This window comes from Pedobacter sp. 05T44, from assembly GCF_056395985.1.
This window is the reverse complement of sequence record NZ_JBFTKO010000006.1, coordinates 1-57,671: the sequence shown is the minus strand read 5'-3', so window position 1 is coordinate 57,671 and position 57,671 is coordinate 1. Positions and strand designations below refer to the sequence as shown.

The window sequence follows — 57,671 nt, the reverse complement described above, 5'->3', positions numbered from 1 at the left end:
ATCACATTCCAGTGATCTTCAATATTCATAGGATCCTTACCTATAAGATATTCCATTAATTCTTCAACCGCAGCTTTTACTGTTGCCGCTTTCCCCTCAATAACAGGTTCACCCCATCCAACAATCCCCTCATCAGTTTCAATCTTTAAAAACAGCCATCTTGGTGGCACCTGGAACAATTCGTAGCTTCTAATTTTCATGTTGGGATATTTTTATAAGTTAACTGCCTGAACAAAGGCTTGAGCTTTAGCAGTAAGTTTGGAAAGATATTCTGGTGCAACTTCTTGTTTGGTATTAACCAGTGCACTGCCAATTCCAAATCCAACAGCACCAGCATTTTTAAAGTCTTTAATGTTTTCGAGCGTAACACCTCCTGTAGGCAATAGCGGGATTTGAGGCAATGGCCCGGCAATATCTTTTAGATAGGAAGGAGAAGTTGCCGGAAATACTTTCACAATGTCGGCTCCATTTTTATAAGCATAGTAGATTTCAGTAGCCGTATATGCACCCGGAATATTCACTACACCAAGGCTTTTTGCTATTTTAATCACCTCTATATCCACTATTGGCGAAAGGATAAAGCTTGCTCCTGCAGCAACAGCCTTTTTTGCCGAGTCAACATCAAGAACAGTACCTGCACCAATGATCATCTTGCTACCGAATTTATCGTTAAGCTCTTTTATAACAGTAAGTGGCTGCGCCGAGTTCATTGTAATTTCGAGTATACGAATCCCTCCTGCATATAATGCATCAGCTATTTTTATCACGTCGGCAGGATTCGCACCGCGAATAATGGCAATAATTTTATGTTCTAAGATCTGAGATAATGTAGACATAGGAATATAATTAGTGACCTGCTTTTTTTGCCAGGTCAACTTTTAATAAATAGTTATCGGCAGTAATGAAAAGTGTTTTATAATTATCTGCAAAGGCACAATTGGACGTACTGCCTTCAATCTTTATTTTTCCAAGCAGCGTACCCTTCTTATTGTATATCCAAACTCCGCCCTGGCCGGTTGTAAAAACATTGCCTTGCTTATCAATCTTGATGCCGTCAGTACCCCTGTCATTTTGAAAAATCCTTCCATTTATCAATAATCCGTCTTTATTCAGATCATAAAGGTACAAATAGGGCTTTTCACCATCTGAATTTGCTATTAATAAGCTTTTTTCGCCCGGGAAGAAAGCGATTCCATTTGGCCTTGAAATCGAGTCTACTAATAAGGTTACTTCTCCATTTTTAKAAATCTTATATACTCCCTGATACGGAGCTGCTTTTGATGGATTATTGACGCCCTTTTCTAGCCCATAAGGTGGGTCTGTAAAATAAATATCGCCATTGCTTTTAACAATCAGATCGTTCGGGCTATCGAATTTTTTTCCTTTATATTCATTTGCAAGTGTAATATACTCTGCCTTAGGATCATCCAGTGAAGCATTCATGAGCGCTACTCTCCTATCGCCATGTTGGCATAACAGCAGTTGTCCTTTGTGATTAAGCGTTAACCCGTTCGATCCCAGTTCTTCTGTTCTGGGCTGAGTTCCGGTGTAGCCTGAGTGTTCAAGATAAACCTCCTTACCTTTTTCGGGTGTCCATTTGTAAACAGTATTGTTTAAGACATCTGAAACCAACAACATCCTTTTGCTTTCTATCCATAGTGGTCCTTCAACCCAACCGAAACCATCGGCAATCACTTCAACCTTAGCATCATGATTTATGATGACATCCAATTCTTTACTTAATTTTTCTATTTTCCCATCGGGTTCTTTTTTTGTTGGCTGTGCAAACAAAACAGATATGTTCAAAAAGATGATTAAAAAACAGGATACGGCACTGCAGGACTTGATTTGGTTTATCATTTGGCATAAAAAAAGCATGAACAATAACGTAAGATAAAAATAAAAATATTTATCCTCGTAAAGTCATGCTTCTTTATTCTGATTTGCGATCTCTTGCGAATCAGATAACACTATTCCTGCCTATTCTTTTACAGGTTCTTTAGCTTGTTCTGGAGCTTTACCAATTAACTCCATAAACTGATCTAATTTAGGTGTTATAATAATCTGTGTACGTCTGTTTCTTGCTTTGCCATCTGGCGTATCGTTTCCTGCAATCGGATTATATTCACCTCTACCTCCGGCGGTTAAGCGTTTCGGTTCTACACCATAATTATTCTGCAACGACTGAACTACTGATGACGCTCTTAAAGCACTTAAATCCCAGTTGTTTCGAATATTTGTTTGCGAAATAGGTACGTTATCCGTATTACCTTCAATCAATACATCATACCCCTGGTAATCTTTAATGATTTTAGCAATTTTGCTTAGTGTTTCACCCGCTTTATCTGAGATTTCGTAGCTTCCAGATTTATAAAGCATGTTATCCGACAAAGAGATATAAACTACTCCTTTTAGCACTTTCACGTCCACATCTCTCATTTCTTCTCTACTTAATGAACGTGTAAGATTATTGGTTAACACCAAATTAAGTGAATCACTTTTGTTTTTAGTATTTACGAGGTGTTGGATGTATTTATTTGAGGCATTAATCTCATCAACCAATTTAGAAATATTTACATTACCCTGGCTGGTAGAGCTCAAACATTTATCAAGCGCGGCCTGCAAAGAAGCTGAGTTTGCTTTTTCTGAGGCAATTTGTTCTTCCAAGCTTTTTACTCGTGATGTTGTTCCAGAGAGTTCCTGTTGACCGGACTGATACTTCTGATTCAAATCCTTAGTCTTTTCTTTTAATTGATCGTAACTAGATTGGAGATCGTTATACTTTTTGTTACTAACACAACCCTGGGTTACCACAGCTGCTATCAGTACTACCGGTATTAAACTGGAAAATTTCATAATCCTATTAAATTTATAAGTCAAAATAATAGAACTGCAATCTTTATGCCATGCTGCTCTTGATCTATAATTAAAGAGGTGTCCAAAACGCGTTTTGGACACCTCCTATAAGAACTTTACAAAATCTTTCGGATATTCAACAAAGCCCTGTCTTAAATAAAACCGGTGTGCATCAGTACGTCTTGCATTGCTGTGAACCATAATTCTTTTACATTTCCTTTCAATAGCTAATGCAGTGCAGCGCTCTTCCAAAGCTTTACCAATTCCCAGTCTTCTGGAATTATCATCAACCACAAAGTAGCTAATTACCGCATAGTCAGCTTCAAAAGCTATTTGAGGAATGAAATGAAGGGATAAAAAACCTAATACCTTTCCTTCTAATTCACAGACAAGGTCGCAATGATCAGAAGATTTAGAGAGATCAATGAGTTTTTTCGCAATAAACCCTTCTTCAGTAGGATAACCAAGTTGTTCCATTAAAATCCGAATAGCGCTGGCGTCCTTATGTTCTGCTTTCCTGATGTTCATAACCTTATTAGAAATAAAAGTCTAATCTATAACTTTTAGGTCATACTTAGATTTTAACATAGATCTTCTTTTTGTCCATTATATACCCAACCAGCCAGCAAACCATCATAAAGCTCAGCGCAAAAACCAGCGTCCCAAACGCTCCTGGAAATAAAGCTTGATAAAAAACGTTGTTGATCCAGTTGTAAAAGCTCAGCCCCGGTTTTACCCATATTAACTGAAAAACGACCAGCAAGAGTTCCGACAAAAGATAAATAGCCAGAGAGTTCCTCCCAAATACCAGAAAAAAATTATTCCCAAAGTTGATCTTCTTTATCTCTATAAAGTAAATAAGAACCCYTATGATCACCAGATCCAACCCCACTGTGAGCAACACAAATGAGCTGGTCCAAAGCTTTTTTGCTATTGGAAAAAATTGTCCCCAAAACAATGAAAGAAAAATAAGTAAGGCACCAACAAGCAGTAGCTTAACCACAGACTCATAATTTCTTCCTTTTTCCTGAATATAGGCTCCTGCCAAATATCCACCGATCACATTAACAATACCTGTTAACGTGCTAAGCAGCCCCTCAGGGTCAAATGCAATCGGCCCTCCTTTATCATGATATAAATGAGCGTCACCCAAAATAAAAATATCCAAACGAGTACCCGCATTACCGAGCATGGTATATTCCTGACCTTGTTCTCCAAACAGCAATAAAAATACCCAGTAACCTAAAAGCAGGGCTATTGAAATGATCAGGGCAGATTTTTTTGAGCAATAATGAACAATTAGCGCCCCAAACAAATAACAAAGTGCGATACGCTGTAATACTCCCATTATTCTGGTATTACTAATCTCGTTAAACACCCAGTTACCATCGTCTCTATGCATAAATGGGAACCAGTACATTAAATAACCCAGTAAAAAKATGATAGCAGATCTTTTAAATATCTTCATCAAAAAACTGCTATCACTTTCAAATTTCTTTTTTGAAAAGCTCAATGCATTACCAACTGCAAAAAGAAATGATGGAAAAACCAGATCAGTTGGCGTAAAGCCAAACCATGCGGCATGATCTAAAGGAGCCCACTGTGGGGCTCCTGAACCTGGAGAATTTACAATGATCATAAAACAAATGGTCATTCCTCTAAAAATATCCAGGGTGGCAAATCTTTCTTGCATAAATGAGTTTAGTAATTCGGATTTTGTTTTAACACACCGTTACTTTTATCTATCTCAACCTGAGGAATTGGATAATAATAATGCTTAGGTCGCACAAAAGTCACTGTTTTGCCCTGATCTACCGGAGCTTTTGATTTTGCCAGATTATATATTGCCGCTATATCAACTAAGTTCTTTTTATCCCATCTCATCAAATCCTGATGTCTTTCGCCTTCTCCTGCCAATTCAACACGTCTTTCATGAATCAATTCTTTCATTCCTGCATTTACAACAGGGGGTAATAATACTGATGCCCTGCGTCTTACCTGGTTAATCAATGCATCACCAGCTCCAGCGCCCTGAGTACGGATCTTTGCTTCGGCAACTAAAAGATAAATATCAGACGACCGCATTAACGGAACTGCATAATTATGGTCTACACCATTTCCTTCCGAAGAACCGGCCGGAAAAAACACCGCGTATTTACGAAAGCTAAATCCGGTTGATGACAAATCTGATGTAAACTCAGTATCACCTTTGCCATCCCCTAAATCTATCTTATCTCCTACGCTTAATAATGTAGCAGATTTACGTGGGTCGTTTAATTCAAATTCATCTGCGAGTCCTTTTAATGGCTGACTAAATCCGTATCCTCCCCAGGCTCTTGGAATATAATAAACTGTATAATCATTAGACATCACATTCTGTAATCCTTGTACAGACATCAGGAGCTCAGTACTGTTTTTATTAGCCCTCGTAAAGTTCTCTGCATAAGTAGCTGCCAATGCATATTTACTATTGTTTATTAATTTTTCACCGGTTGTAATTGCTTCCGGCAACTTTTCCCAATACATATACAATTTAGTTAACAACCCTAGAGCCGTTCCCTTACTCACCCTTCCAAAATCCGCAGCGCCATAGTTTTCCGGTAAAAGGTCTACAGCTTTCAAAAGATCTGCTTCAATTTGTTTACGAACCTCCTCAATTGAAGATTTAGGTATGTTGAAGTTACTCTTAGCGTAATCTTCCTCGTTAACAATAGGTACGTCGCCATAGATTACCATTAATCTCCAATAGCCAAACGCCCTGAAGAAATAAGCTTCTCCCATGCTACGGTCTTTTATAGCAGGAGTAATATCAGTGATTTTTGGGATGTTGATAATCGCATTTGTTGAGCGGTTCACCGTCTCATATTTATAGGTCCAGCTAAAATTTATCTGTGCATTTGATGCATTGTAAGTCAAATTCTCTATTGCTTCATCCTCAGCATGATCTCCTGAACGCCAGTAATCATCTGATGCTACATCAAATGTAGTTTCAGCATGAGAAATGTAATCTTCTTGGGCTAATAAGTTATAAATACCAGAAATTGTATTTACAGCATCGGTTTCATTTCTGAAATAGTTATCTGTATTGTAAACCCCTTTCTGAGTGAGGTCCAGATTTTTCTTACATGCAGTGGAAAAAGCCACTACAAATAGACATGTATATATGATATATTTTGTTTTCATGGTGATTAGATTTTAAGGGTTAAACCAAATGTGAACGAGCGTACAGATGGATATTGAGCAACATCAACGCCTCTTTGTCTATTGCCATTTGTATATCCCAGTTCAGGAGTATAACCCGAATAATTGGTAATCATGAATAAATTCTGACCAGTCACATATAGCCTTAAGCTATTAAAAGTGGCCTTTTTTACAATAAAATCAGGCAGTGTATAGCCTATTGTTAAATTCTTTAAGCTAACATAGTTACCATTTTCAACAAACAGATCTGAAGTACGATAGTTCTCATTTGCACGATCAAGTGACATCCTTGGTATTGAATTACTCGTTCCCGGCCCTGTCCATCTATTTAATGTTTCTGCATAAAGATTAAAAGAATAGGTTGGATCAGTGCCTTGCATCCTGTCTGCATTATACAAGCTCACTCCAAATACGCCTGTTACGTTTGCCGACAAGTCGAATCCTTTGTAAGACAGCGTGGTTTGAAAGCCCAAAGTTGCTTTTGGATTAGGGTTTCCCAGATAGGTTCTATCTGCTCCATCAATCATACCATCTCCGTTAATGTCAACAAAACGAACATCTCCTGGCTTTATAGCACCTTTTCTTGAATCATTCTTCAAATAAGGATCATTGTCAACCTCAGCCTGAGTTTGGTACAGTCCTGCTGTTTTCCACCCATAAAAAGAAGCTATAGACTGGCCTTCATAGGTTCTTGAAATTTCCTGACTAGAACGGCCATACACTGTAGAAGGAATAAAGGCATTTAAGCCATAAAGCTTAGTTACTTCATTTTTGATGAATGAGCCGTTAAGCCCAAAAGAGTATTTAAAGGTATCACCCGATTGGTAGTTCACCTCTGCCTCTATACCACGATTATTCATGTTACCAATATTAATGTCAGGAGCAGTTACTCTTCCTGCTGTTCCTATCAATAAGGCAGGCACAAGCATTTTATTGGTGTTTTTATCAAAATAGGTAATTGTAGTGCTTAACTTATTGTTTAAAAAGCCTGCCTCCAAACTCACATTGGTCATGGCTGCACGCTCCCAGGTGATATCCGGATTTGCAGTTATTGTTACTGCCGAACCATTAACACCAAAACCTCCAAAAGTATAGCCATTTGTACCATAAGTATTCCCCACAACTATCGAACTCGCGTACTGGAAACCACGTATATTCTGGTTACCCAGCTCTCCCCATCCTCCGGTGATCTTTAAATTGCTTATCCAGCTCACATCTTTCATGAATTTCTCATTAGATACTCTCCACCCTAAAGAGAATGCAGGGAAGTAACCCCAACGGTTTCCGGCAGCAAATTTTGATGAACCATCTGCTCTAAAAGTCAGGGTTGCTAAAAATCTGCCATCGTAATCATAAAATCCTCTTGCAAAAACTGATTCCAGGCCCGACGGATCATCATAACTACCATCGGCAGTTAAAAAGGCATTTCCTTTTCTTAAAGTCCTTTGGTCTTTAGAAGTATCGTCATACCCCACTCTGCCAGCAGAGAAATAGCTTCCTCTAAAACTTTGCGAAGAATATCCACCAGTGAAAGTGATATGACTTTTGCTGATTACTTTATCGTAAGTAAGAACAAGATCTAACAAGTGTGAATAATTCTCCGCTTCTGCCTGCGTTAATGTTGAACTTGTTGTTTCTCTTGTTTGGATTCTGTCTTCTATGTTAAAAGAATAACTGCGGCCAATTGTACCATCGAAACCATAGTTAGCGCGGAATTTTAAATCTTTATAAATAGGCACCTCTGCAAACACATTGGCAATAGCCCTGTATTTACGGTTATAAGCATCAGCCTGTTGAATGGTTGAATAAGGGTTATTGATATCACCTAACTGGTTGGCAAAAGCTTTTGAGGTTCCATATGTTCCATCATCATTCATTGTTGGAATTGCAGGATTAAACCTTAACGCAGAAAAGAGAAGGCCTGTCTGAGAATCATTATTATTAAAACCATTGGTTTCCCCATAAGTTACCTGCAAGTTTTGCCCTAATTTTAACCAGGGTTTAATCTTATGCTCCGAATTGATGCGGGTACTAAAGCGTTTAAAGTAAGACTTGTCGATAATCCCTTTTTCATCATAAAAAGAAGTAGAAAAATAATAGGTAGAAACCTCATTACCTCCCTGCAGATTAAGATCGATATTATTTACTTTTCCGCTTCCCAGGATGGCCTTCTGCCAGTCTGTGCGCTGGGTCGAGTAATACGCATCATTCCATGGTGCTTCAATAGCAGCCCCATCGTTAGTAAATCTTTCCCTTTTAAGTGCATAAAGATCAGGAGCCGTAAGCAAGTCGATGTACTTGGTAGATTTAGAAACACCTGTATATGCATTGATGGAAGTAGCTAATTTCTGACTGTAACTACCTCTTTTAGTTGTTACCAAAACTACTCCATTCGCAGCTCTTGTACCATAAATAGCGCTTGACGATGCATCCTTTAATATCTCTATTGAAGCGATATCGTTAGGGTTAACATCACTTAAGGCGTCAGGATTACCTGAAGGCACTCCATCAATTACTACCAAAGGATTAGCATCATTTATAGTACCGGTACCACGGATACGGATACTTGGCGCAGCACCTGGAGTTCCATCATTACGAACTATATTAACACCCGTTGCTCTGCCTTCCAATGCCTGGGCAACTGTACTTACAGGTAAATTCTGAATATCGCTACCTTTAATACTGGCTATTGATCCTGTAACATCTATTTTTTTAGAGGTACCATAACCTACAACTACAATCTCATCCAAATTGGAATTCGTTTCAACCATAGTAATGGTCAGGTTAGTTTGTCCGGCTATATTAACAATCTGTTTTTCATAGCCAACATAACTAAACTCTAAAACCCCGTTTTCAGGAGCATTAATTACAAACTCGCCGTTAACATTAGTTGTAGCCCCAATATTGGTTCCTTGCAATTTAACACTAACCCCTATAAGTGTCTCTCCTTTTGAATCAACAACTTTACCTTTTATGGCAATTTGGGCTTCTGGCGCACCAATGATTACCACATGATCATCAGCTATTTTATATGGCAATTTACTGCCCATTAATGCATCCATAATGGCGTGGATACCCGCATCTTTTACCTGCAAATCTACTTTACCCAGCTTCTTTAAGCTGGCATAATTGTAAAAAAAGCGGTAGTTACTTTGTTTTTGAATCTTTGTGAGAATGTTGCTTACTTCCGTCTGCTTTAAATCAAGTGAGAACTTTTCCTGAGAGTAAACATTCGCCGAAACCTGTAAACAGGTGAACATAATTAGTAATAATGCTCCTTTCATTAGCAAAATTATTTTAAAAGGTGGTTGCATATAAAGCCACGCAAAAGCTTTTGTAATCTTTTTCATTACATTTGTTTTTGAAAATTAAGGAATAGAGTAAGTCCATTACAACGCTTACTCTTGTGAATTAAATCCGGATTTTTAAGGGGAAGAACTGCAATTCTTCCCTTATTTATTTGTGGATTTTCAGGAATCGGTTAGATAAAATTTCTTCATTTTTTTAGTTTAATTTGGTTTTTATTATTGGTTAATTATTTGCTTAAGGTGCAGAGAGGTGAACTACTCCTTTATCCCTTCTGAACTTAAATGGAGTAGTCATTTTTATTAAGGAGAGTGCTTGTTCCAAAGATTCTTCTTCAAACACCCCACTAATTTCTTCTTTTTTCAAGGTTTCATTATCAAATACCATTTTCACATCAAATCGTCTCTCAATCTGTTTACCTACTTCTTCAAAACTTTCATTTGTAAAAATCATTTTATTGCTCAACCAGGCAATCTCTTTAACGTCCTGTGTATTGGCTTCAGATAGTCTCTCTAGCTGATACTCCAGTACGGCTGCTTTTTTATCAGCATTTCTGCCCTGCTCCAGGTCATTTGCAACAGTGAGCTTTTCATTAGGCAGCATCACAATCTTCTTTTCTGGCTTATCATTTAATTCAACCAGGATTTTTCCGCTAAGCAATGTAGTTTCAACCTTTTTATCTGTTGCATATGCCTTAACATTAAATACAGTTCCCAATACCTTTACAATGAACTTGTCGGTATGAACCAGAAAAGGCCTTTTAGGATTTTTTTCGACTTGAAAAAAACCTTCACCCTTCAGGCTCACTTCTCTGCTTGTAGCAGAAAACACTTCCGGATAAGTAAATGTACTCCCTGCATTCAATTTAACTTTTGTGCCATCAGACAATTTCAAGTCTCTGGTTTTTCCAAAAGGAACATAGATCCGGTGCATTTCTGAACCTGCAAACTGATCCGGAACAGCTGGTTTTCTTCCATAGAAAAAAAACACAGTTAAAACGCCCACAACCAACGCTGCGGCTATCCACTTCCAATATATTAATGAACTTATCTTAGCCTCTTTAACAGGTGTAATCGTGTTTTCCTCTGTTCTGATTTTATCCCAAAGCCCATCAATTTTTTGATTAATATCTTTTTGTTTTACTAAAGTGTCTGGTTGCTTTTCCTCTGTGGTCAATGCATCTGTAAAAGCCTGCATTTTTCTATATTCCGGAAAATGAATAAAAAACTCCTCCAGCTCAGCTAATTCTTCTGGTGTTGAAGACTTAGATATGCTTTTGGCCATTAATTCAATAAACCTGGATTTTATCATATATATAAATAGTGTCTAAGGTAAAGACACGCGAGGGTATCGATATTCCTAAAAGAAATAAAAATATTTTTGAAATTCTTGTAAATGGCTTTTACCATCCTTAAGCMATCATCTCCACGCAAGTCTTTATCTCAACCTAAACCGTGCGCAATCTCAATCCTACTTACTATGAATTGCCGAATCGAGCTTTTTAAGTGCAATGGATAGCTGTGCAAATACAGTCTTATCAGAAAGCCCAAGAATACTCGCTACTTCTTTACAAGACAAATCATCTTCCTTTACCATTTTAAAGATCAGTTTGCATCGGGCAGGTAAGTCGTTAATAGCCTTCAGCATATTATCTGACAACTCTTTACTGATCAGAATCTGGGATGGATCAACCGACAAATGAAAATAATACGCTTCAGTTACCTTTATTTCATTATTCTTTTTAGAGGTAATGCTACGCAAATGATTTAAGCATGCATTCTTTATCGATGTATAAAGGTAGACCTGCATATTGTTGATGCGCAAGTTTTCCTTACGCTCAATCCAGAGCCTTACCAACACATCATTTACAATTTCTTCTGCAATCTCACGCTCTCCCACAAATGATTGTGCGAACCGGAAAAACTTATTTGCATATCCCTCGTAAAGCTCATTAAATGCAGATTCGTCCTCATTTTCCCGAATGCGAATGACCAGCTCCTGCATACCCCCAATATTTAAAAATAATTTTTAGTAATATTAGAAATAATGATTCATTATATATTTATAACTGTAGTTATTTTTCTTTTAAATAACTTAAGCTAACCATTAACAGAAAGGATTTTATTTAATCAACATTTGTGAAAAGGTTGTACTATCACCTTTAAAAACATTAAAATCTACTGCGTGATTAATACCTGAGATTCTTGCCTTATCAGAGTGTTGCCAAAAGAACCATTTGGTAGCTTCATTAACTTTAAGCTTTGGTTGATGATAATGGGCAATCCACAAAGGATAATTATCAAAGTATCCTTTCAAATAGTCATTATAGAACGACAGCCCGGTATAAATAATCGGTTTTACCTGCTCTCTTTTCTCTATATAAGAAACAAACTCTTTCAGTTGCGCTCGCATATTTGCAGGCGAAGTACCATTTAATTGTTCTATATCTACAACAGGAGGAAGATCCCCAGCCTCGAATTTTACAGTTTGAAGGAAGAACTTAGCTTGCCAGCTCCCCGATTTCTGAGGTCTGAAAAAATGATATGCTCCACACACAATACCTACTTTGGCAGCCTCCCGCCAGTTTCGTTGGAAATAAGGATCAACACTAAGCATCCCCTCTGTTGCCTTTATAAATGCAAAATGCACGCGCACATCATCTTCTTCCATCGCCTTAACCCTTTTCCAATCTATCTTACCCTGATAATAGGAAACATCTATACCATGTATATTGTAATCCTTTGGTATCCGGATATTAAAGCTGCGATAGGTACGATATGCAGGATCCTCACCCAAATCCTTTAGCCATCTCCATGTTGAAGTAAATCCCTTAATAATGTATGCGTAATAAAAAGGAGATAAAAGAACCAGCAACACCGCAACAAGCATGAACTTAACTTGCAATGACCAGGGCTTTTTCTTTGTTTGCTTTTTTCGGGGAACGGCCTTTTTACGTGGTACGGTAGTTTTTCGCGGAATAGAAGTCTTTTGCGAAACGGGTGTTTTTCTTTGTGCTGGCGGCATGATGCGACAAAAATACAAAAGTATTTAAAGGCTCAACATTAAATTATCTCTAATATAATAACATGATGAGTTCTATGTTATGCTCAAATAAAAACACCAATGTTCCTGATCGACATGCGGATTTTATTTCTAAATCCGAGGAGAGAAGGAATATTGGTGTTTTTATTAAATAACCAAACCGAAGTAAAAAGCCAGTTACCCTTTGCTCAATTCCGCAAAATATTTATGAAACAAAGGCAACGTCTCAATTCCTTTGTAGTAATTATAAATATCATACTTTTCATTTGGCGAGTGCAGCGCATCGCTATCCAAACCAAAGCCAAAAAGCACAGATTTGATACCTAAAGCACTTTCAAACAAAGCGACAATAGGAATACTACCACCACCACGTGTAGGAATAGGTTTTTTACCAAAAGAATCAACAATGGCTTGCTCTGCAGCGCGGTATGCTATACTATCCGTAGGTGTTACTACCGGCTCACCACCATGATGTGCAGTAACTTTTACTTTAACGTAGTCTGGCGCAATACTCTCAAAATGCTTGGTAAAGATCTCTGCAATTTCATCTGAACTTTGGTGAGGCACCAAACGCATAGAAATTTTAGCATTCGCTTTTGAAGGAAGTACAGTTTTAGCACCCTCTCCTATATAACCACCCCAAATTCCATTCACTTCTAAAGTAGGCCTGGTTCCGGTGCGTTCAAGTGTCGAATAGCCTTTCTCACCCCATTCAGCAGCAATTTCAAGATCCTCTTTATACTCTTTCAAATCAAATGGCGCCGCATTTAAAGCAGTTTTCTCTGCATCCGTAAGTTCAATTACTTTATCATAAAAAGCAGGTATAGTGATGTGATTGTTTTCATCATGTAAGGAAGCAATCATTTTACATAATATGGTAATTGGGTTTGCTACCGCACCACCATATACACCAGAGTGCAAATCGCGGTTCGGACCAACAACTTCAACTTCCATATAAGCTAAACCACGCAAGCCTGTTTCAATTGAAGGATTCTCCATACTGATCATTGAAGTATCAGAAATCAATACCACATCAGCTTTCAAACGCTCTTTATTCGCATTTACAAAGATGCCAAGATTTGCAGAACCTACTTCTTCCTCACCCTCAATCATAAATTTCACATTACATGCCAGCGTGTTGGTTTTCATCATCAACTCAAAAGCCTTTACATGCATGTAAAACTGGCCTTTATCATCGCAGGCACCACGGGCATAAATCTTTCCATCGCGCACGGTAGGCTCAAAGGGAGGCGTTTTCCATAATTCCAATGGATCTGCAGGTTGCACATCATAATGACCGTAAATTAATACTGTAGGAAGACTTTCGTCAACAATTTTCTCTCCGTAAACAATTGGATAGCCAGCAGTTTCACAGATCTCTACTTTATCGGCACCTGCGTCTTTAAGTTTTTGGGCAACATAATCAGCAGTTTTCAGCACATCTCCCTTATATTTTGGGTCGGCACTAACCGATGGGAAGCGTAACAATTCAAACAACTCATCTAAAAAGCGTTGCTTATTTTCTTCAACATATTTTTTGATTTCTTGCATAACAAATTAGTTTTTACGAATTTATTTTAAGTTAGTTTAAAGGCACCTTTATGTTAGGATTTTTTACAATTTTCTACAGAAAAAAGTCCTTAGTTAGTGGTAGCAAAACTAATTAAATTATACCAGTTGGTAGTATTTGCAGACGCTAATTTATACTTGGTTGAAATACTTTTTTAGAATGATATTAAAAAGAAAAGGGATAAACATTTCTGCTTACCCCCTTAAATTAACGCTCTCACGATAAAGGTAACTATCCTGTTACACATTCGCAACTATTATTTCAAATTTATTTAGTTTAAAATACTTGATTGTTTTACATGATAGCTATTGTTCACAAGAAAAATAATTCCCTAACTTCGTTCAGTACATCATCAAAAAAGCAGGAATGACGGAATTCACTAATGAAACCATAGATACAGATTCATTACCCAAATATGAAGAAGTACATCTAAACCCACTAAACAGCAAGTACTGGAATGTAATGCTCATCAATATCTTTATATTCTTATTAGTCTTAGCTGCTGGTTTGGTTACACTACTAATACTTAATGCCAATGCAAGAGCCTACTTATATACATTAATTGGCATTTATATCGTGTTCGCAGTCCTGTTATTCATTTTATACAAAGCCAGCTTTAAAAAACGCGGATTTGCTGTTCGAGAAAAGGACATTTTATACACCAGCGGAATTATCGCCTTATCAACCACTATAGTTCCTTTTTCCAGAATACAACATATTGCTTTAGACGAAGGCTTATTTTCAAGAATATACGGCTTAGGCGAATTAAGAATTTTTACTGCCGGAGGCAGTTCGGGTAGCTTACATATTCCCGGAATTGAAATCGACAATGCAAAAAGCATTAAAGAATTGCTCATGAAGCAAATAAATGAGGCTGATTAAAGATGTCTGAAGAACCTAATATAACATACGATTTTTCAGCGCCCCGAAAACAATCAGCATCAGGCATTATTATCATGTTTGCCAATAGTTTTCAAAAGGTAGTTAGAGCTTTGGCACTTCCTCTTATCCTGATTATAGTTAAGTCAAAAGATTCGGGCAACCTGGCATTGATACTCATTGCGTTTTTATGCTTGTTAACAATAGTTCTGGCACTATTTGCTTATTTCAGCTACCAAAAGTTCACTTTTTTTCTGGATGAGAAGCGGCAAGAATTCATTATCAATAGTGGCATTTTCAGCAAAACCTCCCTCACTATTCAACTCAATAAAATACAGCAGGTAAATATAAATCAGAACCTGTTACAGCAGGTTGTTGGGGTCTATAGCCTGGAAATTGATACCGCCGGAAGCGAAAAGAAAGAAGCAAGCATTAAAGCTATAGATCATGCTACAGCGACTATTCTTAAGCAAAAGCTATTGAGTCGTGACCTTTCAGAAAGCGAAACCGTTAATACTCAAGCAGACAATCAGGTTGTAGAGTCAGCTCCTCCTCTCCTTAAACTAAGCACCAATACCCTACTTAAAATAGGCATAACCACTAACTATGGAGCCAGTTTGTTATTATTAACAGGTTTTATTTTTGGAGCTTTCCAATTATTTAAAGACTATACAGATGCGCTGGAAATAGAAAGGGAACAATTTACTAAGATGCTCAGCAAAGGTATCACTCTTTTCTCTTTGTGTTTTGTGGTGGCATTTGCTTTAATTATGATCCTGGCAACAAACATCGTCAGAACATTTGTAAAGTATTTCAACTTTAAAATCATTAAGCAAAAAGGAGCACTCGCAGTCAGTTCCGGCTTATTTACGCGCAAAAATGTATTGCTAACTCCTAATAAAGTTCAATTAAGTGCATACAGTCAGAATTATTTCCAGAAAAAATTCGATCTGCTGAACATGAAAATTAAGCAGGCTTCATTTGATTCTGCTGATAAGGAAGACAGTAAAAAATCGGATATAGAAATACCCGGTTGCAGCGAAACAGAGCGTAATGAAGTTTTAAAGATGATTCTCAGCAGGGCACCAACAAAAGGTGCAGAACTAAAACCAAACTACCGTTTCATCTTTCTGCAAACCATGATCTGGATTGTATTTCCAATATCAGTATTTGCATTGTTAAGCAGCTATGCCCTCCCCCTTCTAAGAAACTATTTATTTATGGCTTTACCTTATATAATAGTGGTTGGCACAATGCTGTATTTCGAATTTAAGCGCCACAGATTATATGTTGATGAGCATTTCATCATTAAAAAAAGTGGCATATGGGACGTAGAACACGAGATCATTGAGCCACATAAAATCCAGGCAATAACTGCCAAACAATATTTTTGGCATAAAGGTGCAGATGTGGGGCATTTAATCATCCATACTGCAGCCGGTGTAATACACTTCAAATATGGGAACTACAGCTACATTAAAAGTTTGGTAAACTATTGGACGTATAAGATTGAGGTTTCCAAAAAAGATTGGATGTAATTAACCACAACACATTGGTAAATGCTTAAATTTTACTCGTTTTAGTAAAAAAATAATAAAAATTTTTCTTTGTTTCCAGCCAACTGACTGCATTTTTGAGCCTTTTTAGCAGGGGGGTCCGGGACCCCCTGGGACTGCCATAATATTTTTTTTATGTTTTACTTTGAATCTGAAATGATTTGGATTGTTATAAGCGTTGTACTGACGCCTGATTTGGTCTGGTTCAACTAGCTTAAATAAACGACTTTCAGACGACTATTTAACGACTTTAAAACGACTCTGAACGACCTTTATCATTTAAAACGCTTTTTAGAGTGATATAAAAATCGATAGAAAAACGGAGATGTATTAAAGTACAATAAGATAATTAAATAAATGTTTCACTATTAAAATTAAAACAATGGCAAAAATTAAGAAAGGAATCTTAGACGCAGTATCTGGTAAGATAGGCCCAGTAATCGGAGGAATATGGAAAGGCATTCCCTATTTACGTCAGGTTCCAAAGAAAAAAAACAAGAAATCAAATACGCCTGCTCAAATAGAAAGCAGGCAAAAACTAAGGTTCATGAATGAACTGCTGGTACCTTTCCATCCCTATGTGTCAATAGGTTTTATGCATCACCAGAGCAAAGAACAGAGATTAGTGCAGCTTTTTCTGAAAATTATCATAAAGTTGTTGTAGGCACACACCCCAATTACACAGTAGTTTACCATGAATTTGTGATCAGTAAAGGCAATTTACCTATGATTGAAGAAGTAGCTATGGAACTGCAAGCTCCTAATGTTTTAAAACTGAGCTGGTTAGACAATGGGATTAAAAATACATCTTTTGATGATCAGGTTATGCTGGTGATTTATTGTCCTGAACTACATGTAACAGATGGTTTTTCTGGTGGCATAAAACGTCGTGATAAGCAGTGTACTTTTAAATTTAATCCAAAAATGGCCGGCAAAAGGCTTGAAGTTTATGTAAGCATCAGCTCATTAAACAGGAAAAAAATAGGAAACAGCCGATACCTGGGAAGTATTTAGCATATTTTCAAGGCGGTTGTCTTAAAGCAGTCGACTTAAAGCAGTCGTTTTAAGGCGGTCGCTCTAAGGCGATCGTCATCTCGACGATAGGAGAGATCTCTTGACAACGAAGTAGCTGCGTAGCAAGTAGCATAAGCAAGAGATCTCTCCTATCGTCGAGATGACGAAGCAACAAAACATACCTCAACTCTTCAATATTTGGTAACTTCGTAGTCATGTCTAATCTATATATTATAGCAGGATGTAATGGTGCAGGTAAAACCACTGCTAGTTACACTATATTACCAGAAATACTGAACTGCAAAGAGTTCGTTAATGCTGATAACATAGCAGCAGGAATTTCACCCTTTAATCCGGAAGGTGTTGCTTTTGAAGCAGGTAGAATAATGTTAAGCCGAATCCAGGAATTAATGAATGAAGGTGCTGATTTTGCGTTTGAAACCACATTATCAACAAGAAGTTACGTTACAATGGTTAAGAAAGCACAAGAAAAGGGCTATGAAGTAAGTTTGCTTTATTTTTGGTTAAGCTCCCCTCAGATGGCAATACAACGGGTAGCAAAACGCGTAAGTAATGGAGGACATGATATACCCGAAGATGTAATTAAACGAAGATATTACCGGGGAATTAAAAACCTATTAAAATTGTATATGCCAATTTGTAATAATTGGTTTGTAATTGACAATATGGATTTAGCTWCCGAAATTATTGCTCAAGGTTCAAGTAAATTGGGAGCAGAAATAAAAAATAACGATATTTGGCAAACCATTATAACTCAAAGCAATGATAATTAAGGATAATAAGACAGATCTTAATGAATTAGCCGCCAACATAATTAATGGTGTTAACAAGGCGCTTCGTAAACTTGCTGAATCTTCAGCGGCCAACAACGAAAACTTGATAGTTGGCGATAAAGATGGAAATGTTAAATCTGTTCCCGCCAAGGAGCTGTTGAAAACACTGTCTAAGTAAAATTCGAATTGGAAACAGTACCAGATACTTTTTGAAACAACTCCTAAAAAATGTAGCTTTGTAACCTAAAAAGATTATATCTTAAGTATTATACCCTAAAAGCAGAAACAGGAACGGATTTTGGATTATTTAGCAGGTTTAAACCCCCAACAACGCGCAGCAGTAGAAAACACACAAGGCCCGGCAATGATAGTTGCAGGTGCTGGTTCCGGTAAAACACGTGTAATTACATATAGAGTAGCCCACCTGATTCAAAAGGGTGTGGATCCTTTTAATATCCTTGTACTTACCTTTACCAATAAGGCGTCTAAAGACATGCGCGATAGGATTATGAAAGTAGTTGGCCCAGAAGCAAAAAACATCTGGATGGGTACTTTTCACTCCGTATTTTCCAAGATATTAAGGGTTGAAGCTGAAAAAATCGGGTATCCATCTAACTTTACAATATACGATACGGACGACAGTAAAAGTCTGATCAGATCTATATTAAAAGAGATGCAGCTTGACGATAAATTGTATAATGCCAACTTTGTTTACAATAGAATCTCATCTGCTAAAAACAACCTGGTTTCTTATTCAGAGTATCTTCAAAGCGCTGAAATTCAGGCTGAAGATGTTAGCAATAAACGCCCTTTAATGGGTTCTATTTATGAAACATATACCAAACGGTGTTTTAAAGCCGGAGCAATGGATTTTGATGATTTACTTTTCAAAACCAATGTTTTGCTTAAGAACCATCCGGATGTATTAAATAAATACCAGCAGAAATTTAAATACCTGATGGTTGATGAGTACCAGGATACTAACTTTTCGCAATACACAATTGTAAAAAAACTGGCTGCTGCATACCAAAATATATGTGTTGTAGGTGATGATGCCCAAAGTATCTATGCCTTTAGGGGTGCAAACATTCAGAATATATTAAACTTTGAACGTGATTATCCTGAGTTGCAGGTATATAAATTAGAGCAGAACTATCGCTCTACACAAAACATTGTTGAAGTTGCCAACAGTATCATCGCAAATAACAAAAACCAGCTGGAGAAGAATGTATTTTCTGACAATGAGGCCGGCGATAGAATTAAAGTTCAGCGCGCATTTACAGATAACGAAGAAGGTAAACTGGTTGCCGAAGCTATTGTTCAGGATCGCAGTTCAAAAGGACTTAAATTTAACGATTTTGCCATTCTATATAGAACAAATGCCCAATCAAGGGCTATGGAGGAGGCTTTAAGGAAACTCAATGTTCCTTATAAAATATACGGAGGTCTCTCCTTCTATCAACGTAAAGAGATAAAGGATTTAATTGCCTATTTCCGTTTAACCTTTAATCCCAGTGATGAAGAGGCTATAAAAAGAGTAATCAATTACCCTCGTCGCGGACTTGGTGATACTACGGTTGAGAAGATCATAGTTGCCGCCGATAAGCATGACATCACCATGTGGCAGGTAATATGCAGTCCGCAACAGTATATAGAAGGAAGAATAGCAAACCAATTAAATGATTTTGCCATGCTGATACAAAGCTTTGCTGCAGAATCTAAAAAATTGGATGCTTACGAAACCGCACTCTATATTGCACAGCACTCCGGCATATTAAAAGAATTACATACTGACGATAGTATTGAAGGACGCAGCAGATACGAAAACATTCAGGAGTTACTAAATGGTATCAAAGAATTTGCTGAGCGTGAGGATATTGAAGACAGAAGTCTCGCTATTTTTATGCAGGATATCGCATTGTTAACCAATGATGATAGACAGGATGAAAAAGATAAAGAGACTGTTTCGTTAATGACTATACACTCTGCAAAAGGATTGGAGTTTAAAAACGTATTTGTAGTAGGATTAGAAGAAAACCTGTTCCCTTCGCAAATGAGTTTAAACTCACGTACCGACCTGGAGGAAGAACGACGATTATTTTATGTTGCCATAACAAGGGCAGAGAAAAAGCTGACTTTAACATATGCTACTTCCAGATATCGCTGGGGAACGTTAACCAATTGCGAACCAAGTAGGTTCATAAATGAAATTAATGCCCGCTATTTAGAAATTGAGGTGGTAAAACCAGCTAAAAGCAGTTTAGGACAAGACAGTTTTGATGGCGAACGCAGAAGCTGGACACAACAAAGGGATAGCTTTAGCAAACCAAAACCTGCAATGTCTAGCTCTGGTTMGGGTACAGCTACAGGAACCAGCTCCCCTGCTCCTCGTCCAAAAACTACTTCATTGCTTCCAAAGGCACACGTACCTACTCCTGGTTTCGCTCCTGATGCCGCCAATCTATTCCAAAATGGCATGGATGTAGAGCATGAAAAGTTCGGTTTCGGTAAAATAGTTGCCTTAGAAGGTACATTACCTGATGTAAAAGCTACTGTATTTTTTCAGGGACTAGGTAATAAGCAGTTATTATTAAAATTTGCTAAATTGCGAATTGTTAAATAAGATATATATTTGCTAAATCTGTATTAACTTAGACAGAGAATCGTAAGGCTTATAAATAATCTACAAAGAGAATTATATAAAAATTGAAATTTAGCCGTTATTCCTGAACAGCTACTTCATAGAAATAAATTAAATGAATTTCGACTATAATACCACTAGAAACGAATTAATTCTGGCCGAATATGGCCGTAATGTACAAAACATGGTTAAGTACATTATTGAATTACCCGATCGTGAAGAACGCAATAAATATGCACAGGCAGTAATCGACTTAATGGGATTCTTAAATCCTCATTTGCGCGATGTTGCCGATTTTAAACATAAACTTTGGGACCATTTACACATCATATCCGGTTATCAGATAGATGTGGATAGTCCTTATCCTAAGCCTACTCCTGAAGCAGCCTTAATAAAACCTGACCATATTGGATATCCTCAGCAAAAAATCAAATACAAGCATTACGGCAAAACAGTTGAAGTAATGATTGAAAAAGCTAAAGCTGTTGATGAACCAGAACGCAGAGCTGCAATGGTACAAGGCATAGCAAACTTCATGAAAATGGCTTATGTTACGTGGAATAAAGATAGCGTAGCTGATGAAACAATCTTCAAAAATTTACGTGAACTATCTGGTGGTCAGCTTGAACTGGATGACAATGTTAATCTAAACAAAGTTGAATTTAAGCCCGTTGTAAGCAGACCTGCAAATAACAACAACCGCGGTAGAAATAACAATAAAGGCAGACAAAATAATAACAACCGTCAGCAACGTAACAATAACCCTAAGCAGAGACATTAATTCTTACCAATTTTAATATTTAGATCCTTAACAGTAGTATGAACGCATTTGAAATAATTGGTGGAAAGAAGTTAAAGGGTGAAATTCATCCTCAGGGAGCAAAGAATGAGGCCTTACAGATCATTGCTGCTGTTTTATTAACAGATCAGAAAATTACCATCAGTAATATTCCAGATATCAAAGATGTAAACAAGCTTATTGAATTGCTGGGCGATATGGGGGTAACCGTAGAGCGCTTATCTAAAGACACTTACACCTTTGAAGCTAAAAACATTGACCTTAAATTCTTCTTATCTGATGCCTTTAAAGCTAAAGGCGGTGGTTTAAGGGGTTCAATCATGATAGTCGGTCCACTTTTAGGTCGTTTTGGTACCGCTGCAATTCCTAAGCCGGGAGGCGATAAAATAGGCAGAAGAAGATTAGATACTCACTTTTTAGGCTTTGAAAAATTAGGGGCTAAGTTTGTGTACGACTCTAAAAAAGAGTTTTTTAATGTAGATGCTACAAATCTTAAAGGCGCATATATATTATTAGATGAGGCTTCTGTAACAGGAACGGCCAATATTGTTATGGCGGCTGTACTTGCCAAAGGTACTACTACCATATATAATGCAGCATGTGAACCTTACCTGCAACAGCTTTGTAAAATGCTGAACCGCATGGGTGCCAAAATCACCGGAGTTGGTTCCAACCTGCTTACTATTGAAGGAGTTGAAAAACTAGGCGGCACTGAACACAGAATGCTTCCTGATATGATTGAAATTGGTTCATTCATAGGTTTAGCCGCAATGACCGAGTCTGAAATCACCATTAAAAATGTATGCTATTCAGAACTTGGTGTAATTCCTGATGTATTCAGAAAGCTGGGTATCAAATTTGAATTGCGAGGTGACGACATCTATATTCCTTCTCAAAAACATTATGTAATTGAGTCATTTATAGATGGTTCAATGCTTACTATTGCCGATTCTCCATGGCCGGGCTTTACTCCGGATCTTTTAAGCATTGTGTTGGTTATTGCTACACAAGCAAGAGGAAACGTGCTTATTCACCAGAAAATGTTCGAAAGCAGATTGTTTTTTGTTGATAAATTGATTGATATGGGTGCGCAGATCATTCTTTGCGACCCGCATAGAGCAGCAGTTAACGGCATTGACAAGAAATATAAACTTAGGGGTATCAGCATGACTTCTCCTGATATACGTGCCGGGGTTTCTTTATTAATTGCGGCCCTATCTGCCGAAGGAAAATCTACAATCTTTAATATTGAGCAGATCGAGCGTGGTTATCAAGACATTGACATTCGTTTACGTGCATTAGGTGCACAAATTAAGCGCATTGAGGCTTCTGCTCCATCACATTAAAAACATTATGACGATAAATAAAAAAGCCCCAATTGGGGCTTTTTTACTGTATAGTGGTTTTTGTCTCGGTTGCTTATTTAAGCAGAAATAGCATTAATAATATCGTACTGCGTGATAATTTCGATCTTACCTCCCTCAGTCTCAACCAGTACCGCACTGTTTTCTATGTTTATTAACGCAGAAATTCTGTCAATTGATGTGTTKAGGTCAACAAAAGGAAACCCGGATGACATAATCTCCTGAACCTTAGCCGATTTAAGTGAAGGATTTTCCATTAAAGCCTTTAAAATATCTCCTTCGGCCAGCTTACCAACAACCATTTCTTTTTGGGTAACCGGAATCTGCGAGATATTTAGCATATGCATAGTATTAATTGCTTCAAGAATAGTCTTTTCACAATCAATAGTTACAATTTCTGTTTTGTCTTTTTTATCGATAATAGTAGCAGCAGTAAGCTTTTCGTCTTTTAAAAAGCCACGCTCCCTTAACCAATCCTCGTTATACATTTTACCCATATATCTGCTGCCATGGTCATGAAATATGATCACCACAACATCCTCAGGCTTCAGTTTATCTTTTAATTGCAGCAGTCCGGCAACGGCAGAACCTGCTGAATTACCAACAAAAATCCCCTCTTTGCGTGCTATATCACGGGTCATCAAAGCCGCATCTTTATCTGTTACCTTTTCAAAAAGGTCAATGATATCAAAATCTACGTTTTTAGGAAGAAAGTCTTCTCCAATACCCTCAGTTATGTAAGGATAGACCTCATTTTTATCAAATATCCCGGTCTCTTTATATTTCTTAAAAACCGATCCGTAAGTATCAATTCCCCAAACCTTAATATTAGGGTTCTGTTCTTTAAGGTATTTACCAGTACCAGAAATTGTGCCTCCTGTACCAACACCAACTACAAGATGAGTTATCTTTCCTTCAGTTTGTGCCCATATTTCGGGACCAGTTTGCTCATAATGGGCCTGCGAGTTAGATAAATTATCATACTGATTGGGCTTCCATGAGTTTGGAACCTCACGCTCTAAACGCGTAGATACTGAATAATAAGACCTTGGATCTTCAGGTTCAACGTTAGTTGGACATACGATTACCTCAGCACCAAACGCACGCAAAGCATCTACCTTTTCTTTTGATTGCTTGTCGGTAGTAGTAAAAATACACTTGTAACCTTTTATAATGGCCGCCATAGCTAATCCCATACCGGTATTTCCGGATGTTCCCTCTATGATGGTGCCACCAGGTTTCAGTTTACCACTTTTTTCAGCGTCTTCTATCATCTTAACCGCCATACGATCTTTTATTGAGTTACCAGGGTTGGTTGTCTCAATTTTAGCCAATATCGTAGCCGGAATATCCTTTGTAATGTTATTCAATTTTACCAATGGTGTATTACCAATGGTTTCTAAAATATTGTTGTACCACATGACACAAAAATACAGATTGAAGATTGGAATTTTATTTATAAATGAATATTCGTAATTTAATATTGAAATAATACAAAATATAGAATATTATTTTAATCTAGTACTCCAATAGACTTACAAACAATGCAATATGTAGGTAAATAAAAAATTTCATTACAGAAGCTAATGCGTTTATCCACTCAATTTATACGTTTTACCCGGTAAAGAAATCAGAATCCCTTGCATTTCAAGGTTTAACAAATGCATGGCGAGTTTGCTTTGAGGAATTTCCGACCGTATGGACAGTTCATCGATCCTTAAATCCGATACCTGTAAAAGGTCAACAACTTTCTGTTCTTCTTTGGAGAGCCCAATTAACAATTGAGTTTGCTCAGTCTTTTTTGTCTTTATTTCATCCCACCCCAGGTAATAAGCGAGGTCTTTTGCATGATTAATCAGCGCTGCCCTATTCGTTTTAATCAGGAAATTACATCCCTCAGAACTCACATCAGTTGTTCTGCCGGGGAAAGCATAGACATCGCGATGATAGGAATTTGCGATATCAGCTGTAATTAACGCACCTCCTTTAGCAGTGGCTTCTACAACTATTATGGCATCTGCAAGCCCTGCAATGATCCGGTTTCGCTTCGGAAAATTCTCTTTATCTGGATTGGTATGCAACGGGAATTCGGTAAGCAAACCACCGTTTAGCATCATTTTTTGGGCTATTGGCTGATGTAATGGAGGGTAAACCCGATCGAGCCCATGCGCAAGAAGCCCAATGGTAGGTATGTCCTGATACAAGCTTTCTTTATGAGCAGCTATATCAATGCCATATGCCAGGCCGCTAACTATAACAACATCATAATCAGCCAAAGTTACCGCCAGTTGTTTGCACAGTTGCCTACCGTATTCTGTCGCCTTTCTGGTGCCAACAACACTTATAATTCTATTATGGTTAAGGTTAGCAGTGCCTTTATAGTATAGTAAAACGGGTGCATCAAAGCAGTTTYTTAACCGCTTAGGATAGTTATCATCGGTATAAACCAAAACCTCAACCCTATGCTTTTTAATAAATTTTAGTTGCTCTTCAGCAATTTTTAGGGCATCATTAGTCAGGATTTGATCTGCGGTTGCAGGCCCAATCCCTGGAATTTGCAATAATTCTTTTCTACTTGCTTTAAATACAACCTCTGCATTACCAAAATGTTCCAGCAAACTTTTGGCAGTTACATGCCCCACACTCTTAATTAAGGTGAGGCCTATTTTGTGGATTAAACTCATGGGCTAAATTATATATTTATTTATCTACCAACCAACAAACTAAAATATATAACTGTAAATCAGATAATTAAAAACAAACTACAAAAATAGTTTGTAAACTATAAAAATAGTAGTAACTTTAATTAACAACAATATTTAATAAATGATGAGAGAACTTACAAAGGCGGAAGAGCAGGTAATGCTAATTTTATGGGAAATAAAAGAGGGGTTGGTAAAGGATGTTATAGACAAAATGACCCCACCAAAACCAGCATACAATACGGTGTCAACGGTAATCAGAGTATTAGAAGGCAAAGGGTTTATAGATCATAAGGCCGTTGGCAACACCCATATCTACTTTCCTATAATAACTGAAGACGAGTACAAACACTTTGCATTTGATAAAGTAATGAACAATTACTTCGAAAATTCTTATCAGAGCCTGGTATCTTTCCTTGTAAAAGAGAAAAACATGGACATGGATGAGCTCGACGAATTGATCCAACTTGCTGAAAAACTTAAAAACAAGAAATGATGAACTGGTTGTACTATCTGCTAGAGGCTAATCTATATTTAGCTGCGTTTTACGGCTTCTACCGTTTGCTTTTACATAAGGAAACTTTCTATTCCTTAAATAGGTATTATCTTATTATAACGAGTATTATAGCTTTCATTATTCCACTTTTGCAGGTAGGCTACCTCAATAATCTATTAAACAATCAAAAGGAAGTCACGATCTTATCGGTTCAATTAACGCCAGTAATCGAAAAATCTAATGCATTTACGATAAGCAATCTGTTGATTTATTGCTACCTCTTTATAGCCTTATTTTTTGCAATAAAAATGGCAATGAGCATATATAAGATCATTTTACTTTCCATTAATGCTAAAAAACAGAAATCTGGAAAAATTACGTATGTTGAACTAGGCGAATCACATGCTGCCTTCTCTTTCTTTAACCTATTGTTCTTAAATCCATCTGTGCAGGAGAAAAACACCATTCTTAAGCATGAGATGGTGCATATAAAGCAGAAACACAGTTTAGATATAATTTTCTTTGAGATCATTCAAATCGTATCATGGTTTAATCCCATCACCTATTTCATCAAAAAAGAAATTAAGCTTCTGCACGAATACATCGCCGACGACATCACAACACATAAGGACATTCAGAAACATCAATACGCGATGTTTCTGATTCAAAATTCCTTTGGTATTGCGCCTAATCAGCTTACCAATCAAATATTCAATCAATCAATATTAAAAAGGAGAATTAACATGTTAAACAAAAAAAAATCAACGGGAAGAGCGAGGCTCAAACTCCTGTTTGCATTGCCAATTGCCGGAGGGATGCTCTGCGCATCCACCATGGCGTTTACTAAAGACTATGCAGTGATAGACTTGTATCCGGAGAAATACGAGTCCGATCAATCTGTAAAACAGGAAACACCTAAGAAAAAAGCAGCTGAAATAATAGAGGTTAAGACTAAACCAGGTGCAAAATCTAAAACAACTAAAGAGAGCCAAATTACAAAAGTTAGAATTGCGCCACCACCGCCTCCCGTGGTTAAACAGGTCAAATTCCCACCACCAATAGTAAAACCTGATGAAGTCAGAGCTCCTAAAAAAGCAGGATCCGTTAAAAAGATAAAGTTCCCACCGCCAATTGTAGTGCCTGATAAACCAGTGCCTCCTCCTCCACCTCCTGTTGAGCCAGTGAAAGAGGAAGGAAAATCAATAACTATTAAAGAAAACGACGGGATTACTTCCTCTACCAAAAATGGAGAACCAGCCAAATCAATAATTTTGGCATATAAAATTCACGTTGCCGAAGGGAAACCAGCAACATCACCTACTAAAAATGAAGAACAAGCAAAATCCCTATCTACAACATATAGACTTCTTACCAAGGATAAATTAGAAACAAAAGAAGGGACTAAGACAACGCTAGAAGGCACCGTGAATGTGAAAGAAAAATCAGGTAATTAATTCCTAAATAGATTTTATTAAAAAACTTTATGACCAATAAAGTAGCCAAAATAAAGTTAATATTAGCGAGTATTTGCGCACTTCTAATATTATTTATTAATGTCGAAACGCAACAAGTAAAAATTGGAAAGCCAGTTATTGAACCTTCTAAAATCCTTGATGATGTAATGCATTGGCTATATTATGATCGAGGTTACTTAAGATTATCAGAAGATTTCATTGCATATGATCAAACTTTAAAGCCGATCACTAAAGATCGGCTTTAAGAAAAAGTAGCATCTGGTGGCTATTTAAAGAACTAAAAAAGGAAGCTGCCCTTTAAGATTTGAAGCTTACCAATTAAACCTTACTGCGGTATATAAACCACGTATTTGGTTTCAAAAAACTCTTCTTCAAAGTAAGCTGAAAGCGGATATAATTCCGCTTTTAGTTTTGATTCAGAAATCTCTTCTTTTAAATCACCACCTTTTAAATATAGTATACCATTAGGAATGGCATTTTTAGATTCTTTATTAAACTTCCCTTTTACCCATGGATAAAAATCAATAAGCCTGGTAACTGCTCTGGAAACTACAAAATCGTACTTGTCTGCAATCTGTTCAGCTCTTAAATGACTCGCTTTAACATTCTTTAAACCTAATGCCGCAGCTACTTCAGTAACCACTTTAATCTTTTTACCAATAGAATCAACCAGATGGAACTGAGTTTCTGGAAAAAGAATAGCTAGCGGTATGCCAGGGAATCCACCTCCGGTACCCACATCCAACACACGTTCTCCTGCTTTGAAAGTGCAGAATTTGGCAATTCCCAACGAATGAAGAATATGGCGTTCATATAACTCATCAATATCTTTTCTTGAAATTACATTGATCTGGGAATTCCAGAAACTGTACAATTCGTACAATTGATCAAACTGAGCTATCTGCTGATCAGTTAGCTCTTTAAAATATTTCTGTATTAGAGTAGACTTTATTTCCACTGTACTTTTTTAACAAATATAGACAGAATGCCGTTAAACACTAGAAAAATGAATAATAGAATATCCAAAACAGGAAACCAAATACTCAAATTACCATAACTTAACCGCTTTAAAAGGCGTGGGTAAACAAAACACCTTATTATAATACTCAATACAAAAACACCAAGTGATATATATAAGGTAGCTTTAAAGAACAACAAAGCGACAAAGAAAGCATAAAACAGGAATTGAATAATAATCTGCGACGAGAGGATGAACTTATGTTTTCCTTTATACATTTTACCTGCTCCAAAATGTCTTTTCTTCTGTCTCAGATAAGCACCAAAACTTGTATTTGGCTCGCTCCAAACATGAGCATCCTTATTAATAGAAATTGCGGTATTACTTCTGGTTGCATGAGCATTTACAAAAAGATCATCATCGCCCGAAGGTATATGCATGTGTGCCGCAAACCCTTTTTTCTTAAAAAATAATGATTTCTTATACGCCATATTGCGGCCAACCCCCATATAAGGCATACCTTTTAAAGCAAATGAAAGGTAATTTACTGCTGTAAAAAATGTCTCGAAACGAATTAAAGCATTCAATATCCCTCTCTTTTTTATATAAGGTGAATAACCTAAAAGGATATCCACATGCTCATTTTCGGGTTGCTGCATGCTCAGTAACCAATCTTGCGAGGCAGGCAAACAATCGGCATCTGTAAAAACAAGCCACTCATTTGTGGCTGCTTTAATACCCATGGTAACTGCAAATTTCTTACCTGCTATAAACTTTTCTCCTTCATTTACGTGAACAACTTTAAGGTGCTTATATTGTTTTTCAAAGGTTTCCAATAATTCACGTGTACCATCCCAGGATCTGTCGTTAACAACAATAACCTCATAATCAGGATAATTCTGCTCCAAAACGGAAGGCAAGTATTCTGTAAGGTTATTAACTTCATTGCGTGCGCAAATCACAACACTTAAAGGTTTTCTACCTGTTTCGGGAATAGGATCGACTTTTACCAGAGCAAGTTTTAAGTGAACAAAGAGGCTAAAATATAGCTGTATTAAGAAGCAAAAGATTAAAGCGCCGAGCAGGCAGCTCTCAATTAAGGTTAATTCCACGATGTATTTTTGTAACTGGCAAATTTCTCATTTTTAATCAGTAATGCACATTTATGTTGATAAAAATTTTAGCCCGTAAATAGCTGGTTTTTTGCTACTTTTGCCCTGATTTTTTGAAGAGGAAGATTACACACTAACTTACTCTAATCAAAAAACAATAAACATACACAGATGAAGTTTAGTTTAGAGGCAAAAGATATACATTCAAAAGCAAGAGCAGGAACAATTACAACGGATCACGGAGAGATACAAACTCCTATTTTCATGCCTGTAGGCACTGCAGGAACAGTTAAAGCAGTACATCAAAGAGAGCTTAAAAATGATATCGATGCCAAAATAATTCTTGGAAACACCTACCACTTGTATCTTAGACCAGGATTAGATGTTCTGGAACAAGCCGGCGGATTACACAAATTTATTGGCTGGGACCGTCCTATTTTAACCGACAGTGGCGGCTATCAGGTGTATTCTTTGAGCAAAGTAAGAAAAATCAAAGAAGAAGGAGTTACCTTTAATTCACATATTGACGGTTCAAAGCATCTATTTACACCTGAATATGCAATGGATATACAACGTACCATTGGGGCCGACATTATCATGGCGTTTGATGAATGTACACCGTATCCATGCGATTATAAATATGCAGCATCTTCTATTAACATGACCCATCGCTGGTTAAAGCGCTGCTGTGCAAGATTTGACTCAACAGAGCCAAAATACGGCTTTAACCAAACCCTTTTCCCTATTGTACAGGGTTCAGTCTATAAAGATCTAAGGAAAAAATCTGCTGAATTTATTGCTTCTATGGACCGTGAGGGCAATGCAATAGGTGGTTTATCTGTTGGTGAGCCTGCCGAAGAGATGTACGGGATGACTGAAATAGTATGTGATATTTTACCATACGAAAAGCCTCGTTATTTAATGGGCGTAGGTACTCCTATCAATATTTTAGAGAATATTGCGTTAGGTGTAGATATGTTTGATTGTGTAATGCCTACAAGAAATGCCAGAAATGGTATGCTTTTCACTAAAAATGGTATCATTAATATCGGCAACAAGAAGTGGGCAAATGATTTCTCACCAATTGAAGCCGACAGTAACTTGCATGCAGACCAGATATATTCTAAGGCCTATTTAAGGCACCTAATGCACTCAAAAGAGATCCTGGGTGCACAGATAGCTACCTTGCACAACCTACATTTCTATCTTTGGCTGGTTAAACAGGCCCGCGAAAAAATCATTGCAGGTGAGTTTTATGCATGGAAAAACAAAATGGTAACTATCTTAGGGAATAAATTATAAATGAGTTTCTTAAAAGACAGGGTTAAAATCATCGACTGGTACATTATCAGTAAGTATCTGGGCACGTTTCTATACACCCTGACCTTATTTGTAGTGATTATCGTTATTTTTGACTTGTCGGAAAAGCTAGATGATTTTCTAAGCGCAAACCTTACCTTTTGGCAGGTTGTAACCCTGTATTATGCTGGTTCAATCCCTTTCTACGTTAACATGCTCTCGCCATTGATCAATTTTATTGCGGTAATCTTCTTTACGGCAAAGATGGCTGATCAAACCGAAATTGTGCCTATCCTAAGTGGCGGAGTAAGCTTTAATCGCTTCCTTTTACCCTATTTTATATCAGCATTCGTCATATTTTCACTAAATCTGGCTTCCAATCTGTTCATTCTGCCTTATACGAATCAGCTTAAAAACAGCTTTGAGAACACCTACGTAAAGAAGAATGCATCGCCAAGCAAGAACAATATCCACATGAAATTAGATGCAAATACATACATCTACATGGATAGTTTCGACAATAAAACAAAGAAAGGAAGCAGGTTCTCATTAGATAATTTCAAAGGCGATGTATTGACAAAAAAGCTTGTTGCAGAAGAAATATCGTACGATTCTTTAAAGAGATCATGGCGACTAACCAACTATTCTGTAAGGTATATTAATGGCCTTAAAGAGACTTTTGTAAGGGAATTGGTAAAACCTAAAGATACTGTACTGGACATGCGACCAGATGATTTCTCAGCCTACGACAATATATTTGAGAACCTGAGTAACAAAGAGTTATCAGACAAAATCAGAAAAGAAAAGATAAGAGGCACAGGTATTTGGAATGATTTGCTATTTGAGCAATATAAGCGCTACCTACACCCTCTTTCTGCGTTCGTTTTAACCCTCATAGGTGTTGCACTATCCTCCAGAAAGGTTCGTGGAGGTGTTGGTTTACCCCTTGGAATAGGTATATTATTAAGCTTTGGCTATATTGTAATGAACCAATTTGCTAAAATGTTCTCCCTAAAAGGAGGCACTTCACCACTATTTGCAGTGCTGGCACCAACAATATTCTTTGGTCTGCTGGGCTATTATCTACTGAGAAAAGCACCTAAATAATGACCCCGGTTACATCAGAAACGTCTGTAACCAGAAACTTATTAATCCTACATTTTACGGTGTTTATATGGGGCTTTACAGGCATCCTGGGGGCATTAATCTCAATAGATGCGGTACAAATGGTATGGTACAGGGTAATGATAGCCAGCATCACGCTGTTCATCTACTTCATGGCTACAAAAACCCGCATCAGGGTAACCAAAAAACAGTTTCTGCAGTTCTTTTTTACTGGAAGTATAGTGGCCATACATTGGATATTATTCTTCCATGCCATTAAGGTTTCAACGGTATCTGTAACCCTCGTGTGCCTCTCTTCTTTTACTCTTTTTACAGCTATTTTAGAGCCTCTAATAAAGAAACAACGCATCCTTATACCTGATGTCATCGTCGGTTTAATCATCATTGCAGGCATATATCTGATCTTTAAATTCGAATCAAAGTATACTTTAGGCATCATTTTCGGCCTTACTTCGGCCCTTGCATCGAGCTTATTTGCCACCATAAATTCTACTTTAGTCCAAAAAAGCGACCATAAGATCATTGGATTTTATGAGATTTCAGGTGCCTTTTTCTGGATCACAGTGTATCGTTTTGCCGATCAAAGCTTGCTTACCGAGGCATTCAATTTAAGTGTTACCGACTGGATTTACCTTACCATTTTGGGTACCATTTGCACCGCACTTGCCTACGTTGCCGGTGTGTCTGTGATGCGCACTTTGTCGGCTTTTAGGGTAGCGCTCATCACCAATCTCGAACCTGTTTACGGCATCCTTCTAGCCTTCATTTTCTTTGGAACAAAAGAGGCAATGTCCACCGGATTTTACTTCGGAGCCGCACTCATTTTAGGCTCAGTTTTCCTTTATCCCATCTACAAAAAAAGAAAGAATTTACAGTAGTAAATCATCTGTTGAAACAGGAGATAGGGAGGTCGTTTTACCCCTCAGACTTAAGCCAGTTTTCACTCAAAATACGACACATCCGACAAGCATTTTACCCGCTCATATTTTTCATTTCTGTATACAAAGCCAAATTTTAACAAAGAAATTTTGTTGGATTTTAAGCTTAATTAGTGTACCTTAACAGCAGATTCCGACAACCTGAAATTAATTAGCTCCAGAAACACCAAAACCTCCATTTCTACGCTAAAAATTCACAAAAATCAGAATTATCAGTTCTTTACTTTATTAGTATATTTATTTGAAAATCAGAAAATTAAATACATATACATAAATTAAAAAATCATCAAAATTAACCAACAAAAATTTACAAATACTAATTATTTTAGTAAATCAGAAAAATGACATCAAATAAAGAGCTCAAACAACTGATAATCAAATTTATAATAACATTAACATTAAGTATAATTTCACATACTGCTTTTGCCCAGCTTTTTAGCGGAGAACAAAACCCACTTAGTGTAAAATGGCGACAAATAAATGCATCTGGCTTCAGGATCATCTTTCCGGACGAGCTCGAAAAAGAAGCCCAAAGAATGGCCAATACCCTGGGCTATATTTACCCCCATGTTGGCGGTAGTCTTAGGAGGCAAAAAACCACCCTCCCACTGGTCCTTCAAAACCGTGGAGTGATCGCAAATGGCTTCGTTCAACTCGCTCCAAAAAAGTCAGAATTTTACACCACCCCTCCTCAGCAATTCGATAGTCAGGATTGGCTAAATAACCTTGCTGTTCATGAGCTCAGACACGTGGCTCAATACGACAAATTAACCGGCGGAAAAGCCTACCCTTTTCCCGAGTATGTTTACTTCGCCTGGTTCGGAGTTAGCATACCACTTTGGTTTTTTGAAGGCGATGCCGTAACCATCGAAACCGCTCTCACAAATGCCGGTCGCGGAAGACAGCCTTCGTGGATCATGCCTTACCGAACCAGCTTGCTCGAAGGCAAAAAATTCTCATACAGCAAAGTCAGCTTCGGATCTGAAAAAGACATCACCCCCGGCTACTACCAACTCGGCTACCTGATGGCATCGAACATTAGAAAAGAATTTGGAAAAAATATTTTCGACAGCCTGCTTACCGACATCCGCAAAAGACCAGTAAGACCGTACCCCTTTTCGAACAGCCTGAAAAAGTTCACCAAGAGCGGAACTAAAAAATGGTTTAACCAAACCACCGAAACGTTAAAAAAAGAATGGACCGCGCAATCTGAAAAAACCAAAACGGAAAACTACCCGATACTAAACCAGGATTCAAAATTTGCAACCAACTACTTCCTCCCTGTAAAAATTAAGGATGGCAGAATTCTGACCCTGAAACAAAGCAAGGCAGAGACAGCACATTTCACAATAATCGACAGCGCAAAAAAAGAAACAAAACTGCTAAGCATCGGCTACCAGGAGCAACCATGGTTTAGTTACGCGAACAACATTGTGGTTTGGGATGAGATCCGTTATGACCCAAGATATCGCCAGCGCAGCTACAGCGTAATTTGCAGCTACAACCTAAAGACAGGTCGGCAAAAAAAATTAACCACCAGAAGCCGCATCTTCTCGCCAACACTCTCTGCCGACGGAAAAAAAATAATCGCAGTAAAATTTGACCTGAGCAACAAATGCAACCTGGTAGAACTTGACGCAGAAACCGGTGCGATCCTAAACACTATTCCTAATCCCGAAAACCTGATACTGCAAACTCCGGCCTACAACGCCAATGGAAACCTGATCACCTACATTAGCGTTAGCGAAAAAGGAAAAGCCTTGTGGGTAACAGACAAGGGAGAAAAAACAGAACAGTTGATAAAGGAAACGCAACAGCAGATAAGCAGACCGATATACATTAACCGAGGAATAGCTTTTAACGCGCATTACGATGGAATCGACAACATTTACAGCATAGATACCATTTCAAAAAAGATAAGCGCTCTGAGCGCCTCTAAATACGGCGCTTTTAATCCAACGCAAGCCGATAGCACTGCTTCCGTTATTTTCAACAACTACACACTAAGCGGCTATGGAATTTCAGAAATGCCGCTACAACCAAAACAACCGGGCGATAACAATTTCGTTTATTTTGGCAGCGCCGTCCAAAAACAAGAGAATACAACGAATGTTTTCGACAATATTCCAGATAGCAGTTACTCCTCAAAACCATACCGTGCACTAACAAACCTGTTCAATGTACACAGCATAATTCCGGTTATCGAAAACGAGTACCGCGGCGGACTACAACTAAATTCCGACAACCTGCTTAACACTTTCGGTTTTTTTGCAGGAGTGGATTATTACCGTGACCTGAAAAAATTCGAGTACAATGCAGGCTTCACTTTAAAAAGTTTTTATCCGATCATAAGAGCCACCTACAGGAACCGGCCGCGAAGAACTTTCTATAACACAAAATCAGGCGTTCTGCAGGGCGATTGGAGAGAAAACAATATCCAACTTCAGGCATCCGTTCCAATAAGCTTGAACGCGCTAAATGAGACTTACAATTTCTCTTTTAATGCACTAACCAGTTACACCCAAAGATACCAGCCCGAAAACCTGCCCAAAAATTTCATCAGCAAATTAATTTTCCCGATGGAATACAACTTCACCTTTAACCATAGCACGGCACAGGCCGCAAGAGACATTGCACCAAAATGGGCACAGATATTAAGGATTTCTTACATGCACCAACCATTTGATGATAATCTTGCCGGCCGATTGTTCGCTGTTGAAGGATTCCTGTATTTCCCTGGTCTGCTAAAAAACCACTCTTTCCTGGCCAATTTCAATTATCAGAATACATCAGGCATAAGATTGTACGACCAGGAAATAAACACTGTTTATGGCTATAGTAACATCAGGGCAAAAAGCGTTCTCAGAAACACCCTGCTTTTCAACTACCGCTTCCCTATCGTTTTCCCCGATGAAGAAATCGGTCCGCTGGCCTATATCAGAAATCTGAGAGCAGGCATGTTCTGCCATTATGAAAACATCGGTACAGAAACAAATTTAGCAGAACCTAAAACTTTTGGTTTCGAATTACGTAGTAGTATGAACCTGCTGCGTTATCAGCCGATTGTGGATGTGGGCGCCAGGTGTGTTTTTGTAAACAAAGTGTATAACCAAAATCCTATATTAGAATTAATTTTAAACTATAGCTTTTAAGTCATGAAGACCAAAACCATTTTCATCATCGCATTTACAGCAATCATTACTATTTTTTTAATGATAAATACAGACGCCGTAGAGTTTAACTTCATTTTTGTAAAGAAAGAAATTTCTAAACTGCTGGTAGTGGGTGTATGTACTTTTGTTGGATTTATACTGGGCTATTGGGCCGGCAGACCCAGAACTACTTTAAGCACCTATGACAGGGTTGATACGCCGATAAAACCCGAAGATCGTAAGAAAGCGTTGAGCGATGAGGATCGCGATTATATCAGTTAAGAGATATGGCCGTCATCTCGACTTTAGGAGAGATCTCTTGGTTATGCTAACGCAATATAGATCTCTCCTAAAGTCGAGATGACGGCAGCCTTAACTACTCCGTTACTGATGAATTTCGTATGTAAAATTCAGCGTAGCTGAACGCTCCAAAATATTAGATACTGAGCAATATTTTTCGAAAGTTAAAGCAAGTGCTCTTTCTACTTTTTGAACATTTAATGCGCCATAAAGATCGAAATGTATGTTTATCACATCAAATATTGGCGGCATCTCTTCATCCTTACGAGTGGCCTTAATATTGATTTTAACATCATTTAATGGCTCTTTTTGCTTGGTTAGCACATTCACCACATCAATTCCACTGCAACCTCCAAGGCCCACCAACAGCATTTCCATTGGTCTGAAACCTTTACCTTCTCCACCAATTTCAGGCTTAGCATCCAGTTCTACAGTTTGACCGCTTGGGTTCTGAGCTTCAAAATTAAATTTATTGTTTTTACGTATCAGGTTAATTTCCATTTGTAAATATCTTTATGCTTGTAATATGTTCTTTGGTACTAAATGTTATAAAACACTTTATTATCCTTTTCCAGTTCGGGTAATTTCACCTGGTCTTCAAATATTGCAAAAACTGATGAACCACTCCCACTCATGGCTGCAAATATTGCTCCCTCATGATAAAGCGCTTGTTTTACCGTTGCTATTTCCGGATATTTCAAAAACACAGTGTCTTCAAAATCATTCTTCAGGTTCGATTTCCAATCTTTTAACGGCAATTGAATTAAGTCCTTTAGTGATTTGGAGGATCTATGAGGCACAATTCCACTATAAGCATCGGCAGTAGACACATGCACCGGGGGTTTAACCAATATAATCTTGTAGCCAGAAAGATCAACATCGACCTCGCTAAACTCATCGCCCTTTCCCTCTGCAAAAACCGGTCTATTGTTAATGAAAAATGCACAATCGGCACCCAACTGCCTTGCATAATCTTCCATCTGATGGGTATTTAAGCCCAATTGAAATTTATCGTTCAATAACTTGATCAGAAATGCAGCATCAGATGAGCCACCACCTAAACCAGCCCCAACAGGAATATTTTTAAGCAGCGTAATTTGTTGCGCTGGCAAATCGAAATCATTTTTAAGTAAATCAAATGCTTTTAGGCAGATGTTATCAGTAGTACTTCCGGGAATATCAATACCTTTTATCTGACAAGTTGTTTCTCCGGCATCTGTAATTTCTATAACATCATTTATTTTTACCGGATAAAATACAGTTTCAAGATTATGGTATCCATCAGGTCTTTTCTCAGTTACATACAGACCAAGGTTTATCTTGGCATTAGCAAATGCAAGCATCAATTTTTGCGTTTATTGTTAAGCCTGCAAACTTACAAAAATCAAAAACATAGTATAGAAGTATAGCTTTAAAGATTCCATATAATATGTACTTTTGTAATAAATAGCCTTTTTAAATTAATCAGATGAAACAGTATTTAGATTTGATGCAGCACGTGCTTGATCATGGCACACAAAAACATGACCGCACCGGAACCGGCACCATCAGTGTATTTGGATATCAGATGCGATTTAACTTGCAGGAAGGCTTCCCTATGGTTACCACAAAAAAACTGCATTTAAAATCAATCATCCATGAATTGATCTGGTTTTTAACCGGCGATACCAATATTAAGTATTTAAAAGATAATGGTGTAAGGATATGGGATGAATGGGCTGATGCCGACGGCAATTTGGGCCCTGTATACGGATCGCAATGGCGCTCGTGGCCTAAACCCGATGGCGGACATATCGATCAGATAGCGCAGATCATCAATACCATTAAAAACAACCCGGATTCCAGACGTATCATTGTATCGGCATGGAACGTTGCCGAGGTAGAACATATGGCGCTTCCTCCCTGCCATGCATTTTTTCAGTTCTATGTTGCAGATGGAAAATTAAGCTGCCAGCTGTATCAGCGCAGTGCCGATATATTTTTAGGAGTTCCTTTTAATATTGCTTCTTATGCCCTGCTAACCATGATGGTTGCCCAGGTATGCGGTTTGAAGTATGGCGACTTTATTCATACCCTTGGCGATGCTCATTTATACAACAATCATATTGAGCAGGCAAAATTGCAATTGAGCAGAGATCCTAAAAAACTGCCTGTAATGGAAATAAACCGTGACGTTAAAAACATCTTTGATTTTAAATTTGAAGACTTTACGTTGAAAGATTACGAAGCTCATCCGCATATTAAAGGAGTAGTTGCAGTATGATCGTATCAATTGTAGTAGCTATAGACCAAAATAATGCCATCGGTAAAAACAATAAGTTATTGTGGCATTTGCCAGCAGATCTAAAGCATTTTAAACAAATAACCAGCGGACATACCATTATTATGGGCCGAAAAACCTATGATTCTATTGGCAGACCACTACCCAACAGACGTAACATCGTGATTACAAGAAATACTGACCTGGCCATTGAAGGCGTTGAGGTTGTAACAACTCTTGATGATGCTTTAGCCCTTTGTACCAAGGACGAAGAAGTGTTTATTGTTGGCGGTGCGCAGATATATGAACATGCGCTTGGCAAAACGGATCGTATCTATCTTACCACCGTACACCAGACTTATGATGCCGATACCTTCTTTCCGAAAATCGATAAGCAGACCTGGAAAGTAATAAATTCTGAAGATCATGAGCCTGATGAAAAAAATGTGGTAGCTTACACATTTTCKACACTTGAGCGGTATTAAACAATCTTAAAAGCAAATAGTTGGAGGCCTATAATAAAAACTTTCATAACGTGGCCTATTAATTAAAAAAATAATTAGATTTGCCGACTTGTTAAAAAAATATATAGCATATAGACTAATAATTACAAACAAATGCAGGGTAAAGGTTTTATAAAATTTATGGCGATACTTTTAGGTATCGTCTGTGTGTATTCTCTCTCATTCAACTTTGTTACTTCYAAAGTTGAAAAAGACGCAAAAGCTTATGCTAAAGGAGACCTGGATAAGGAAAAAGCTTATTTAGATTCGATGGCAACAGTACCGGTATATCCTCTTTTTGGATTTAATTACCAGTTCTGTAAAGAAAAAGAAATCAACCTTGGTTTAGACTTAAAAGGTGGTATGAACGTAACGATGGAAATATCGTTATCAGAACTGGTTAAATCTTTAGCCGGAAATACTGATGATGCTAATTTCAACAAAGCGTTGGTTACTGCTCAAACTCAATTGAACGCTGGCGGAAAAGATTTCATTAACTTATTTGTTAACGAATTTGAAAAACTTTCTCCTAACGTAAAATTAGCTGACTTCTTTTCTAATCAAGACAACTCTAAACTTCTTAAACCTGATGCCAGCAATTCGGAAGTAAAAAACTTCTTATCTAAAGAAGCTACTAGTGCTATTGACCGTTCATTCGTGATCATCAGAAGTCGTATCGATGGTTTCGGAGTAGTAAGTCCAAACATGCAGAAACAAGAAGGTACTAACCGTATCCTAATTGAGATGCCAGGTGTTCAGGACAAAGAAAGGGTTCACAAATTATTACAAGGTTCTGCAGAATTACAATTCTGGCAAGTATATAACAACGAAGAGGTGTATCCGGTTATGGAGAACATCAACAAAACACTTGCATCGACTTTAAAAGTTGCAGATACAAGTGCTGCTGCAAAAACTTCAACAGATACTACTGCTGCTAAATCGGAAAGTAAATTAGCCGGCTTAGCAAAAAATAAAGACACTAAAGATTCGGCCGGAGTTAAAAACTCTGAACTGGCAAAATCTAATCCTTTGTTTTCTGTATTAAACGTACCTACTTACCAAGGTCAGAACGGACAGCCTTCATTACGTCCGGGACCAGTTGTTGGTTGGGTTGCTCAAAAAGATACTGCTAAAGTAAACGCTTACTTTAAAAGACCTGAAATTGCTTCTATCATTCCTCAGAGTTACAAATTCATGTGGAGTGTTAAACCGATGGACATTGCTCAATCTGGTGGTGCTAAGATTTTCGAATTGTACGCAATCAAATCTTTGTCTTCTGATGGCAAGCCTGATTTAGGTGGTGAAGCTATTAGTGATGCCCGTCATGATTACGATCAAAAAGGTCGTCCTGAAGTAACCATGTATATGACTGGTGAGGGTGCTGCAAAATGGAAAAAAATTACTGCTGAAGCTTCTGCTGATCCAAACAATAAAAAATCTATTGCTATCGTATTGGATAATACAGTTTACTCTGCTCCTACGGTACAAAATGAGATCCCTAACGGTATTTCTTCTATCACTGGTAGTTTCACTGTAAACGATACTCAGGATTTAGCAAACATCTTAAAAGCGGGTAAACTTCCTGCTCCTGCAAGAATTGTTGGTGAATTCGTTGTTGGTCCTTCACTTGGTGAGGTTGCCATCCACAATGGTTTATTGTCATTCGTACTTGCGTTTGTTGTAATCCTTGTGTTTATGGCTTTATATTACAATAAAGCCGGATGGGTTGCTAACCTTGCATTGGTGATCAACTTGTTCTTTATCATGGGTATTTTGGTATCACTAGGTGCGGTATTAACATTGCCTGGTATTGCAGGTATCGTGTTGGTAATCGGTCTATCGGTAGATGCGAACATCCTTATATTTGAGCGTGTAAGGGAAGAGCTTACTTTGGGCAAACCAACTCCGGTAGCTATCAAAGAAGGTTTCAAACACGCAATGTCATCTATCATTGACTCGAACGTTACTGTATTTGTATTAGGCGCTATCCTTTACATCTTTGGTAGTGGTCCGGTTCAAGGTTTTGCTACTACGTTATGTATCGGTATCTTATCATCACTATTCTGTGCAGTATTGATCTCACGTTTAGTTTTTGAATACCTTTTAGATAAAAAATCTAACATTACTTTTGGCAACAAACACACTATTCACGCATTTAAAAATATTGCTTTCAACTTTGTTGGCCATAGAAAACTTTACTATACTATTTCTTCGGCAATCATTGTTTTAGGTTTTATTTTCTACTTCAAAAATGGTGGTTTAAATCTGGGTATCGACTTTAAAGGTGGTAGAACTTATATCGTTCACTTCGATAAGGGAATGCAAACTGAAGATGTTAAAGCTAGTTTGAATGCATCTTTCCCTGAGTCAGAAACTATCKTTAAAACTGCAGGTGCTGATAATGAATTAAAAATTACAACTACTTACCACATTACTGATCAGGATCAGGGTGCTGATAAATTAGTTGAAAAAGCATTACACGAAGGTTTAGCAAAAACCGGTGTTAAATATACTATTGAAAGTAATGAAAAGGTAGGTCCTATTATTGCGAGCGATATTGTTTACGGAGCGTATGGAGCAATTCTATTCTCTTGTTTAGTGATGTTCTTCTATATCGTAGTAAGGTTTAAGAAACTAAACTATGGTTTAGGTGCTGTTATCGCATTGTTCCATGATGTGCTTCTTGTACTTTCGTTCTACACAATTTTAGATGGTGTATTACCATTCTCTCTAGAGATTGGTCAGGATTTCATTGCAGCGATCTTAACAGTAATGGGTTACACCATGACTGAGACAGTTGTTGTGTTTGACCGTATCCGTGAGAAGCTTGCAGAAAGCGGGAAAGAAGATCTTCATGGCGAGGAACGTAATAAATTAATCAACTTTGCATTGAACAGTACTTTGAGTCGTACTATTTTGACTTCACTAACTGTATTCTTCGTATTACTTGTAATCTTCATCTTTGGTGGAGCTAGTATCCGCGGATTTATCTTTGCCTTATTGATTGGTCGTATCATTGGTACATATTCATCATTATGTATCTCTACTCCTATCGTTATCGATCTTGGTAAAAACAAATAAGTAATTACTTACAAATGATAATTAAAGGCACCCTTTTTGGGTGCCTTTTTGTTTGTTATGTATATTTACCAAAATTGATTTTTATGGAACAACGTTTTCCTAAAGGCAACAAACCCAGAATTGTAATTGTAGGCGGTGGCTTTGGTGGCATTGAGCTGGCAAAGAAACTGCGAAATAAGGACATAGAAGTAATTATGCTCGACAAACATAATTACCATACATTTCAGCCGCTATTATATCAGGTTGCTACGGGAGGTTTAGAGGCCGACTCTATTGCTTTCCCACTAAGAAAAATCTTTAAAGGCCAAAAAAACCTAACCTTTAGGGTTACTGAAGTGAAAAAGGTTTTGCCTCTTGAAAATGCAATAGAAACTACCATCGGTATTTTTGAATACGATCATCTTGTAATTGCTACAGGATCAACCAGTAACTTTTTTGGGCAAGATGAGATTGAGCACAATGCCATGCCCATGAAATCCATTCCAGAGGCATTAAACCTTAGGAGTTTATTACTTCAAAATCTGGAATCAGCACAAATCGCTACAGATAAGCTTACCGAAGCTGAATTGTTGAATTTTGTGGTTGTTGGCGGTGGCCCCACCGGTGTTGAAACCTCAGGTGCAATTGCAGAACTTAAAAAGCACGTTTTAAAAAATGACTATCCTGAATTAGACCTTAAAAAAGTAAATATATTTTTGATAGAAGGTTCTCCTGAATTATTAGGAGCAATGTCTGTTCAGGCACAAAAGAAATCTGAAGAATTTCTTAGCGAGCTTGGTGTAACGGTTATGACCAATTCACGTGTTCAATCTTACGACGGGAAGCAGCTAATTCTTGTTGATGGCAGGATTATTCCTACTTCAACTGTAATTTGGTCGGCCGGAGTAAAAGGAGTAGTAATTGACGGATTAAATCCGCAATGTGTAGTCAGGGGAAATCGAGTAAAAGTTAATGAAATCAGCAGAGTTGATGGTCATGATAATATTTATGCTATTGGAGATGTAGCCGCAATGATTACAGAAGAGTTCCCTAATGGCTATCCAGGTGTTGCACCGGCAGCGATACAACAGGGAAAGCAACTTGCCGAAAATCTGATCAATATTATTGGCAACAAACCCACAGAACCTTTTAAGTACTTCGACAAAGGGGCAATGGCAACGGTAGGCAGAAACAGAGCGGTTGTAGATATCCATAAGGTTAGGTTTCAGGGCATATTTGCCTGGTTTACCTGGATGTTTGTTCACTTAATGACACTTGTTGGCTTTAGGAATAAACTGGTGGTATTTGTGAACTGGGTATGGAGCTATTTTAGTTACGACCGCGGAACAAGGTTAATTATCCGTCCGTTTCTAAGAGGAAACCCGGAACCTGAAGTAGTGGACCCCAAACCTGTTAAGGATGAAGCAAAAGTCAATTAAGCTTATTGAGTGCCCACGTGATGCCATGCAGGGTATTCATGATTTTATAGATACTGACGTTAAAGCAGCATATATTAACCTGCTCTTACAAGTCGGGTTCGACACCATAGATTTCGGTAGTTTCGTATCTCCCAAAGCAATTCCTCAGTTGCGGGATACACGTGAAGTTTTAGCTAAGCTGGATTTGAGCGCTACAAGTTCCAAACTCCTGGCTATTGTAGCTAATTTGCGTGGTGTTGAAGAAGCTGTTGCGCACAACGAGATAACCTATCTGGGTTTTCCATTTTCCATCTCAGAAACGTTTCAACAAAGAAATACCAATTCAAGTATCGCACAATCAATGGATACGGTAAAACAGATGCTTGAACTGTGCGATAAATACGGTAAAACAGCCGTTGTTTATTTATCTATGGGTTTTGGAAACCCATATGGGGATGAATGGAATGTAGAAATAGTTGAAAGGTGGGCAGATGAACTGATTGCCAATGGTGTGAAGATACTTTCATTGTCGGACACCACAGGTGTTTCTTCTCCTGAAAAAATCAGAGAGATCTTACCGTCTCTGGTGAAGAGATTTGAAAACACAGAGATCGGCTTGCATTTACACAGCACACCCGATACGCGCTTTGAGAAAATTGACACTGCTTATGAAAGTGGTTGCCGCCGGTTTGATAGTGCACTGAAAGGATTTGGAGGCTGCCCCATGGCTACGGACGACCTGACAGGTAATCTGGCCACAGAAGAACTCATTACCTACTTAGAAAGCAGGAATGAGGCCTTAAACCTGAATATGGACAAGTGGCAGGAAGCCGTTCTGTTTTCACAAAAGGTTTTCCCTTTGTATTAAATTTATTTTTGATTCCATCATCATCCTGAATTTATTTCAGGATGATGATAGTGTTACCCAAGCAACCCCGCTAAGCGTGATGGTGCTTTTTAACCATTTTGTAATGCTGTATACCTGCTTCTTCAAATTGTTCACCCTCTGCTATAAAGCCAAATCTTGAATATAATCTCATTGCGTCCAGCTGCGCATTTAAATAAATGTAATCTGCATCAGAAGGTAAGTCAGACAAGGCTGCAGCTACCAGGGCCTGTCCTATTCTTTTTCCTCTGAACTTTTTTAGTACAGCAAATCGTTCTAATTTATATCCATTTTCTGTTTTGCGCCAACGACATGCGCCACAAGGTTCGTTGTTTAACAATGCCAGAAAATGTTTAGAAACATCTTCATTTTCCCATTCCAGCTCTGGAGGGCAGTTCTGCTCTTCAACAAAAACGGTTTTTCTAATTGCAAATACCTTATCCAAATCTTGCGGATTGTTTACCTTAATTACCTGAAGTGCGTCCATGATTTCTATTTATTTTTAGCTTTTAAATGCAACAAAAAAAGCGCCACAAGTATAATTCCTGTKGCGCTTCGTAACTTTTACCCAAGGATTATAATTTGTCGCTTGCGTCTTTACAATTTAAATCTTCAAATGCTTGTGTTAAACGTTTAACAAAGGCTTCTTCACCCTTACGTAACCAAACACGAGGATCGTAGTATTTTTTATTAGGTTTATCTTCGCCATCAGGATTTCCGATTTGAGCTTGAAGATAAGCTTCGTTTGCTTTATAGTAATCCAAAATACCTTCCCACATTGCCCATTGCATATCTGTATCGATATTCATTTTAATAGCTCCGTAAGAAATAGCTTCTCTGATCTCTTCCTGAGAAGAACCAGAACCACCGTGGAATACAAAGTTAATAGGTTTATCAGCAGAAATATTGAATTTTTCTTTGATGAAATCCTGAGAATTTTTAAGAATTACTGGTTGTAATTTAACGTTACCAGGTTTATAAACACCGTGAACGTTACCAAACGCAGCTGCAACAGTGAATTTATCACTTACTTTGCTTAATTCTTCGTAGGCATAAGCTACTTCAGAAGGCTGAGTATATAATTTAGAACTATCTACATCACTGTTGTCAACGCCATCTTCTTCACCACCTGTAACACCAAGCTCGATTTCAATGGTCATGCCTAATTTAGCCATACGTGCTAAATATTTAGCAGAGATTTCCATATTCTCTTCGATAGACTCTTCAGATAAGTCAAGCATGTGTGAAGAAAACAATGGTTTTCCAGTTTCTGCAAAGAATTTTTCGCCATGATCTAACAATCCGTCGATCCATGGTAATAATTTTTTAGCAGCATGGTCAGTGTGTAATATTACAGCAACACCATAATGTTCAGCCAATAAATGAACGTGTTTAGCTGCAGATACTGCACCTAATACGCAAGCATTCAGATTATCATTATTTAATGTTTTACCTGCGTAGAATTGTGCTCCACCGTTAGAAAGTTGAATGATAACAGGTGAATTAACTGCTTTGGCAGTTTCCATTACTGCATTAATGGTATTTGTACCGGTAACATTTACTGCTGGCAAAGCAAATTGATGTTTTTTAGCCTGTTCAAACAATTCCTGAACGGCATCTCCGTAAATTACGCCCTTGTAGCCTTTTAAACTCATTTTTTATAATTTTATATCTGCCGAAGTTAGGAAAAATATCACTTTGGGCAAACCAATAAGGGGATTATTTTCAATTAAAACGTATTGTTTAGGCTTGGTAATGAACCGATCATGAATTATTTTATATTTTTTATATGATTTGGGCATTCATAATCGTTTAACTAAAGTATCCTTAAACTGTTCTAATTTTTTTTTGTTTCTTTGTAATCGCATTTTTCAAGAAATAACATGGCTTGGTTTAAAAGAGAGAAAAAAGGTATTAGTACGCTTACTGAAGAAAAAAAAGAAGCGCCAGACGGTTTATGGAACAAGTGTCCGAATTGTAAAAAAGCATTACATACTGCCGATCAAATAGAGAATAAATATGTTTGCCAATATTGTGACTATCATTTAAGAATAGGGTCTAAGGAATACTTTCAGGTATTATTTGACGATAATAAGTTCACCGAGCTTTTCTCAAATTTAACATCAGGAGATCCCTTGAATTTTACAGATAGCAAGCCCTACACTGAAAGGTTGGTAGAGAGCATGACTAAAACAGGCTTAAAAGACGCCATTAGAGCTGCTCACGGTAAAATAGAAGGTGAAGACATCATTATAGCTTGTATGGATTTCAATTTTATTGGCGGATCTATGGGTTCGGTAGTAGGTGAAAAAATTGCCCGTTCTATTGATTATGCAATAAAACATAAAGTTCCATTTTTAATGATCTCTAAATCTGGAGGTGCCCGGATGATGGAAGCTGCATTCTCGTTAATGCAAATGGCCAAAACTTCGGCTAAACTTGCACTGTTAAGTCAGGCCAAAGTTCCTTATATATCTTTGCTTACAGACCCAACTACTGGTGGTGTAACTGCTTCTTATGCGATGCTTGGTGATATTAACATTGCTGAGCCTGGTGCTTTGATCGGTTTTGCCGGTCCAAGGGTTATTAAAGAAACAATAAAGAAAGATCTGCCTAAGGGTTTCCAAACCGCAGAATTCGTTTTGGAACATGGTTTCCTTGATTTCATTGTAGATCGCAGAATGATGAAAGCTAAGCTTGCTGCTTTCCTTAAAATGATGAAGAACTAAAAAAATATATTATAATTAAAAAAGCCCGGTAAAATATTTTACCGGGCTTTTTTTGTATTTAACAAGTACTATTTGCTAGTATCTGTTGAAAGCGAATAAGGGAAATCTGACTCATTAGCGCCTCTTTCTTTATTCGGTGTCTCAGACATATCAAAATCTAAAGTAGCACCTTGTAATAAAGTAGAGTGGCTTAACCAGTTTTTAGAATATGGTTTACCGTTATACTTTAAGGTCTGTACGTACTTGTTATCAGCACTGTTTTTTGGTGCATTGATGGTAATCGTTTTACCGTTCTCTAAATTAAGCGTAACCTTTTTAAACAAAGGAGCACCGATAACATACTGATCTACAGCCGGAGTTACAGGATAAAACCCAAGAGCAGAGAACACATACCAAGCAGATGTTTGTCCGTTATCCTCATCTCCGCAATATCCATCAGGTGTAGCTTTATACATTCTATCCATCGTTTCGCGTACCCAATATTGAGTTTTCCATGGCGCGCCTGCATAATTATATAAATAAATCATATGCTGGATTGGCTGATTACCATGAGCGTATTGGCCCATGTTTGCAATTTGCATTTCACGAATCTCGTGGATCACACCACCATAATAACTATCGTCAAACACTGGAGGAAGTGTAAATACGGAATCCAGTTTCTGAACAAATTTATCTTTACCGCCCATTAACTTAGATAATCCATCAATATCCTGGAATACCGACCATGAATAATGCCAGCTATTTCCTTCTGTAAATGCATCGCCCCATTTGAATGGATTAAAAGGAGATTGGAATTTACCATCCTGATTTTTACCACGCATTAAACCTGTTGATGGATCAAACAGATTTTTATAGTTCATACTGCGTTTTTTATAAATATCTATTTCAGACGCAGGTTTGCCTAATGCTTTACCTAGTTGATAGATCGCAAAATCATCATAAGAATACTCCAATGTTCTGGCCGCATTTTCATTGATTTTTACATCGTAAGGCACATAACCTAATTCATTGTAGTATTTAACGCCGCGACGACCTGTAGCTTCAGGGCCTTCATTATTAGCGCCATGTTTTACAGCATCCCATAATGTATTGATGTCGTAGCCACGCATACCTTTAATGTAGGCATCAGCAACAACAGAAGCAGAGTTATTTCCGATCATACAATCAGAATAGCTAGGGCTCGACCACTCAGGCAGCCAGCCACCCTCTTTATAATCGTTCACCAAACCTTCCTGCATTTCTTTATTAACAGATGGATAAACAAGGTTAAGGAATGGATATAATGCTCTGAATGTATCCCAGAAACCTGTACCAGCAAATCTGTAACCTGGCGCTGTTTTACCAGTGTAGGGGCTATAGTGTACTATCTTATTGCTCTTATCAACCTCATACATTTTGTGAGGGAAAAACAAAGTGCGGTATAAACTCGAGTAAAAAGTACGAACCTGATCTATAGTTCCACCTTCAACAGAGATTTTGCTAAGTGTTTTGTTCCACACTGCTTTTCCTTTTTGTTTGGTTGTTTCGAAACTATCGTTTGATAATTCTCTTGTCAGATTGATATCTGCCTGCTCAAAGCTGATAAATGAAGAAGCAACTTTCATATTAACCTGCTCCCCTTTTTCGGTTTTAAACCCTATGATAGCACCTGAATGATCACTTTGCAACTCCAATGTATCTTTTGCAAGGTTTTTACCTCTCCATGCATTTGCAGATGTAAAAGGCTTATCAAAGTAAATAACAAAGTAGTTTTTAAAGTTTTCAAGCTTACCGCGGCTGTATCTGGTACTGTAACCAATTACTTTGCGTTCGCCAGGTATTATTTTGATGTATGACCCTTTATCAAAGGCGTCGATAACTACATAAGAATCATTTGTTTTTGGGAAGGTAAAACGGAACTGGGCAGCTCGTTCTGTAGGAGTGATTTCTGTTGTCACATCGGCATCAGCCAAATAAACGCTATAGTAATAAGGCTTAACGGTTTCAGATTTATGAGAATACCAGCTTGCTCTGTCATCCTGATTAAATCTCATTTTACCCGTTACAGGCATTACTGAGAACTGACCGTAATCATTCATCCATGGAGACGGCTGATGAGTTTGTTTAAATCCTCTTATTTTATCAGCGTCGTAGGTATAAGCCCATCCGTCGCCCATTTTACCAGTTTGTGGTGTCCAAAAGTTCATTCCCCATGGCAAAGCTATCGTTGGATAGGTATTTCCATTAGACAAATCTGGCTTACTTGCAGTACCCATTAGCGGATTAATCCATTCAACTGGATCCGTTACTTTGCCCACTGTCTGTGCAAACAGCGCAGAGGATGCCAGAACTAATGAGGCGGTTAAAAATTGTTTAATCATGGTTAAAAAATATCAAATGTGGTTATAATGCTGGTTTTTCTGAATATGCTTTCCACAGGTCATCTAAAGATTTACCTGTTTCTTTTTGCCATATCTCGTTTGTATAGGTATGATCGCGTAAGCTTGAATCTAGTTTTTTAACAATCCCTTTGTTGTCGTGATTTTCTAACCATGCCAGGAATCTTGCAGTAATTCTGTAACTGTTTTTATAACTGTGCGTGCTTTTAAGTTCAGGGAGCGTCCAACCTGCCCCAGGATTATCAACTCCAAACTTATAACGTACATAGTCGGCAATGCCCTCAGTCAGCCATCCCGGCCCGTTACTACGTCCGTAATTTTGAACGATATGCATTACCTCATGGGTTACCACATCTACATCTCCCGGGAATTTCTTGAAATAAGCTGCGCTATAAGTTACTTTTCCTGCTCCGGTAGCCGCAACTCCATCGTAAGCCGTATCAATCACAAAATAGACTTCTTTGTTAGTGTTTGGATTATACTCCTGACTAAGCAACGGATAAACTTTAAAGAAAGTTTCAATCATTCTTTTTTTTAGGGCAGGATCAAATGTTGGATCCTGGCTGGTAAAATTAAGGGTAAGACCATCTTTTTTAATTGTTTCGGTCTCCTGGGCTTTTAGATGATGACTGAAGATCATCGTTAAAGCCATGGAAAGTAATACTGTTGTGGTTCGTTTCATATTAAATTCTAAAAAAATTAAACGATTTAGCACACAAATAAACATAATAAAATGAAGATTCCCTAGTTGATAATGGTAACAAAGTAATAATAAAAGATCAGAGTTACGAAAAAAAGCCATCTTTTGAAGATGGCTTTTAATAATTTATACTAAAAATGTTAACTATACGGTCACATTTTGACTCACAATCTGTTTCACTTTCTCAACTACAAAATCTAGTTCTTCCTTTGTATTGTATTTGCTAAACGAGAACCTTACCGATGGGCGGTTAGGATCAGCAGCTATACCGGTAAGCACGTGAGACCCGATATTGGACCCTGATGAACACGCACTTCCACCTGATGCAGAAATACCGTTAATATCAAGGTTAAACAAAAGCATATCAGCCATGTCCATTGCCGGGAAAGAAACATTTAAAACGGTATACAAGCTTTTTTCAGGTTCAGTCTCTCCGTTAAAAAAGAGATCAGGTACTTCATTACTTAACCTATCCTTCAAATATGTCTTCAATTCTTGTATATGCTGTTGATGTTCCGCCATTTCTCCATATGCTATTTGCAAGGCCTTTGCCAGGCCTACAATACCATAAACATTTTCTGTTCCACCACGCATATTGCGTTCCTGTGCACCTCCAAAAATCATCGGACTGATTTTTATAGAATGGTTAACGTATAGAAAGCCAACACCTTTTGGACCATGTAATTTATGGGCAGCACAAACAATAAAATGAGCTTTAAGCTTTCTTACATCGTGCACATAATGCCCCATGGTTTGTACTGTATCACAATGATAAATGGCATTATATTGTTCGCAGATATCACCTACCCTTTCCAGATCTGTTAAAGTTCCCAATTCATTATTTGCATGCATTAGGGATACAAAAGAACGCTCATTGTTTTTAAGCAGCTCTTCAAGATGGTCATAGTCGATATTGCCTTTTGCATCCACATTAACAAAACTCAGCTTATCAATTACACCTTGCTCTAAAAGCATATTAAGCGTGTGTTCTACTGCATGGTGCTCAATTTTAGAGGTAATGGCATGTTTTATATTAAAGGCAGCAATACCGCAACGAATGGCTGTATTATCAGCCTCTGTACCTCCTGATGTAAAGAAAATTTCTGYAGGTGTTGCATTTAAAAGTCCGGAAACAGTTTTTCTGGCCTTTTCAATTAATGTACGTACCTCACGTCCCTGGGCGTGTATGGATGATGGATTACCATAATAAGAATTCATCACCTTAACCATTTCCTCTATCACTACTGCATCCAGGGGTGTAGTTGCAGCATTATCTAAATAAATTCTTTCCATTTTTTTTACTAACTCAATTTTAATATTTCTTTGATGTCGGAGATTATTTTTGTAGCTAAACCTTCGGCTACAGTTTCAGATCCGGCTTCACTATAGATACGAATAATTGGTTCTGTGTTTGATCTGCGAAGGTGTACCCATTCCTTATCAAACTCAATTTTTAATCCGTCTATTGTACTGTTTGGCTGATTTTTATATTTCTCCTGAACCTTTACCAACAAGGCATCAATATCCATTTCAGGAGTTAATGTGATTTTATTTTTAGAGATGTAATACTCAGGGTAGCTTTTGCGTAAAAGAGAGATAGACTTACCAAATTTAGCCAGATGAGTTAAGAACAAAGCTATTCCAACTAAAGCATCGCGACCATAGTGAAGTTCAGGGTAGATAATTCCTCCGTTCCCTTCTCCGCCAATCACAGCATTTGTAGCTTTCATTTTGTTAACCACGTTAACTTCACCTACTGCCGATGCATTATATGTTCCGCCAGAATTTTCAGTTACATCTCTAAGCGCTCTTGTAGAAGATAAGTTAGATACTGAATTACCTGGTGTGTTTTTAAGGATGTAATCTGCTACAGCTACTAATGTGTATTCTTCGCCAAACATAGATCCATCTTCGCAAACAAAGCATAAACGATCTACGTCAGGGTCAACAACAATACCAAGATCAGCATTTTTGCTCTGTACAACTTTAGCAATCTCCGTTAAGTTTTCAGGAAGCGGTTCCGGATTATGGGGAAAATGGCCGTCAGGTTCACAATACAACTCATAAACAGTTTCAACTCCTAAAGCTTTTAGCAAAGCTGGTACAAATATACCTCCTGTTGAGTTAACACAATCAATTGCAATTTTAAAATTAGCAGCTTTTATTGCTTCAACATCCACTAATGGCAACGCAAGAATAACATCAATATGCTTTTGCAAATATGTATCATTACTTATCACTTTACCTAAATCATCAACATCAGCAAATGCAAACTCAGATTTCTCCGCAATTTCCAGAACATCCTTTCCATCTGCATCACTAATAAATTCACCTTTCTCGTTAAGGAGTTTCAATGCATTCCACTGTTTTGGATTATGGCTCGCTGTTAAAATTATACCACCACCGGCATTTTCCATCGGAACAGCAATTTCAACAGTTGGAGTGGTAGATAAACCAAGGTCGATTACTTCAATACCCAAACCTTGCAGGGTACCGATAACCAGGTTATTTACCATTTCGCCAGATATCCTGGCATCACGGCCCAGAACAATTCTTTTGTTATTTGTTTTGCTGATTACCCATGAACCATAGGCTGCAGTGAATTTTACAATATCGATTGGGGTTAAACCATTACCGGCAATACCACCGATTGTCCCCCTTATTCCAGAAATAGATTTTATTAGTGTCAATTTGTTGATTATTTTTTTTCCAAAAATAACAAAAAATAGGCAAAGCAGGTTAACTCAGCACCATGCATTCGTAAAATTATGCTATATTTCCTTTGCTGTCTATTTAAAATTTTTCGTAGAGGAGGTAGCGATAAAATTGTTTTATGATAACAATTTTATCTAAGTTTGTTTTTTTTCTAAAACATCAAAATACAGGCTCTATGCAGCGAAAATGGTTCCAATATTGGTTTAACTCTCCTTTCTATCACATACTATATAGTCAGCGTAATGATGCCGAAGCAGAGTTTTTAATTGATAACCTTTCTGCTTACCTGAAACCAGCCGCAAATTCCAGAATTTTAGACATCGCCTGCGGAAGAGGTCGACATTCAATTTATCTTAATAAAAAAGGTTATGATGTAACCGGAATTGACTTATCAGAGCAAAGTATTAAATATGCCCAGCAATTTGAACAAAAGAACCTTCATTTCTTTGTTCATGATATGCGCAAGCTTTCTTTTATCAACTATTTTGACATTGCAATGAACCTATTTACCAGTTTCGGTTATTTTGAAACGGAAAAGGAGCATGTGAATGCAATGAAGGCGTTCAGAAAAAGCTTAAAAGAAGACGGGACGTTGGTGATAGATTATTTTAACACGCAAAAAATCCTTAAAAATCTCACCCAGCAAGAGATAAAAACCGTAGAAGGTATTGAATTTCACCTGCATAAATTTGTAGCCGAGGGGAAAATTATTAAACATATAAATTTCGAGCATAGAGATAAACCTTATGCCTTCGAAGAACGTGTGCAGGCTTTTACTCTTCAAGATTTTGAACGTATGTTTGAGAAAAGCGGACTAAAGATAGCAGCTACTTTTGGAAGTTATGGATTAGATCCTTTTGATGAAAGCAAATCGGACAGATTGATACTAATTTGCAAAAAAGCATGATAGAAAGTTTACAACAATTTGATGTAGAACTTTTTCTTAAGATCCATAGAGGCCTTGCTAATCCATTTTTTGATTGGCTGCTCCCTTTAATGCGCAATCGTTATTTTTGGGCGCCATTATATTTGTTCATCATTATTTTCTCATTTATTGAGTACAAAAAGAAAGGCTGGTACATCATTGGGATGTTACTTGTTACATTTGCTATTGGTGATATGGTTGCATCAAGGCTTATTAAACCTGCAGTAGCAAGAATAAGACCTTGTAATGAAATAACACTGGCTGATGATATCATTCACCGTGTGCCTTGCGGAAGTGGCTATAGCTTCCCTTCTGCGCATGCTACAAATCATTTTGCAATAGCTGTATTTCTTATCTTTGTATTTTACGACAGATGGAAACCAGTGCTACCAATTGGACTTTTCTGGGCATTTATTATTTCGTTCTCTCAGATTTATGTAGGTGTTCACTACCCTATTGACACCATGGTGGGCGCAATACTTGGTACGCTTATAGGCTTATTGACATCGAAAATTTATAAAAAATTACAACCACAGTTATAATGGAAATCTGGAAGGTATTAATTCTATTTCTTAGTGCATTTTTGGGAGGTTCTGCTATTTTTTTAGTTAAAAGCGACAAGTCCCAGCTTTTAAAACTGATTCTCTCTTTTAGTGGTGCCTATTTATTTGCGATAACTGTTTTACATTTAATTCCAGATGCATACAGTGGTTCTGACCCGCAGGAAATTGGAATATTTATTCTTATAGGTTTCTTATTACAGATATTTTTAGAGCAATTTTCTGAAGGCGTAGAGCATGGTCACATCCACAAACACCATGAGACACAAGTATTTCCATACGGAATTATGATTAGTCTTTGTCTTCATGCTTTTCTTGAGGGAATGCCTTTAGCAAAAGATCAGCATAATGCTTTGATATTTGGAATTTCACTTCATCACATCCCCGCTGCCTTTGCATTAGCCAGTATTTTAATGCAAAATCAATTTAAAAAGAGTAACATACTCATTTACATTGGGATTTTTGCCATAATGGCCCCCTTTGGGTTTTACGTAAGCTATGGGCTTAGCAATGGAACTATTGGTGGTATTGAGAATTATTTCAACAGAATTATGGGAATTGTAATCGGTATATTCTTGCATATTTCTACTACCATATTATTCGAGTCGAGCGTAGATCACAAGGTATCAAAACGTAAAATGATTGCCGTACTGTGCGGCATAGCGATTGCACTAATTGGGTATTTCAGCTCTAGCCATTCGCATTAAGCATATATTAGCCTCTCATTTTATCAAGTAAATCATTTAGTGTAGTGGCTTCCTGTTCGGTTAAATTTGATGAGATCAGTACTGAAAGACTAACCTCCTGATCCATCAGTTCAAGCAATTCCAGGCCTTTGTCGCTTATTCTAATATCAACAGCTCGTTTATCTACAGCATTTGACTCTTTTATAACAAGTCCTTTTTGCACCAGTCTATCCACTATTCTTGAAGTATCACTCATTTTATCGAGCATTCTTGATTTCAGAAGATTTATGGTAGCCGGACTAGGATTTTGTCCGCGCAAAATTCTTAAAATATTAAATTGCTGAGTAGTAACCTCAAAAGGCAGGATCGTTTGCTTTAGTTTCTCGGTACACCAATTACTGGTATGCCACACATTTACAATGGCCTGGTGATGGATGCTCTCAAATTTTGTGGTAAGCGTTTCTTTCTGCAACTGCATCTTTTCGTTCTTTATTTGTTTGGTGGTGTAGCTTTTATTTTTTGCTTCCCAAATCCCCATGGACAATGTTTACACTTATTTTTACAGCAATAACCACGTTTTAAGTGATAAGCTTCTGTAAAAACCATAAAGCCATTTTCATTGAAGTAATAATCTACACCTTCTTTCATCAGTTAAGCAATTTCACTACCAAACTTTTTTCGTAATGTTTCTTTAAATGGTATCCATTACCATGATTAGTCCAAACTTGTTTAGGTTTTACCTTTTCTATCGTTAAAATTATATCATTCCAATCGGCATGATCTGATATGTACAATTGAATTTCATGGCTACTTTGAAGGTGTTTCCAGCCTGTTGCAAATATCCTGATCACATTAATTGCCTTAAAATAGCTCTTAAAAACCATTGGCGGAACCATATAAACCATGTTTGTATGATTGTTCTTCATTACTTTACGGTCATAGATCTCATACTTCCCTAAATTTACTCCCATTTGCTCATATATTTTCACAAAAGGTAACATACTATAGTGAACAAGTATCCTTTTTTCTGTACAGTAATCATTCATCAAGCTGATCAAACGCTGGCATTTACCTAAGGCATATGCACCAAGCATAATATTACTGGTAGTTGAGCTCAGCTTAATTATTTCTTCCTCGGCAATCGGGTGTTGTGTTTCCGGATCAGCAAATGTGGTTTCAGTTATCAAGACATCTGCTTCTACAAATTCTACCGGTTCGCAGGTTTTATCTGGTTGGAGCTTATAATCGCCAGTATAAAGATACTTTACTCCTTCATACTCCATTAGCACCATAGCAGAGCCTAAAATATGTCCTGCCGGAATAAAACTTACTTTAACCCCATTCACATCAAAAGTTTGATGATACTCCATGATGTAGAATTCTCCACCTGCAAATTTCTTGTATCTATGATGMATAAATAAAGAGGTTGCCATTGTACAGTACACATTGTGGTTACCTCCAACTGCATGATCGCCATGGGCATGCGAAATGACTGCATTTTTAACTGCTTCTTTTGGATCCAGATAAAAATTACCGTACCTGCAAAACAGACCGGTCTTATCGATCTCTATAAAATCTTCTAATATCATTAAGGTTTGGTATTGAGAAACAACTGATGGAGACCCATTACCTGATTAATAAGGGAATCTGTTTCGTTGTTGTTGATCAGGTAATCAGCCATCTGTATTTTCTTTTCGTCGGTAAACTGCTTGTCCATTCTGGCTTTTACCTGATCGGCAGTTACTCTATCGCGTTTCATTACGCGATCTAATTTGAGTTCCAATGGTGCAGTAACGAGAATGTTCTTATCACACATTCTGTAAGAACCACTTTCAAACAATAAAGCAGCTTCTTTAAGTATATAAGGAACCTTTTCGGGCAATTGATTAACCCAGTTATCGAATGCTCTAAAAACTGCAGGGTGAACTAATGCGTTTAACTTGGCCAGCTCCCCGGCGTCGTTAAATACGATACCAGCGATATGCTTATTATTTAATATATCTCCAGGCAGATAGCTTTCTTTGCCAAAGGTATCTTTAACACCCTGGATTAGAATGGCATCATTTACCATAATTTCTTTAGCTATGGTATCGGCATAGAATACGGAGACACCCAACGTTTCAAAAATTTTGCAAATAGTAGTCTTCCCGCTACCAATTCCTCCTGTAATCCCTACTTTTAACATTATTTCTCAATTATAAAATCAATCTTCTCGGGAACAATATTCACCAATTTACAATAATCCGGAAAGCGGGTTATTTTAACTCTTAGC

At 37.6% G+C, this 57,671-nt stretch carries 52 protein-coding genes and 1 pseudogene (1 of these 53 running past the window's edge); 25 read left to right on the top strand and 28 right to left on the bottom strand.

Annotated features, from left to right (window positions below):
- From dgoD to AC1DDK_RS11535, 12 genes are all read right to left on the bottom strand, one after another.
- Nucleotides 1–200 carry the 5' end (the start) of a galactonate dehydratase gene (gene dgoD, locus AC1DDK_RS11590; protein WP_288878759.1) on the bottom strand. 949 nt of this gene lie to the left of the window's left edge, so the window shows 200 of its 1,149 coding nt (coding positions 1–200); its start codon is at nucleotides 198–200; its stop codon lies beyond the left edge, outside the window.
- 12 nt (nucleotides 201–212) lie between these two features.
- The gene (locus tag AC1DDK_RS11585; RefSeq protein WP_288878758.1) at nucleotides 213–836 is read right to left on the bottom strand and encodes a bifunctional 4-hydroxy-2-oxoglutarate aldolase/2-dehydro-3-deoxy-phosphogluconate aldolase; all 624 of its coding nucleotides are present in this window, start codon (nucleotides 834–836) and stop codon (nucleotides 213–215) included.
- 10 nt (nucleotides 837–846) lie between these two features.
- Complete coding sequence (locus AC1DDK_RS11580) at nucleotides 847–1,806, bottom strand: SMP-30/gluconolactonase/LRE family protein (protein WP_477633914.1); 960 nt, start codon at nucleotides 1,804–1,806, stop codon at nucleotides 847–849.
- A 174-nt stretch (nucleotides 1,807–1,980) separates the two neighbouring features.
- The gene (locus AC1DDK_RS11575; protein WP_048906887.1) at nucleotides 1,981–2,856 is read right to left on the bottom strand and encodes an OmpA family protein; all 876 of its coding nucleotides are present in this window, start codon (nucleotides 2,854–2,856) and stop codon (nucleotides 1,981–1,983) included.
- A 105-nt stretch (nucleotides 2,857–2,961) separates the two neighbouring features.
- Nucleotides 2,962–3,384 (bottom strand): GNAT family N-acetyltransferase, encoded by a 423-nt coding sequence (locus AC1DDK_RS11570; protein WP_337716503.1) that lies wholly within the window; start codon nucleotides 3,382–3,384, stop codon nucleotides 2,962–2,964.
- Nucleotides 3,385–3,430: 46 nt separating this feature from the next.
- Nucleotides 3,431–4,549, bottom strand: coding sequence for an acyltransferase family protein (locus tag AC1DDK_RS11565; protein WP_477633913.1), 1,119 nt, complete (start codon nucleotides 4,547–4,549; stop codon nucleotides 3,431–3,433).
- 8 nt (nucleotides 4,550–4,557) lie between these two features.
- Complete coding sequence (locus AC1DDK_RS11560) at nucleotides 4,558–6,039, bottom strand: RagB/SusD family nutrient uptake outer membrane protein (RefSeq protein WP_288878751.1); 1,482 nt, start codon at nucleotides 6,037–6,039, stop codon at nucleotides 4,558–4,560.
- A gap of 5 nt (nucleotides 6,040–6,044) precedes the next feature.
- The gene (locus tag AC1DDK_RS11555) at nucleotides 6,045–9,407 is read right to left on the bottom strand and encodes a SusC/RagA family TonB-linked outer membrane protein (RefSeq protein ID WP_337716499.1); all 3,363 of its coding nucleotides are present in this window, start codon (nucleotides 9,405–9,407) and stop codon (nucleotides 6,045–6,047) included.
- Between the two features lie 193 nt (nucleotides 9,408–9,600).
- A complete protein-coding gene (locus AC1DDK_RS11550) occupies nucleotides 9,601–10,674 on the bottom strand; it encodes a FecR family protein (RefSeq protein WP_337716497.1) in 1,074 nt (357 codons plus the stop codon).
- A 159-nt stretch (nucleotides 10,675–10,833) separates the two neighbouring features.
- Nucleotides 10,834–11,367, bottom strand: a complete 534-nt coding sequence (locus AC1DDK_RS11545) for an RNA polymerase sigma-70 factor (RefSeq protein WP_172659632.1) — start codon at nucleotides 11,365–11,367, stop codon at nucleotides 10,834–10,836.
- A gap of 117 nt (nucleotides 11,368–11,484) precedes the next feature.
- Entirely contained in the window at nucleotides 11,485–12,387 is a 903-nt protein-coding gene (locus AC1DDK_RS11540) for a glycoside hydrolase family 25 protein (RefSeq protein WP_172659631.1), read from the bottom strand.
- 195 nt (nucleotides 12,388–12,582) lie between these two features.
- Nucleotides 12,583–13,956, bottom strand: a complete 1,374-nt coding sequence (locus tag AC1DDK_RS11535; protein WP_288884360.1) for a dipeptidase — start codon at nucleotides 13,954–13,956, stop codon at nucleotides 12,583–12,585.
- A 385-nt stretch (nucleotides 13,957–14,341) separates the two neighbouring features.
- Between AC1DDK_RS11535 and AC1DDK_RS11530 the strand changes: the two genes are divergently transcribed.
- The 8 genes and pseudogenes from AC1DDK_RS11530 to murA all read left to right on the top strand — a co-directional run bounded on the left by AC1DDK_RS11530 (nucleotide 14,342) and on the right by murA (nucleotide 23,004).
- Nucleotides 14,342–14,857: a PH domain-containing protein gene (locus AC1DDK_RS11530; RefSeq protein ID WP_288884361.1), complete on the top strand. Its 516-nt coding sequence runs from the start codon at nucleotides 14,342–14,344 to the stop codon at nucleotides 14,855–14,857.
- A 2-nt stretch (nucleotides 14,858–14,859) separates the two neighbouring features.
- The gene (locus tag AC1DDK_RS11525; RefSeq protein ID WP_288884362.1) at nucleotides 14,860–16,392 is read left to right on the top strand and encodes a PH domain-containing protein; all 1,533 of its coding nucleotides are present in this window, start codon (nucleotides 14,860–14,862) and stop codon (nucleotides 16,390–16,392) included.
- 400 nt (nucleotides 16,393–16,792) lie between these two features.
- A pseudogene (locus AC1DDK_RS11520) lies at nucleotides 16,793–17,424 on the top strand (DUF6266 family protein).
- Nucleotides 17,425–17,639: 215 nt separating this feature from the next.
- The gene (locus AC1DDK_RS11515) at nucleotides 17,640–18,218 is read left to right on the top strand and encodes an ATPase (protein ID WP_477633912.1); all 579 of its coding nucleotides are present in this window, start codon (nucleotides 17,640–17,642) and stop codon (nucleotides 18,216–18,218) included.
- Nucleotides 18,208–18,396: a hypothetical protein gene (locus AC1DDK_RS11510; RefSeq protein WP_288883974.1), complete on the top strand. Its 189-nt coding sequence runs from the start codon at nucleotides 18,208–18,210 to the stop codon at nucleotides 18,394–18,396. The genes AC1DDK_RS11515 and AC1DDK_RS11510 overlap by 11 nt, the downstream gene beginning before the upstream one ends.
- Nucleotides 18,397–18,516: 120 nt before the next feature.
- Nucleotides 18,517–20,841 (top strand): ATP-dependent helicase, encoded by a 2,325-nt coding sequence (locus AC1DDK_RS11505; RefSeq protein ID WP_477633911.1) that lies wholly within the window; start codon nucleotides 18,517–18,519, stop codon nucleotides 20,839–20,841.
- 133 nt (nucleotides 20,842–20,974) lie between these two features.
- Complete coding sequence (locus tag AC1DDK_RS11500; protein WP_172659624.1) at nucleotides 20,975–21,640, top strand: DUF4290 domain-containing protein; 666 nt, start codon at nucleotides 20,975–20,977, stop codon at nucleotides 21,638–21,640.
- A gap of 38 nt (nucleotides 21,641–21,678) precedes the next feature.
- On the top strand, nucleotides 21,679–23,004 hold the full coding sequence (murA, locus tag AC1DDK_RS11495) for a UDP-N-acetylglucosamine 1-carboxyvinyltransferase (protein ID WP_172659623.1): 1,326 nt from the start codon (nucleotides 21,679–21,681) through the stop codon (nucleotides 23,002–23,004).
- A 77-nt stretch (nucleotides 23,005–23,081) separates the two neighbouring features.
- Here murA and AC1DDK_RS11490 read toward each other — a convergent pair whose 3' ends face one another.
- Nucleotides 23,082–24,443 (bottom strand): pyridoxal-phosphate dependent enzyme, encoded by a 1,362-nt coding sequence (locus AC1DDK_RS11490; RefSeq protein ID WP_172659622.1) that lies wholly within the window; start codon nucleotides 24,441–24,443, stop codon nucleotides 23,082–23,084.
- 171 nt (nucleotides 24,444–24,614) lie between these two features.
- Nucleotides 24,615–25,706 (bottom strand): DNA-processing protein DprA, encoded by a 1,092-nt coding sequence (gene dprA / locus AC1DDK_RS11485; protein WP_477633910.1) that lies wholly within the window; start codon nucleotides 25,704–25,706, stop codon nucleotides 24,615–24,617.
- A 142-nt stretch (nucleotides 25,707–25,848) separates the two neighbouring features.
- Here dprA and AC1DDK_RS11480 point away from each other — a divergent pair, with 142 nt between their 5' ends.
- The 3 genes from AC1DDK_RS11480 to AC1DDK_RS11470 are packed head-to-tail and all read left to right on the top strand — an operon-like array spanning nucleotide 25,849 to nucleotide 27,940.
- Nucleotides 25,849–26,220 carry a BlaI/MecI/CopY family transcriptional regulator gene (locus AC1DDK_RS11480; RefSeq protein ID WP_172659620.1) on the top strand — a complete coding sequence of 124 codons (372 nt, stop codon included), beginning with the start codon at nucleotides 25,849–25,851 and terminating at the stop codon, nucleotides 26,218–26,220.
- Nucleotides 26,217–27,674, top strand: a complete 1,458-nt coding sequence (locus tag AC1DDK_RS11475; RefSeq protein WP_337716488.1) for a M56 family metallopeptidase — start codon at nucleotides 26,217–26,219, stop codon at nucleotides 27,672–27,674. The genes AC1DDK_RS11480 and AC1DDK_RS11475 overlap by 4 nt, the downstream gene beginning before the upstream one ends.
- A gap of 29 nt (nucleotides 27,675–27,703) precedes the next feature.
- Nucleotides 27,704–27,940, top strand: a complete 237-nt coding sequence (locus tag AC1DDK_RS11470) for a hypothetical protein (RefSeq protein WP_288883971.1) — start codon at nucleotides 27,704–27,706, stop codon at nucleotides 27,938–27,940.
- An 80-nt stretch (nucleotides 27,941–28,020) separates the two neighbouring features.
- Here AC1DDK_RS11470 and rsmG read toward each other — a convergent pair whose 3' ends face one another.
- Both rsmG and AC1DDK_RS11460 read right to left on the bottom strand, forming a co-directional pair.
- A complete protein-coding gene (gene rsmG, locus AC1DDK_RS11465) occupies nucleotides 28,021–28,653 on the bottom strand; it encodes a 16S rRNA (guanine(527)-N(7))-methyltransferase RsmG (RefSeq protein ID WP_172659617.1) in 633 nt (210 codons plus the stop codon).
- Nucleotides 28,644–29,765 (bottom strand): glycosyltransferase, encoded by a 1,122-nt coding sequence (locus tag AC1DDK_RS11460; RefSeq protein ID WP_172659616.1) that lies wholly within the window; start codon nucleotides 29,763–29,765, stop codon nucleotides 28,644–28,646. The genes rsmG and AC1DDK_RS11460 overlap by 10 nt, the downstream gene beginning before the upstream one ends.
- A 171-nt stretch (nucleotides 29,766–29,936) precedes the next feature.
- On the opposite strand from AC1DDK_RS11460, the gene tgt reads away from it, so the two are divergent.
- The 5 genes from tgt to AC1DDK_RS11435 all read left to right on the top strand — a co-directional run bounded on the left by tgt (nucleotide 29,937) and on the right by AC1DDK_RS11435 (nucleotide 36,561).
- Nucleotides 29,937–31,067, top strand: coding sequence for a tRNA guanosine(34) transglycosylase Tgt (gene tgt / locus AC1DDK_RS11455; RefSeq protein ID WP_337716487.1), 1,131 nt, complete (start codon nucleotides 29,937–29,939; stop codon nucleotides 31,065–31,067).
- A complete protein-coding gene (locus tag AC1DDK_RS11450) occupies nucleotides 31,068–32,171 on the top strand; it encodes an LptF/LptG family permease (protein WP_172659614.1) in 1,104 nt (367 codons plus the stop codon).
- Complete coding sequence (locus AC1DDK_RS11445) at nucleotides 32,171–33,067, top strand: DMT family transporter (protein ID WP_288883970.1); 897 nt, start codon at nucleotides 32,171–32,173, stop codon at nucleotides 33,065–33,067. Before AC1DDK_RS11450 ends, AC1DDK_RS11445 begins: the two co-directional genes overlap by 1 nt.
- A 401-nt stretch (nucleotides 33,068–33,468) precedes the next feature.
- Nucleotides 33,469–36,279, top strand: coding sequence for a TolB-like translocation protein (locus AC1DDK_RS11440; RefSeq protein WP_337716485.1), 2,811 nt, complete (start codon nucleotides 33,469–33,471; stop codon nucleotides 36,277–36,279).
- A 3-nt stretch (nucleotides 36,280–36,282) separates the two neighbouring features.
- Nucleotides 36,283–36,561, top strand: a complete 279-nt coding sequence (locus AC1DDK_RS11435; protein ID WP_048906914.1) for a LapA family protein — start codon at nucleotides 36,283–36,285, stop codon at nucleotides 36,559–36,561.
- A gap of 102 nt (nucleotides 36,562–36,663) precedes the next feature.
- Here AC1DDK_RS11435 and AC1DDK_RS11430 read toward each other — a convergent pair whose 3' ends face one another.
- Together AC1DDK_RS11430 and ispE are read right to left on the bottom strand one after the other, a co-directional pair.
- Nucleotides 36,664–37,080 carry an OsmC family protein gene (locus AC1DDK_RS11430; RefSeq protein ID WP_172659611.1) on the bottom strand — a complete coding sequence of 139 codons (417 nt, stop codon included), beginning with the start codon at nucleotides 37,078–37,080 and terminating at the stop codon, nucleotides 36,664–36,666.
- A 38-nt stretch (nucleotides 37,081–37,118) separates the two neighbouring features.
- Nucleotides 37,119–37,922 (bottom strand): 4-(cytidine 5'-diphospho)-2-C-methyl-D-erythritol kinase, encoded by an 804-nt coding sequence (gene ispE, locus AC1DDK_RS11425; RefSeq protein ID WP_337716484.1) that lies wholly within the window; start codon nucleotides 37,920–37,922, stop codon nucleotides 37,119–37,121.
- Between the two features lie 125 nt (nucleotides 37,923–38,047).
- Between ispE and AC1DDK_RS11420 the strand changes: the two genes are divergently transcribed.
- From AC1DDK_RS11420 to AC1DDK_RS11400, 5 genes are all read left to right on the top strand, one after another.
- Nucleotides 38,048–38,842 (top strand): thymidylate synthase, encoded by a 795-nt coding sequence (locus tag AC1DDK_RS11420; RefSeq protein WP_172659609.1) that lies wholly within the window; start codon nucleotides 38,048–38,050, stop codon nucleotides 38,840–38,842.
- Nucleotides 38,839–39,324 carry a dihydrofolate reductase gene (locus tag AC1DDK_RS11415; protein ID WP_337716482.1) on the top strand — a complete coding sequence of 162 codons (486 nt, stop codon included), beginning with the start codon at nucleotides 38,839–38,841 and terminating at the stop codon, nucleotides 39,322–39,324. The genes AC1DDK_RS11420 and AC1DDK_RS11415 overlap by 4 nt, the downstream gene beginning before the upstream one ends.
- 132 nt (nucleotides 39,325–39,456) lie before the next feature.
- The gene (secDF, locus tag AC1DDK_RS11410; protein WP_477633909.1) at nucleotides 39,457–42,423 is read left to right on the top strand and encodes a protein translocase subunit SecDF; all 2,967 of its coding nucleotides are present in this window, start codon (nucleotides 39,457–39,459) and stop codon (nucleotides 42,421–42,423) included.
- A gap of 83 nt (nucleotides 42,424–42,506) precedes the next feature.
- The gene (locus tag AC1DDK_RS11405; protein WP_337716480.1) at nucleotides 42,507–43,841 is read left to right on the top strand and encodes an NAD(P)/FAD-dependent oxidoreductase; all 1,335 of its coding nucleotides are present in this window, start codon (nucleotides 42,507–42,509) and stop codon (nucleotides 43,839–43,841) included.
- Nucleotides 43,822–44,688 (top strand): hydroxymethylglutaryl-CoA lyase, encoded by an 867-nt coding sequence (locus tag AC1DDK_RS11400; protein WP_337716478.1) that lies wholly within the window; start codon nucleotides 43,822–43,824, stop codon nucleotides 44,686–44,688. Before AC1DDK_RS11405 ends, AC1DDK_RS11400 begins: the two co-directional genes overlap by 20 nt.
- Nucleotides 44,689–44,758: 70 nt before the next feature.
- Here the strand turns inward: AC1DDK_RS11400 and AC1DDK_RS11395 are convergent, their stop codons facing one another.
- Together AC1DDK_RS11395 and fbaA are read right to left on the bottom strand one after the other, a co-directional pair.
- On the bottom strand, nucleotides 44,759–45,193 hold the full coding sequence (locus tag AC1DDK_RS11395; RefSeq protein ID WP_172659605.1) for a GNAT family N-acetyltransferase: 435 nt from the start codon (nucleotides 45,191–45,193) through the stop codon (nucleotides 44,759–44,761).
- 88 nt (nucleotides 45,194–45,281) lie between these two features.
- Entirely contained in the window at nucleotides 45,282–46,361 is a 1,080-nt protein-coding gene (fbaA, locus tag AC1DDK_RS11390; protein ID WP_048906924.1) for a class II fructose-bisphosphate aldolase, read from the bottom strand.
- A 228-nt stretch (nucleotides 46,362–46,589) separates the two neighbouring features.
- Here fbaA and accD point away from each other — a divergent pair, with 228 nt between their 5' ends.
- On the top strand, nucleotides 46,590–47,435 hold the full coding sequence (gene accD / locus AC1DDK_RS11385) for an acetyl-CoA carboxylase, carboxyltransferase subunit beta (protein ID WP_294872650.1): 846 nt from the start codon (nucleotides 46,590–46,592) through the stop codon (nucleotides 47,433–47,435).
- A 68-nt stretch (nucleotides 47,436–47,503) separates the two neighbouring features.
- On the opposite strand, the gene AC1DDK_RS11380 is transcribed toward accD, so the two are convergent.
- The 4 genes from AC1DDK_RS11380 to glmM form a co-directional block, all read right to left on the bottom strand.
- A complete protein-coding gene (locus AC1DDK_RS11380) occupies nucleotides 47,504–49,795 on the bottom strand; it encodes a GH92 family glycosyl hydrolase (protein WP_172659603.1) in 2,292 nt (763 codons plus the stop codon).
- A 22-nt stretch (nucleotides 49,796–49,817) separates the two neighbouring features.
- The gene (locus AC1DDK_RS11375; RefSeq protein ID WP_288883966.1) at nucleotides 49,818–50,495 is read right to left on the bottom strand and encodes a basic secretory protein-like protein; all 678 of its coding nucleotides are present in this window, start codon (nucleotides 50,493–50,495) and stop codon (nucleotides 49,818–49,820) included.
- A gap of 162 nt (nucleotides 50,496–50,657) precedes the next feature.
- Complete coding sequence (locus tag AC1DDK_RS11370; protein WP_477633908.1) at nucleotides 50,658–51,806, bottom strand: cysteine desulfurase family protein; 1,149 nt, start codon at nucleotides 51,804–51,806, stop codon at nucleotides 50,658–50,660.
- Nucleotides 51,807–51,814: 8 nt separating this feature from the next.
- Complete coding sequence (gene glmM / locus AC1DDK_RS11365) at nucleotides 51,815–53,203, bottom strand: phosphoglucosamine mutase (protein WP_172659600.1); 1,389 nt, start codon at nucleotides 53,201–53,203, stop codon at nucleotides 51,815–51,817.
- Nucleotides 53,204–53,403: 200 nt separating this feature from the next.
- Between glmM and AC1DDK_RS11360 the strand changes: the two genes are divergently transcribed.
- From AC1DDK_RS11360 to AC1DDK_RS11350, 3 genes are read left to right on the top strand one after another with little or no spacing between them, the layout of a single operon-like run.
- The gene (locus AC1DDK_RS11360; protein WP_048906943.1) at nucleotides 53,404–54,135 is read left to right on the top strand and encodes a class I SAM-dependent methyltransferase; all 732 of its coding nucleotides are present in this window, start codon (nucleotides 53,404–53,406) and stop codon (nucleotides 54,133–54,135) included.
- Complete coding sequence (locus AC1DDK_RS11355) at nucleotides 54,132–54,695, top strand: phosphatase PAP2 family protein (RefSeq protein WP_288880945.1); 564 nt, start codon at nucleotides 54,132–54,134, stop codon at nucleotides 54,693–54,695. The genes AC1DDK_RS11360 and AC1DDK_RS11355 overlap by 4 nt, the downstream gene beginning before the upstream one ends.
- Nucleotides 54,695–55,420, top strand: a complete 726-nt coding sequence (locus AC1DDK_RS11350) for a ZIP family metal transporter (RefSeq protein WP_172659598.1) — start codon at nucleotides 54,695–54,697, stop codon at nucleotides 55,418–55,420. Before AC1DDK_RS11355 ends, AC1DDK_RS11350 begins: the two co-directional genes overlap by 1 nt.
- A 7-nt stretch (nucleotides 55,421–55,427) precedes the next feature.
- On the opposite strand, the gene AC1DDK_RS11345 is transcribed toward AC1DDK_RS11350, so the two are convergent.
- The 4 genes from AC1DDK_RS11345 to coaE are packed head-to-tail and all read right to left on the bottom strand — an operon-like array spanning nucleotide 55,428 to nucleotide 57,584.
- Nucleotides 55,428–55,877: a MarR family winged helix-turn-helix transcriptional regulator gene (locus tag AC1DDK_RS11345; RefSeq protein WP_172659597.1), complete on the bottom strand. Its 450-nt coding sequence runs from the start codon at nucleotides 55,875–55,877 to the stop codon at nucleotides 55,428–55,430.
- A gap of 11 nt (nucleotides 55,878–55,888) precedes the next feature.
- Nucleotides 55,889–56,047 carry a DUF5522 domain-containing protein gene (locus AC1DDK_RS11340; RefSeq protein ID WP_172659596.1) on the bottom strand — a complete coding sequence of 53 codons (159 nt, stop codon included), beginning with the start codon at nucleotides 56,045–56,047 and terminating at the stop codon, nucleotides 55,889–55,891.
- Nucleotides 56,047–56,988, bottom strand: a complete 942-nt coding sequence (locus AC1DDK_RS11335; protein ID WP_477633907.1) for an exonuclease — start codon at nucleotides 56,986–56,988, stop codon at nucleotides 56,047–56,049. Before AC1DDK_RS11335 ends, AC1DDK_RS11340 begins: the two co-directional genes overlap by 1 nt.
- The gene (gene coaE / locus AC1DDK_RS11330; protein WP_288880952.1) at nucleotides 56,988–57,584 is read right to left on the bottom strand and encodes a dephospho-CoA kinase; all 597 of its coding nucleotides are present in this window, start codon (nucleotides 57,582–57,584) and stop codon (nucleotides 56,988–56,990) included. Before coaE ends, AC1DDK_RS11335 begins: the two co-directional genes overlap by 1 nt.
- Between the last annotated feature and the right edge of the window lie 87 nt (nucleotides 57,585–57,671).

Coding starts and splice junctions, on each gene's coding strand:
- AC1DDK_RS11585 (WP_288878758.1), bottom strand. CDS start 836: ATGTCTACATTATCTCAGATCTTAGAACATAAAATTATTGCCATTATT.
- AC1DDK_RS11575 (WP_048906887.1), bottom strand. CDS start 2,856: ATGAAATTTTCCAGTTTAATACCGGTAGTACTGATAGCAGCTGTGGTA.
- AC1DDK_RS11570 (WP_337716503.1), bottom strand. CDS start 3,384: ATGAACATCAGGAAAGCAGAACATAAGGACGCCAGCGCTATTCGGATT.
- AC1DDK_RS11560 (WP_288878751.1), bottom strand. CDS start 6,039: ATGAAAACAAAATATATCATATATACATGTCTATTTGTAGTGGCTTTT.
- AC1DDK_RS11555 (WP_337716499.1), bottom strand. CDS start 9,407: ATGAAAAAGATTACAAAAGCTTTTGCGTGGCTTTATATGCAACCACCT.
- AC1DDK_RS11550 (WP_337716497.1), bottom strand. CDS start 10,674: ATGATAAAATCCAGGTTTATTGAATTAATGGCCAAAAGCATATCTAAG.
- AC1DDK_RS11545 (WP_172659632.1), bottom strand. CDS start 11,367: ATGCAGGAGCTGGTCATTCGCATTCGGGAAAATGAGGACGAATCTGCA.
- AC1DDK_RS11540 (WP_172659631.1), bottom strand. CDS start 12,387: ATGCCGCCAGCACAAAGAAAAACACCCGTTTCGCAAAAGACTTCTATT.
- AC1DDK_RS11535 (WP_288884360.1), bottom strand. CDS start 13,956: ATGCAAGAAATCAAAAAATATGTTGAAGAAAATAAGCAACGCTTTTTA.
- AC1DDK_RS11530 (WP_288884361.1), top strand. CDS start 14,342: ATGACGGAATTCACTAATGAAACCATAGATACAGATTCATTACCCAAA.
- AC1DDK_RS11525 (WP_288884362.1), top strand. CDS start 14,860: ATGTCTGAAGAACCTAATATAACATACGATTTTTCAGCGCCCCGAAAA.
- AC1DDK_RS11510 (WP_288883974.1), top strand. CDS start 18,208: ATGATAATTAAGGATAATAAGACAGATCTTAATGAATTAGCCGCCAAC.
- AC1DDK_RS11500 (WP_172659624.1), top strand. CDS start 20,975: ATGAATTTCGACTATAATACCACTAGAAACGAATTAATTCTGGCCGAA.
- murA (WP_172659623.1), top strand. CDS start 21,679: ATGAACGCATTTGAAATAATTGGTGGAAAGAAGTTAAAGGGTGAAATT.
- AC1DDK_RS11480 (WP_172659620.1), top strand. CDS start 25,849: ATGATGAGAGAACTTACAAAGGCGGAAGAGCAGGTAATGCTAATTTTA.
- AC1DDK_RS11475 (WP_337716488.1), top strand. CDS start 26,217: ATGATGAACTGGTTGTACTATCTGCTAGAGGCTAATCTATATTTAGCT.
- AC1DDK_RS11470 (WP_288883971.1), top strand. CDS start 27,704: ATGACCAATAAAGTAGCCAAAATAAAGTTAATATTAGCGAGTATTTGC.
- tgt (WP_337716487.1), top strand. CDS start 29,937: ATGAAGTTTAGTTTAGAGGCAAAAGATATACATTCAAAAGCAAGAGCA.
- AC1DDK_RS11450 (WP_172659614.1), top strand. CDS start 31,068: ATGAGTTTCTTAAAAGACAGGGTTAAAATCATCGACTGGTACATTATC.
- AC1DDK_RS11445 (WP_288883970.1), top strand. CDS start 32,171: ATGACCCCGGTTACATCAGAAACGTCTGTAACCAGAAACTTATTAATC.
- AC1DDK_RS11440 (WP_337716485.1), top strand. CDS start 33,469: ATGACATCAAATAAAGAGCTCAAACAACTGATAATCAAATTTATAATA.
- AC1DDK_RS11435 (WP_048906914.1), top strand. CDS start 36,283: ATGAAGACCAAAACCATTTTCATCATCGCATTTACAGCAATCATTACT.
- AC1DDK_RS11430 (WP_172659611.1), bottom strand. CDS start 37,080: ATGGAAATTAACCTGATACGTAAAAACAATAAATTTAATTTTGAAGCT.
- ispE (WP_337716484.1), bottom strand. CDS start 37,922: ATGCTTGCATTTGCTAATGCCAAGATAAACCTTGGTCTGTATGTAACT.
- AC1DDK_RS11420 (WP_172659609.1), top strand. CDS start 38,048: ATGAAACAGTATTTAGATTTGATGCAGCACGTGCTTGATCATGGCACA.
- AC1DDK_RS11405 (WP_337716480.1), top strand. CDS start 42,507: ATGGAACAACGTTTTCCTAAAGGCAACAAACCCAGAATTGTAATTGTA.
- AC1DDK_RS11400 (WP_337716478.1), top strand. CDS start 43,822: ATGAAGCAAAAGTCAATTAAGCTTATTGAGTGCCCACGTGATGCCATG.
- AC1DDK_RS11395 (WP_172659605.1), bottom strand. CDS start 45,193: ATGGACGCACTTCAGGTAATTAAGGTAAACAATCCGCAAGATTTGGAT.
- fbaA (WP_048906924.1), bottom strand. CDS start 46,361: ATGAGTTTAAAAGGCTACAAGGGCGTAATTTACGGAGATGCCGTTCAG.
- accD (WP_294872650.1), top strand. CDS start 46,590: ATGGCTTGGTTTAAAAGAGAGAAAAAAGGTATTAGTACGCTTACTGAA.
- AC1DDK_RS11380 (WP_172659603.1), bottom strand. CDS start 49,795: ATGATTAAACAATTTTTAACCGCCTCATTAGTTCTGGCATCCTCTGCG.
- AC1DDK_RS11375 (WP_288883966.1), bottom strand. CDS start 50,495: ATGAAACGAACCACAACAGTATTACTTTCCATGGCTTTAACGATGATC.
- AC1DDK_RS11360 (WP_048906943.1), top strand. CDS start 53,404: ATGCAGCGAAAATGGTTCCAATATTGGTTTAACTCTCCTTTCTATCAC.
- AC1DDK_RS11355 (WP_288880945.1), top strand. CDS start 54,132: ATGATAGAAAGTTTACAACAATTTGATGTAGAACTTTTTCTTAAGATC.
- AC1DDK_RS11350 (WP_172659598.1), top strand. CDS start 54,695: ATGGAAATCTGGAAGGTATTAATTCTATTTCTTAGTGCATTTTTGGGA.
- AC1DDK_RS11345 (WP_172659597.1), bottom strand. CDS start 55,877: ATGCAGTTGCAGAAAGAAACGCTTACCACAAAATTTGAGAGCATCCAT.
- AC1DDK_RS11340 (WP_172659596.1), bottom strand. CDS start 56,047: ATGAAAGAAGGTGTAGATTATTACTTCAATGAAAATGGCTTTATGGTT.
- coaE (WP_288880952.1), bottom strand. CDS start 57,584: ATGTTAAAAGTAGGGATTACAGGAGGAATTGGTAGCGGGAAGACTACT.